Source organism: Streptomyces sp. NPDC005866, from assembly GCF_040629895.1.
GTDB lineage: Bacteria > Actinomycetota > Actinomycetes > Streptomycetales > Streptomycetaceae > Streptomyces.
The window spans coordinates 226,455-280,799 of sequence record NZ_JBEXWP010000001.1 but is presented as its reverse complement, the minus strand read 5'-3'; the positions used below and the strand labels follow the sequence as shown (position 1 = coordinate 280,799).

Below are 54,345 nucleotides of genomic sequence, written 5' to 3'. Positions count from 1 at the left end.
AGCGCTCGCGAACGAGGGCGAGACCGGAGGCGACAACGGTGCCGGTACGGAGGCCGCCGCCGGGGCCGCGGAGGCCGAAGAGGCCGAGCAGTGGTACCGGCAGGCCGCCGCACGCGGGCACCGGCGGGCCGCGCTGCACCTTGGGGCGATCCTGGAGAAGCGCGGCAAGCTCAAGGAGGCCGGGCGCTGGTACCTGACCTCCGCCAAGGACGGCGAGGCCCGGGCGGCCTGCGCGCTCGGCTTTCTGCTGCGTGACGCCGGGGACACCGAGAGCGCCGCCGTGTGGTGGCTGCGGGCCGCACAGGACGGCGACGGCAACGCGGCGAACGCGCTCGGCGCGCTGCACGCCGAACGCGGCGAGACACAGACCGCCGAGCGCTGGTACCGGGCGGCGATGGACGCCGGCGACGACAACGGGGCGTACAACCTCGGGCTGCTCTGCGCCGAGCAGGGGCGGACCGCACAGGCCGAGCAGTGGTACCGGCGGGCGGCTTACGCCGGGCACCGGGAGGCGGCGAACGCGCTCGCCATTCTGCTGCTCCAGGGCGGCGACACGGCCGGCGCCGAACCGTGGTTCTCCAAGGCGGCCGAGGCCGGCAGCGTGGACGCCGCGTTCAATCTCGGGATCCTCTACGCCGGGCGGGGCGAAGACAGTGTCGCGCTGCGCTGCTACGAGCGGGCGGCCGCCGCCGGGCACACGGAGGCGGCGCTGCAGGTCGGCATCGCCCGGCTGCGGGAGGGCGACGAGGCCGCCGCGGAGCGGCATCTGCGGTGCGCCGCGGGCGGGGGGAGCGCCGAGGCCGCGTACCGGCTCGCCGCCGTGCTCGACGCGCGCCGGCCGGCGGTGTCCGAGCACGAGCTCGGCGAGTCCTCGCTGCACACCAAGACCGAGTGCGAGGAGTGGTACGAGCGGGCCGCCTCTCAGGGGCACCGGCGCGCCCAGGTGCGGGTCGGGATGCTCGCCGCGGCGCGCGGGGACGTGGTGGAGGCGGCGCGGTGGTACCGGGTGGCGGCCGAGGCCGGGTCGCGCAACGGAGCGTTCAACCTGGGGCTGCTGCTGGCCCGGGAGGGCAGCGAGCCCGAGGCCGCCGTGTGGTGGCAGCGGGCCGCCGACGCGGGGCACGGGCGGGCGGCGTTGCGGCTGGCCCTGGTCTACGCGCGTCGTGGCGAGCTGGCGGAGGGGCAGCGGTGGGCCGACCGGGCGGTGGCGCTGGGACCGGCCGAGGTGACCGAGCGGGCGGGACGGCTGCGGGACGCCCTGCGGGAGGAACTGTCGGCCTAGGCCTGGGCCTTTCCGCAGGTCAAACGGGGTGACAGGGATGGATTTGCTTCTGCCCGCGCCTCTCACGTAATGTTGCGTTTAACGACGCGGGGTGGAGCAGCTCGGTAGCTCGCTGGGCTCATAACCCAGAGGTCGCAGGTTCAAATCCTGTCCCCGCTACTGAAAGCCGAGGGCCGGAGTCCAGAAATGGACTCCGGCCCTCGGTGCTTGTACTCCGAAGTTGCCCGCCACCGAGTGGTCGTGCGCGCGCATGAGTGCGTGCGTCACGAAAGCCCCGGCGCCACAAGGGTGCCGGGGCTTTCGGGAACGTTCGTCAGGCGGCCGCCGCGCAGTCCGGGCACAGGCCTCGGTACGTCACCTCGACGTCGGAGACCGTGAAGCCGAAGCGCTCGGAGCTGGGGAGGTCGGCCAGCGGGTTGCCGGTCGGGTGCACGTCGCGGATCGAGCCGCACTGGGCGCAGACCAGGTGGTGGTGCGGGCGGTGCGCGTTCGGGTCGTACCGCTTGGCGCGCTTGTCCGTCGAGACCTCGATGACCTCGCCGAGCGAGACCAGCTCACCCAGCGTGTTGTAGACGGTCGCCCGGGAGATCTCCGGCAGCTTGCCGACAGCCCTGGCGTGGACTTCGTCGGCCGTCAGATGGACGTGTTCGCCGTCGAGAACCTCGGCCACGACGCGTCGCTGCGCGGTCATGCGCCACCCGCGTCCACGCAGCCGTTCCAGAAGGTCACTCATGGACACCAGCCTAACAGCAGGCCGACCATTTTACGAACAGGTGTGACTTTGGAACTGTGCTTGACTTAGATTAAGTCCAATGTAGGATCGAGTTCGGGCCAGCAAAGCGACAGGAATGGTGCGAAATGACGCAGGAGACAGGTGTGACGCAGGGGGCGCTGACCACCGAGGCCGGTGCGCCGGTGGCCGACAACCAGAACAGCGAGACCGCCGGCATCGGCGGCCCGGTCCTGGTGCAGGACCAGCTCCTGCTGGAGAAGCTCGCCCACTTCAACCGCGAACGCATCCCGGAGCGCGTGGTGCACGCGCGTGGTGCGGGCGCCTACGGCACCTTCACGGTGACCGCCGACGTCACCCCGTACACCCGCGCCGCCTTCCTCTCCGAGGTCGGCAAGCAGACCGAGGCCTTCCTGCGCGTCTCGACCGTCGCCGGCAACCTCGGTTCGGCGGACGCCGTGCGCGACCCGCGCGGCTGGGCGCTGAAGTTCTACACCGAGGAGGGCAACTACGACCTCGTCGGCAACAACACCCCGGTGTTCTTCATCAAGGACGCCATCAAGTTCCCCGACTTCATCCACACCCAGAAGCGCGACCCGTTCTCGGGCAGCCAGGAGGCGGACAACGTCTGGGACTTCTGGGGGCTCAGCCCCGAATCGACCCACCAGGTGACCTGGCTGTTCGGCGACCGTGGCATCCCGGCGTCGTACCGCCACATGAACGGCTACGGCTCACACACCTACCAGTGGAACAACGCGGCCGGCGAGGTCTTCTGGGTCAAGTACCACTTCAAGACCGACCAGGGGATCAAGAGCCTCACGCAGGCGGAGGCGAACCGGCTCGCGGGTGAGGACCCGGACTCGCACCAGCGCGACCTGCGCGAGGCCATCGAGCGCGGGGACTTCCCGTCCTGGACCGTGCAGGTGCAGATCATGCCGGCGGCGGACGCGGCGACCTACCGCTTCAACCCCTTCGACCTCACCAAGGTGTGGCCGCACGCGGACTACCCGCCGATCGAGATCGGCAGGCTGGAGCTCAACCGCAACCCGCAGAACGTCTTCGCCGAGGTCGAGCAGTCGATCTTCAGCCCCGCGCACTTCGTGCCGGGCATCGGGCCGTCGCCCGACAAGATGCTCCAGGGCCGGCTCTTCGCGTACGGCGACGCGCACCGCTACCGCGTCGGCATCAACGCCGACCACCTGCCGGTCAACCGCCCGCACGCCGCCGAGGCGCGCACCTACTCCCGTGACGGCTCCCTGTACGACGGCCGGCACGGCGGCGCCAAGAACTACGAGCCGAACAGCTTCGGCGGACCGGCGCAGACCGGCCGGCCGCTGTGGCAGGGCACCACGGTGAGCAGCGCGACCGGCGAGCACCCGGCGCCGTTGCACGCCGAGGACGACGACTTCGTGCAGGCGGGCGATCTCTACCGCCTGATGTCCGAGAGCGAGAAGGAACGCTTGATCGAGAACCTGGCAGGCTTCATCGCCAAGGTGTCGCGCGACGACATTGCCGAGCGCGCGATCGGCAACTTCCGTCAGGCCGACGGAGACTTCGGCAAGCGGTTGGAGGCCGCGGTCCAGGCCCTGCGCGGCTGACATTCCAGCACTGGACCGCTTGTCGTGGGCGGCCGGGCCGGATCCCCGGAAGGCCGGGGTCCGGCCCGTTCGGCGTGCCGGTACGGGGTGCTAGACGGGTTCCGGTGCGCGGGCCCCGACCCAGCAGCGGATGATGTCGCGGACCGACACGATGCCGGCGGGCTCTCCGCCGTCGAGGACGATCAGATGGCGGAAGCCGCCGTGGGTCATCGCCTGGGCCGCCTCCTCCAGGGTCCAGGTCGGGGCGGCGAACACGACGTCGTTGGTGGTGTGCGCGTGGATGGGCTCCGTGTCCGGGTTCTGGCCCAGGCCGACGGAGTTCAGGATGTCGCGTTCGGTGAGGATGCCGATGCCGCCGGCGTCCGGGTCGTGGACTACCGCCGCGCCCACGCGGCGCGCGGACATCAGGGCGGCTGCCTGACGGAGGGTGTGGGCGGGGCCGACGGTGAGGACCACCGTGCTCATGGCGTCACGGACGAGCATGAAGTGCCACCTCCTAGGGAACCGCTGAGTTAGTTCAGCGATTCACAAATGCACAATGTGGGGGTTCTCATAGGGTGGCAGGTAAAGCGCGGGTCAACAAGGGGGTGCGTGCGGCCAATTGAGGGCGCACGCGCTCATATGTGCTGTAGAAGTCTGCTCAGTTGTGCCACAGAAGGCTGTTTCAGTAACGCTGGGTGAGGTAGGACAACAGCTCGTCGTGGAGCAGACCGTTCGACGCGGCCGCGTTGCCGCTGTGCGGGCCCGGGCGGCCGTCCAGGCCCGTGAAGGCGCCCCCGGACTCCGTCACGATGATCGCGTTGGCCGCCATGTCCCACAGGGACAGCTCCGGCTCGGCGCAGATGTCCACCGACCCCTCGGCGACCATCATGTACGGCCAGAAGTCGCCGTACGCGCGCGTGCGCCACACCTCGCGGGTGAGGTCCAGGAAGCCGTTCAGCTGCCCCCGCTCCTCCCAGCCGCTCAGCGAGGAGTACGCGAAGGAGGCGTCGGCCAGCGTCGAGACCTTGGAGACGTGGAGGCGGGTGGCCGAGGAGAGGCTGCGGCCCGTGTATGCGCCGTGACCCCGCGCCGCCCACCAGCGGCGGCCCAGCGCGGGCGCGGAGACCAGGCCGACGACCGGCCGGTAGCCGCCCTCGGCCGCCTCCATCAGGGAGATCAGGGTCGCCCAGACCGGGACACCGCGTACGTAGTTCTTGGTGCCGTCGATCGGGTCGATCACCCAGCGGCGCGGACCGGTGCCCTCGACCCCGTACTCCTCGCCGAGGATCGCGTCCCGCGGGCGGGCCCGCTGCAGATGGTTCCGGATCAGCTCCTCGGCGGCCTTGTCCGCCTCGCTCACCGGGGTCATGTCCGGCTTGGTCTCGACCTTGAGGTCGAGGGCCTTGAAGCGGTCCATGGTGGCGGCGTCGGCCGCGTCCGCGAGCACGTGGGCGAGCCGCAGGTCATCGAGGTAGTCGGGCATGTGACGAACGCTATCTGTCTGGGCGCGGGCGGGGCTACACGAGGATGGGGGGATACGGGGGATGCCGGGGACGCAGGGGGCGTTCGGCGGCCGTGGCGGCACCGGGCGGCGACCGGGTGGTGGCCTCGGTGAGCCCGCGTGTGTTGGCCGAAGGGCGCCCCCCGGTGCTTTCACGAACCCTTGACAGTGCAATCGTGCGCGTCAAATCTGGGCGCAGAGCCGCTCGCCCCAGGAGGCGATGATGCCTGCAGCCCGGGAGTCCCTGCTGGACGCCGCGTACACGGCGCTCGCCCGCCGGCCGTGGGCCGCCGTGCGGATGGTCGACGTGGCCGCGGCGGCCGGGGTGTCCCGGCAGACGCTGTACAACGAGTTCGGCAGCAAGGAAGGCCTGGCGAGGGCGCTGGTCCGCCGGGAGGCCGACGGGTATCTCGCGGGGGTCGAGCGGGCGCTGGGCAGCCATACCGAGGTGCGGGAACGCCTGACGGCGACGGCCGAGTGGATGGCGGCGGCGGCTCGTGAGAACGCGCTGGTACGGGCGATGCTCACGGGGTGCTGGAGCGAGCGGCTGCCGTCGCCGACGCTGACCTCGGTGCCGTCGTCCTCCTTGGTGCCGGCGCAGCGGCGGGCCGATGGGCCGCTGCCCTCGCCCGGGGACTTCGTTCAGATGGTGCGGGATCGGGCGGTGGCGGTGCTTTCCGGACCGGGAGCCGTGAAGGGGAACGGCGAGCTCGTTCGCTCCTGCGAGCTGGTCGTCCGGCTTGCGCTGTCGTGTGTGGCCGCGCCGCCGGGGGAGAGCGGGTTGGCGGAGTTGGTGCGGGGCGCGCTGCAGCGGGAGCCGGTGTGAGAGAGGCGGGTCGTGTGTCGACTGCGGACCGGTGGGGGCTTCTTACGCAGTTCCCCGCGCCCCCTGGTCGGCTGCCGTGCCGTCAACTGCTAGTGGGTGGAGCCCGAAAGCTGTAGGCCGATCACTCCGATGATCACCAGGCTGATCGAGACGATCTTCAGGGTGGATACCAGGTCGCCCAGGAAGATCATGCCGTAGATCGCCGTCCCCGCCGCCCCGATGCCTGTCCACACCGCGTACGCCGGGCCGACGTCCAGCTTCTTGAGGGAGAGGGTCAGGAGGCCGAAGCTGCCCAGGGCGAAGGACGCGAACGCGATCGTCGGCCATAGGCGGGTGAAGCCGTGGGAGAGTTTGAGGCACACGGCGAAGCCGGTCTCCAGAATTCCGGCCACGATCACCAGCAGCCACGCCATGTGCCGTCCTCCCGTAGTCCAGCTCGGTGCGATTATGCACTTACCGAACTCGGGTCATGACAAACACGCGGTGGTCAGTCGCCTTCCTTGCGCTCGCGCGTCGACAGGAGGCGGCGCAGCGAGTAGAGACGGGCCGGGTCCGCGTGGCCCTCGGCGACCCACTCGTCCAGCGCGCAGTCCGGCTCGTCGTGGCTGCACGCGCGCGGACAGTTCACCGTGCCGGGCTCCAGGTCGGGGAAGGCGTTGATCACCCGGGACGGGTCGATGTGGGCCAGCCCGAAGGAGCGGACGCCCGGGGTGTCGACGACCCAGCCTCCCCCACTCCCGGCCTCGCTCGAGCGGGAGGTGCCCCCACCGCCGGTGAGGGGGAGGGCCAGGGCGGAGGTCGTCGTGTGGCGGCCTCGGCCGGTCACCGCGTTCACATGGCCCGTCGTACGCCGGAGGTCCTCGGGGACGAGGGCGTTGACCAGCGTTGTCTTGCCGACGCCCGAGTGGCCGACGAACGCCGTGATCTTGCCGTCCAGATGGTCCTGGACCATGCGGGCCGCATCCCCCGTCTCCAGTTCCTCGCGACTCGTGACCACATACGGGATGTCCAGGTGGCCGTACAGCTCCAGGAGCTTGTCCGGTGGGGCGAGGTCCGACTTGGTCATGACCAGGAGCGGGGTAAGGCCGGCGTCGAAGGCGGCGACCAGACAGCGGTCGATGAGACGCGGGCGGGGCTCCGGGTCGGCCAGGGCCGTGACGATCGCCAGTTGGTCGGCGTTGGCGACGACCACCCGCTCGAACGGATCGTCGTCGTCGGCGGTGCGGCGGAGCACGGACCTACGGTTCTCGATGCGCACGATACGGGCCAGGGTGTCCTTGTTGCCGGACAGATCGCCCACCAGGGCCACCCGGTCACCGACCACCGCCGCCTTGCGGCCCAGCTCGCGCGCCTTCATCGCCAGGATCGTGCGGTCCCCGACCAGGCAGGTCAGCCGGCCCCGGTCGACCGTGAGGACCATGCCCTCGGCCGCGTCCTCGTGCGCGGGGCGGATGTGCGTACGGGGCCGGGTGCCCTTGCGGTTGGGACGCTGGCGGATGTCGTCCTCGTCGGTGTGCTTGCCGTAGCGGCGCATGGTGGTACGCCCCTAAGCCCCGTCGCTCCCGAGCATCCCGGTCCACAGGTCGGGGAAGTCCGGCAGGGTCTTCGCCGTCGTCGCCACGTTCTCGATCTGAACACCCTCCACGGCCAGGCCGATGATCGCGCCGGCCGTGGCCATGCGGTGGTCCTCGTAGGTGTGGAAGACCCCGCCGTGCAGCCTGCGCGGGCGGATGTGCAGGCCGTCGGCGGTCTCGGTGACGTCACCGCCCAGCTCGTTGATCTCCTTGGTCAGCGCGGCCAGCCGGTCCGTCTCGTGGAGCCGGAGGTGGGAGACCTCGCGCAGGGTGGAGGGGGAGTCGGCGAGCGCGGCGACCGCGGCGATGCCCGGGGTCAGTTCGCCCACGTCACCCAGGTCGACATCGATGCCGTGGATCCGGCCGGAACCGCTGAACTCCAGGCCGTACTCGGTCAGTTCGCAGGAACCGCCCATCTCGGTGAAGATCTCGCGCAGCCGGTCACCCGGCTGGGTCGTACGCGACGGCCAGTCGGGGATCAGTACCTTGCCGCCCGTCACCAGCGCGGCGGCGAGGAACGGCTGGGCGTTCGAGAGGTCCGGCTCGACGGTCAGGTCCCGGCCGAGCAGGGCGCCCGGGGTGACCCGCCAGACGTTCGGTTCGCCGCCGGACTCCGGGGTGTCCACCTGGGCGCCGACCGCGCGCAGCATGTCGACGGTCATGCGGATGTGCGGGAGGGAGGGGAGCGTCGCTCCGATGTGGCGGACCTCCACGCCCTGGTTGAACCGCGGGCCGGAGAGCAGCAGGGCGGACACGAACTGGGACGAGGACGAGGCGTCGATCGACACCGGGCCGCCCTCCAGGGCGCCGCTGCCGTGCACGGTCAGCGGGAGCGCGCCCCGGGCGTCGTCGTCGATCCGGGCGCCGAGGGCGCGCAGGGCGTCGATCACACCGTGCAGGGGGCGTTCGTAGGAGCGGGGATCGCCGTCGAAGCGGATGTCGCCCGAGGCGAGGGTGGCGACGGGCGGCAGGAAGCGCATCACGGTGCCGGCGTTGCCGACGTCGACAGTGGCGGGGCCGCGGAGGCCGGCGGGGAGCACGCGCCACGCCTCGCCGGAGCCGTCGGGGCCGACCCCCTCGTCGATGCCGACGCCCATCGCGCGCAGGGCGCCGGCCATCAGCAGGGTGTCGCGGGAACGGAGGGGGCGGCGCAGCCAGCCGGGTTCTGAGGCGAGGGCGGCGAGGACGAGGGCGCGGTTGGTGACCGACTTGGACCCGGGCACGTGGACCGTCGCGTCGACGGCTCCGCTTGCGTGGGGGGCGAGCCAGAGGGCGGTTGGTGCGGTGGGGTTTGCGGCCATGGGGTCACTTTAGTGGGAGGCCGCGCGTAGAGCCTTCGCGTGCGGGGCGCTTCGCGGGGAGGCCGTCATTCGGATGCGGGCGGGTGGGGCCGGCCACGTCCCCGCGGCGGGGCCGCCGATCGATACGGCCCCGCGCCCCTGACGCTTGTCCCTCCGGGGCGCGTCATGCCTCCAGCAGCCACCTGCCCCCGCCGATCAGCGAGCACAGCGACACCGCGTGGAACAGGAACAGCCACATCCCCGCCGGTACATGCGTCAGCCGCGACAGCTGGTCCGCGTCCGAGTCGCCGGCCCCGCCCCGCGACCGCTTCGCCTGCAGTTCGAACGCCGGGCGTACCCCGCCCAGCAGCAGAAACCACACCACGGCGTAAGCGAACGCCGCCTGCACCTGGGCTCCCGCCAGCCAGGAGACCAGCAGGAACGCGCCGCCCGTCACGAACACCGTCAGGACGCCGTACGCGTTGCGGATCATCACCAGCATGGCGATGAGCAGGGCCGTCGCGACCCACAGCAGAAGGGTGATGCGGCCGGCGCCGAGCAGGGCCGCGCCGCCCAGGCCGAGGAGCGGGGGCGCGGTGTAGCCGGACGCCGCCGTGAGGATCATGCCCAAACCGTGCGGCTTGCCCCGGCTGACCGTGAGGCCGCTGGTGTCGGAGTGCAGGCGGATGCCGGTGAGTTGGCGGCCGGTGAGCAGGGCGACCAGGCCGTGGCCACCCTCGTGGGCGATCGTGATGGCGTTGCGCGATATCCGCCACACGCTGTGCGGGACGACCACGGCGGCCCCGGCAGCGAGCGTCGCGATCACCACCCACAGGTCCGGGTCGGGCTGGGTGCCGGTCAGCTCGTCCCAGAGAGAGGTCGCTGTGCTGGTGTCCATGGTCTCCGGTCGTTCCCTCTCGTCGTACGGAGTCGGCAGTGTGACACGTATGCATGTGTGGCCGGCATGCCAACGGCCAGGAGACAGGGAACATCCCCGGATCCCTGCCCTGAGCTCGTCGTCCCGGTCGAGCAGATCGTCTTCCCCGGGAGTGAAATGTAGGCTTGCCAAAATGTGCGGACGGTACGCGTCGAGTCGTAGGCCCGAGGACCTGGCCGGAATCTTCGAGGTCGAGAAGTGGGAGCCGGAGGAGACTCTGGAGCCCGACTACAACGTGGCTCCCACCAAGGAGGTCTACGCGGTCCTGGACCGGCCCCTGAAGGACGCGGACGACCAGCAGCCGGTCCGCCAACTGCGCAGGCTGAAGTGGGGCCTCGTGCCCTCCTGGGCCAAGTCGCCGGAGGGCGGCGCCCGGATGATCAACGCGCGCGCCGAGACCGTGCACGAGAAGCCGTCGTACCGCCGCGCCTTCGCCGCCCGCCGCTGCATCCTGCCCGCCGACGGCTACTACGAGTGGGTCACCGCCAAGGAGGAACGCGACCTGGAGGCCGAGGGCAAGAAGAAGCGGCCGCGCAAGCAGCCGTACTTCGTCCTCCCCGCAGACGGCTCGGTGTTCGCCATGGCCGGGCTGTACGAGTTCTGGCGGGACCGGACGCTCCCCGAAGAGCACCCGCTGGCCTGGTGGGTGACCTGCTCGGTGATCACCACGGAGGCGGAGACCTCGCCGCTGGCGGTGGCGCCCGCCGAGGGCCCGCGGTCGCTGTCCGACATCCACCCCCGGATGCCGCTGATGCTGACCCCGGACCGCTGGGACGCCTGGCTCGACCCGGCCCGCACGGACGTCGAGGATCTGCGCTCGCTGCTCGCCTCGCCGCCGGAGGGCCTGATGCGGGCCTATCCGGTCTCCACAGCCGTCAGCAATGTCCGCAACAACAGCCCGGAGCTGCTGACGGAGCTGGCGGCACCGGAAGAGAGCACACTCTTCTAGCGTGACCATTTCGAAGATCGTCGGTACCGAGGCGGGGGACGCCCGCATCACCTGGTACGAGGCACGGAAGGCGCGGCTGGTACTCGCCGTCGGCCATGGGGCGGGCGGCGGGATCGAGGCCCGCGACCTCCAGGCGATTGCCGCGGTACTGCCGGAGCACGGTGTGACGGTCGCGCTCGTCGAGCAGCCCTGGCGGGTCGCCGGCAAGAAGGTCGCCCCGGCGCCGAAGACGCTCGACCTGGGCTGGCGGGGCGTGTGGCCGGCGCTCGCCGCACCAGGGCTGCCGGTGGTGTCCGGTGGACGCAGCGCCGGGGCCCGGGTCGCCTGCCGTACGGCCACGGAGCTGGGCGCGGTCGCCGTCCTCGCCCTCAGCTTCCCGCTGCACCCGCCGGGCAGCCCGGAGAAGTCACGGGCCGGGGAGCTGCTGGGGGCCGGGGTGCCCACGCTCGTCGTCCAGGGCGGGAACGACCCGTTCGGGAAGCCGGCCGAGTTCCCGGCGGGCGACTACGAACTGGTCGAGGTGCCGTACGGCGATCATGGATTCGCGGTGCCCAAAAGGGCCGGCATCGAGCCGGAACGGACAGTGGCGAGCATCACGGACGCGGTCACCTCGTGGATCGCGACCCTCGGGTGACGCCCGGGAATGCCGAACGGCGGACCACTGTTGAGGCGGACAGAAGTGCTGGGGCACCAGCGCCGACGCCGAAGGAGAGGAAGTCCGCCGCATGGGTTCGACCATCTGCCCGAGCCGTGAACGCAGCGCTGACCTGGAGTGGTCAGTTCTGCACGCGGCGAAGACCGCTCCTATTCGAGCGGCGGCAGGCACGGGTCGTGTTCTATCCTCCGAGTCGAGTGGGATCGGTTTCGGTCCTGCCCTGGATCTTGAGGAGGTGGGTCCGGTCACTGGGACCGACGCAGGGACCGACAACGGTCAGGCGGAGCTGCCCGAGGGCCAGGGCGTGAGCGCGGAGTCGACCTCGGAGCGCACCGCGCGCTTCGAGCGGGACGCGCTGGAATTCCTCGACCAGATGTACTCGGCCGCGCTGCGCATGACGCGCAACCCGGCCGACGCCGAGGACCTGGTGCAGGAGACGTATGCCAAGGCGTACGCCTCCTTCCACCAGTTCCGTGAGGGCACCAACCTCAAGGCGTGGCTGTACCGGATCCTCACGAACACCTTCATCAACTCGTACCGCAAGAAGCAGCGCGAACCCCAGCGCAGCGCGGCCGAGGAGATCGAGGACTGGCAGCTCGCGCGTGCCGAGTCGCACATGTCGACCGGCCTGCGCTCCGCCGAGTCGCAGGCGCTGGACCACCTGCCCGACTCGGACGTCAAGTCAGCGCTGCAGGCGATCCCCGAGGAATTCCGCATCGCCGTCTATCTCGCCGACGTAGAGGGCTTTGCGTACAAGGAGATCGCGGACATCATGGGGACACCCATCGGTACGGTGATGTCCCGGCTGCACCGGGGCCGCCGTCAACTGCGCGGCATGCTGGAGGACTACGCGCGTGAGCGCGGGCTCGTCCCGGCCGGCGCCGGAGAGTCGAACGAAGCGAAAGGCTCGGGCTCATGAGCTGCGGAGAGCCGCACGAGACGGACTGCAGTGAGGTACTCGACCATCTGTACGAGTTCCTCGACAGTGAGATGCCTGACGTCGATCGCGTCAAGTTCAAGCAGCACTTCGAGGAGTGCTCGCCCTGCCTCGAGAAGTACGGGCTGGAGCAGGCCGTGAAGAAGCTGGTCAAGCGGTGCTGCGGCCATGACGACGTACCGAGTGACCTGCGGGCCAAGGTGCTGGGGCGGCTCGACCTGATCCGCTCCGGCCAGGCCGTCCCGGAGCACGACGTCACGGCCACACAGCCCGCACCGGCCACACAGGCCGCTCCGGTGACGTCACAGGAGAGCTGAGCGCTCTTACCGAGCGTTGCCGCCCCTGGTGGCCCGTCACCCGAACGTGCTAATCCTCCGCTCATAACTCCCCGGACCCTCCGGCTCCCGCCCTAGGCTCCGGAGCCTGGACAGGCGTGGTCGGGGGAGGGGCGAGATGGAGACAGTACCGGCACGGGTACGCGCGTACGTGGCCTGTGTCGCCCTCGGCGCCCTGTGCTGTCTGCTGCCGCTGCCCGCCCTCCGTACGCCCTGGTGGGCGGTGGCCCTGCCGGCCGCGCTGTACGTGGGCTGCGAGCACGTCGTGCGACGGCGTCTCGGCGGCACCTTCTACCCGGTGCTGCTCGCCGGTGCCTTCCTGCTGCCACCGCCGGCCGCCGCGCTCGTACCGCTGCCGGGCGCGCTGCTCGCGCACGTCGAGCAGCGGCCGCAGGCGCTACGCCGGATCTGGCGGGCCGCCGAACTGGCGCTCGCCGTGTGGGCCGCGGGACGGGTCCACTGGGCCCTGGGCGGACGGGACTCCGTCGTGGACTGCGACTTCCCGTACGCGCTGCTGCCGTGCGCGGCGGCGGTCCTGGCGTTCTGCGGGGTTCTCGCCCTGCTGGACGGCGGAATCCTCGCCCTAGCCGAGCGTGTCCCCGTACGACGGGCCTGGCGCGGTCTGCTCTCCCGCTCCCTCGCGCCGATCGGGGTGCACGGACTCGCCGGGCTGATGATGGCCGTCCTCTGGCGCAGCCCCTACGGTCCCGTCGCCGCGTTCCTCGTCCTGCTGCCGATGTGCGTGTCCTGGTGGGTGTTCGCCCAATACCACCGGGAACGGGCCGCCCACCAGGCCACCATCCGCGCCCTCGTCCAGGCCGTCGACATCAAGGACGGCTACACCCGCGGGCACAGCGAACGGGTCGGACAGGCCTCCGTGATGATCGCGCGCGAACTGGGCATGGACGACGAGCGGGTGGAGGTGCTCCGCTTCGCCGGGATCCTGCACGACGTGGGGAAACTGGGCGTCCCGACCCGGCTGCTACGCAAGGACGGCCCGCTCACCCCCGAGGAACGGCGGATCATCGAACTCCATCCCGAGTACGGCCACGAGATGGTGCGCGGGATCTCCTTCCTCGGCGAGGCCCGCGCGGCGATCCTCCACCACCACGAGCGCATCGACGGCAGCGGCTACCCCTACGGTCTGGCCGGCAGTCAGATCCCCGAGTCCGCCCGCGTGGTGGCCGTCGCCGACGCGTTCGACGCGATGACCTCGACGCGCTCGTACAGCAGGGCCCGGCCGGTAGGGGCGGCGGTGGAGGAACTGCGACGGTGCGCGGGCCGGCACTTCGACGCGGAGGCTGTCGACGCCCTGGTCCGGGCGCTGGCCAGGCACGGCTGGCACCCCGCGGTCACCGCCGACGTCCACCCACCCGGCTCGCCCGTCCCCAGCCGGCCGAGCACCGAGCCGCAGAGCATCGGGCCGGGTGCTCCATGACCCCCGGTGACCTGGCGTTCGGCACCAGGCCGAGAGCGGGTCGTGGCCCCGCCGGTCCCCCTGCCGGGCTCCTGTTTCGCTTCCCCCGGGCTCTGTGGTGCATCCGGCTCGCCGCCCTTCTCCTCGCCCTCGGCTGTCTCGCCGGCACCCTCTGGACCGGCCTCGAAGACCGAGGTATCGCCCTCGCCTTCGGCGTACTCGTCGGAGTCGGGGAGTGGGCGCGGTGGACCGGGGCCGAGGTACGGGAGGCCGCGCCGCTCGGGGCCGCCGGAGGGCTCGCCTACGCCCTGCTCGGCGCCGACGCCGGGGTGGCCACGCACGACGGGGCCTTTCAAGTCGTCACCGTCGTGTGCGCGGCCTCGCTGCTCGGCAGCGTGCCCCACATAGCCGGCGGGCGCCGGCCCACACTCGACCATCTCGCCCGCCGTGTGCTCACCGTCGGATTCGCCGCCGTCTGCTTCCAACCCCTCTACAGCAGGGGCGTGTTGGAGCAGTGGGGCGGACCGGCGTACACGCTGCTGCTGGTCGCGCTGCTGGTACTCACCGCGCTGTGCGACGCCGTGCTCGCCGCCGCGCAGGCGCACTCCCGCTCCGGGTGGCCGTTCGGGCCGCTGCTGCGGGACGAGCTGCGCGGGCTGCTCGGCATCGGGTCCGCCGTCTGTGCCACCGGCGCGGTGATGGCGCTGGCCGTCGCCGTCGTCGGCCTCTGGGCGCTGCCCGTCTTCTGTCTGCCCCTCCTCCTCACGCAGCTGTCCCTGCGCCGGTACGCGGCAGTAAGGGCCACCTACCGGCAGACCATCGCCTCCCTCGCCCGTGCCACCGAGATAGCGGGGTACACCCCGGCCGGGCACGCCCGCCGGGTCGCCACGCTGAGCCAGGCCGTCGGGCGTGACCTGGGGCTGTCCGGAGCGGAGCTCACCGTGCTGGAGTACGCGGCGCTCATGCACGACATCGGCCAGCTGAGCCTGCTCGACCCGGTGCCGGCCGGCGCCACGGCCGCACTGCCGCCGGCGGAACAGCGCCGCATAGCCCTGCTCGGCGGGGCCGTCGTAAGACAGACCGGGGTGGACGCGGCGGTCGCCGTGGTCGTGGAGCGCCAGGCCGATCCGTACCGGGAGCAGCCACTGGCCGCACGGATCGTGCGGGTCGTCAACGCGTACGAGGAGAAGGCCCGGGATTCCGGGCCCGGCGGACCGCTGACCGCACTGGAGGAGTTACGGCTGGCCAGTGCGGGGCACTACGCTCCCGAGGTCGTGGAGTCCCTGGCGCGCGTACTGTCCAGGGACTGTCTGACCCTGCGCACGGCTGGGTAACCCATGGGTAATGAGCGGCCCTCCCGTCGTACGTGGTTGGATGCGAGGGAGAGGGTGTCCGGGGGCACAAGCCAGCCCACTGTGCGGAAATGGAACTGGCAGGCGGGAATCGTGAGGATCTTCGGCAAGGGACGGCACCGGCCCTCCGCCTCCTGGCGGCAGGCCACCGACCGCGCGTTCACGCTGATCGGCGACGGCCGATACGAGGACGCGGGCGAACTGCTGACACGTGCCGCCGACCTCGAACCCTGGCTGTCCGAGTCCTGGTTCAACCTCGCCCTGCTGCACAAGTTCCGGCACGACTGGGAGCAGGCGCGGGCGGCCGGGCTGCGGGCGGTGGCCCTGCTGGACCGGGAGACCGGGGCGCCCGACTGGTGGAACGTCGGTATCGCGGCGACCGCGCTGCAGGACTGGCCGCTGGCCCGCCGGGCCTGGCAGGCCTATGGGCTGCGGGTGCCCGGCGGAGCCACCGTGTCCGGTGAGCCGGCCGGAATGGACCTGGGCAGCGCCGCCGTACGGCTGTCCCCGGAGGGCGAGGCCGAAGTGGTGTGGGGGCGGCGGCTGGACCCCGCCCGCATCGAGGTGCAGTCCATTCCGCTGCCGTCGTCCGGGCGGCGCTGGGGCGAGGTCGTGCTGCACGACGGGGTGCCGCACGGCGAGCGGACCACGGCGACCGGGCATGCGTACCCCGTCTTCGACGAGATCGAGCTGTGGGCGCCGTCGCCGGTACCGACCTGGGTGGTGCTGCTGGAGGCGGCTACGGAGGGCGACCGGGACGCCTTGGAGCAGCTGGCCGGGGACGCCGGGTTCGCGGCGGAGGACTGGTCGTCGTCGGTGCGGTTGCTGTGCCGGATGTGCTCCGAGTCACGGATGCCGTCCGACGAGGGCGACGGAGTGCATCTCGATCCCCACGACCACAGTGAGCCTGGGCACCCGGGGCCTTTGGGGCACCGGACGGACGGGCAGCTGTGGGTGCCGGAGCGGGAGTGCGGGGTGGCCGCGCCGGCTTCGCTGGTGAGGGGGTTGCTGGACGGGTGGGTTGCCGACAGCCCTGACTCCAGGGATTGGCGTGACTTGGAAGAGGTCTGCTGAGCGTCGCTCGTCGGGTGCAGGCCGGTGGGAGCTTGTCGCGCAGTTCCCCGCGCCCCTTTGGGGCGCGTCCCTGAACGGGCGGATCCACGTACCCTGTATCAGCAACATTCCCCCCGTTTTACCTAGGAAGGCTTACCTCGGTCATGGCGCAGCAGGACACCGATCAGCAGCACGTGGGCGTGCTCCCCGTGGATGACGAGGGGTTCGTCATCGACACCGAGGGGACCGAGGAGCGCGAGAACGCCTGGCGTGCGCGGGGGACCTCGCGGCCCATCACCGTCGTCGGCAACCCGGTGTTGCACAAGGAGTGCAGGGACGTCACCGAGTTCGGGGACGAGCTGGCGCAGCTGATCGCCGACATGTTCGCCAGCCAGCGGACCGCCGAGGGCGTCGGCCTCGCCGCCAACCAGATCGGCGTCGATCTGAAGGTCTTCGTCTACGACTGCCAGGACGACGAGGGTGCCCGGCACGTGGGTGTCGTCTGCAACCCGAAGCTGGTCGACCTGCCGGCGGACAGGCGGCGGCTGGACGACAGCAACGAGGGGTGTCTGTCGGTGCCCACCGCCTACGCTCCGCTCGCCCGGCCCGACTACGCCGAAGTCACCGGCCAGGACGAGAAGGGCAACCCGATCAAGGTGCGCGGCACCGGCTACTTCGCTCGGTGTTTGCAGCACGAGACGGACCACCTGTACGGCTACCTGTACATCGACCGGCTCTCCAAGCGTGAGCGCAAGGACGCCCTGCGGCAGATGGCCGAGAATGAGCCCCGCTACCCCGTGGTCGCCAACGACTGAGACGGACAGGGGCTGTTGTGACGCCTGGTCGGCGATCGCCCGGCCAGACGTGCGTCATGTCCGGTCGGACTCGTTCGCCTGTCCGTCGTACATTCGAGCCTTTGTGCGCCCCTAGCGATCCCTAATCAGTCACACAAGGGGAGATTCTCGGCACTGTGGGGTAGTGAATGGAGCAAATCCGTTCCCAGAGCAGTCAGTTGTAGGGCTGAATGGGAAGTGCGGGGATACGCAACGGCGCACGCCCGGCACAGCGGGAGGGGTGTGCGTTCCTGGCGGCTGAGAGGGGTTTGTTCGTGCACGCTTTCTCACACAGCACCACATCGACGCCGACGGCGCTCGCGGTTCCACCACAACTCGCCCTGCCCGTGATCGAGGCCGAGTTTCCTCGGCAGCTGCATCCGTATTGGCCACGGCTCCAGGAGAACACCCGCCTCTGGCTGCTGGAAAAGCGGCTGATGCCGGCGGACAAGGTACAGGAATATGCCGACGGCCTTTGCTACACCGACCTCATGGCCGGGTACTACCTGGGCGCGCCGGACGAGGTGATCCAGGCGATATGCGACTACAGCGCATGGTTCTTCGTCTGGGACGACCGCCACGACCGTGACGTCGTGCACGGCCGCGCGGCCGACTGGCGGCGGCTGAGGTTCCGTTTACACTCGGCCCTCGATGCCCCACTGCACCATCTGCACCACCCGGACACCCTGGTCGCGGGGTTCGCGGACAGTGTGGCTCGGTTGTACTCGTTCCTGCCGGGGACCTGGAACCAGCGGTTCGCCCAGCACTTCCACGAGGTGATCGAGGCGTACGACCGCGAGTACCGCAACCGCACCACGGGATACATCCCGGAGGCCGAGGAATACCTCGCCCTGCGGCGCCTCACCTTCGCCCACTGGATATGGACGGACCTCCTTGAGCCGAGCGCCGGAACCGAACTCCCGGACGCCGTGCGCAAGAATCCGGCATACCGCCGCCCGGCGCTGCTCAGCCAGGAATTCGCCGCCTGGTACAACGACCTCTGCTCGCTGCCCAAGGAAATAGCAGGCAATGAGGTGCACAATCTAGGAATCAGTCTCGTCACCCATGAGGGTATGAGTCTGGAACAGGCAATCGAAGAGGTCAGGCGACGCGTCGAGGAATGCATTAGTGAATTCCTGGCCGCCGAGCGGACCGCTCATCGATTCGCCGAACAGCTCGACGACGGCACCGTGCGCGGAAAGGAAATCGGTGCCGCGGTCCTGGCCTGTGTCGCCAATATGCGGAACTGGTTCAGTTCCGTCTACTGGTTCCACCACGAATCCGGCCGTTACATGGTCGACAGCTGGGACGACCGGTCCACGCCCCCGTACGTCAACAACGAAGCGGCAGGTGAGAAATGACCGTCGAGTCCGTGAAGCCCGTGACCGCAGAGGCTTCCGACCACAGTGAACTGCGCGAACCGCCCCTCGCCGGCGGCGGTGTCCCGATGCTCGGCCACGGCTGGCAACTCGCCCGCGACCCGCTGGCCTTCATGTCCCGGCTGCGCGCCCACGGCGACATGGTGCGCCTGCGCCTCGGCCCCAAGGAGGTGTACGCCGTCACCACCCCGGCGCTCACCGGGGCCCTCGCCCTCAACCCCGACTTCATCATCGCCGGCCCGCTGTGGGAGTCCCTGGAGGGACTGCTCGGCAAGGAGGGCGTGGCCACCGCCAACGGCCCCCGCCACCGCCGCCAGCGCCGCACCATCCAGCCCGCGTTCAACCTCTCCGCGATCCCCGACTACGGGCCGATCATGGAGGAGGAGGCACACGCGCTGACCGAACGCTGGCAGCCCGGCGACACCGTCGACTGCACCTCGGAGTCCTTCCGGGTCGCCGTCCGCATCGCCGCCCGCTGTCTGCTGCGCGGTGAGTACATGGACGAGCGCGCGGAGCGGCTGAGCGTCGACCTCGCGAGTGTCTTCCGCGGTATGTACCGCCGGATGGTCATACCACTCGGCCCGCTGTACCGGCTGCCGTTGCCGGCCAACCGCGAATTCAACCGGGCGCTGGCCGATCTGCACCTCCTCGTCGACGAGATCGTCGCCGAACGCCGGGCATCTGGTCGAAAGCCGGACGATTTGCTGACGGCATTGCTGGCGGCGAAGGAGGACAATGGCGACCCCATCGGGGAACAGGAGATCCACGACCAGGTCGTCGCGATACTCACCCCCGGAAGCGAAACTGTCGCGTCCACGATCATGTGGCTCCTCCAGGTGCTCACCGAACACCCCGAACACGCCGAGAAGGTACGGACCGAGGTCGAATCCGTGACAGGAGGTCGACCGGTTGGATTCGAGCACGTTCGGCGGCTCACGCACACCAACAATGTCGTCGTCGAGGCGATGCGTTTGCGGCCAGCCGTATGGATATTGACGCGGCGCGCCAAGGCCGACACCGAGCTCGGTGGCTACCGCATTCCGGCGGGGGCCGACATCGTCTACAGCCCCTACGCCATCCAGCGCGACGCCCGCTCGTACGCCGCACACCTCGACTTCGACCCGGACCGCTGGCTGCCGGAGCGGGCCCAGGAGGTGCCGAAGTATGCCATGAGCCCCTTCAGCGTCGGCAACCGCAAGTGCCCCAGCGACCACTTCTCCATGACCCAACTCAGCCTGATCACAGCCGCGTTGTGTGCCAGGTACCGCTTCCAGCAGGCCCCGGGATCCAACGGCGCCACCCGGGTGGGCATCACCCTGCGGCCGCAGCGGCTGCTGCTCACGCCCGTGCCCTGGTGACCTACGGACCGGCCGGGGGTGACTCCTGATACCGGCGCGCGCTCAGGCGGCCTGCGGGCCCCGGAACGCGCGCCGGTAGGCGTTCGGCGTGGTGCCCAGTTCCTTCACGAACTGGTGCCGCAGCGCGGCCGCCGTACCGAAGCCGGTGCGGCCCGCGATGGCGTCCATCGTCTCGTCCGTCGCCTCCAGCAACTCCTGGGCCAGCAAAACCCGTTGCCGCAGGATCCAGCGGTACGGGGTGGTGCCGCTCTCCTGCTGGAAGCGGCGGGCGAAGGTGCGCGGGGCCATCAGGGCGCGGGCGGCCAGCTGCTCGACGGTGACCTCCTCGTCGAGGTGCTCCGCCATCCAGGCCAGCACCTCGCCGACCGTGTCGCAGGGGCCCTCCGGCAGCGGGCGCTCGATGTACTGCGCCTGGCCGCCGTCCCGGTGCGGGGGCACCACCATCCGCCGGGCGATCTTCTTGGCGACCTCGGGGCCCTGCTCCTTGCGGACGATGTGCAGACAGGCGTCGATGCCGGCCGCGGTGCCCGCCGAGGTGATCACCGGGTCCTCGTCGACGTAGAGCACGTCCGGCTCGACCCGGGTGCGCGGGAAGCGGCGGGCCAGCAGCTGTGCGTGCCGCCAGTGCACGGCACACCGGCGCCCGTCCAGCAGCCCGGCCGCGCCCAGGACGAAGACGCCGGAGCAGACGCTGAGCACCCGGGCGCCCCGGTCCACCGCCCGGCGCAGCGCGTCGAGCAGCTCGGGCGGGTAGGCCCGGTCGACATTGGCGTCGGAGGCCGGCACCGCGATCAGATCGGCCTCGTCCAGCCGGTCCAGACCGTACGGCGTGGAGACCGTCAGGCCCGGCACATGGGTGCCGAGCGCCGGTCCCTCCGCCGAGACCACGGCGAAGTCGTACACCGGCAGCCCCTCGTCGGAGCGGTCGAGGCCGAAGACCTCGCAGACCACCCCGAGCTCGAAGGGGTGCACACCGTCCAGGAGCACCGCGGCCACGTTCGTCAGCATGCTGCCAGTGTGCCTCGCCTTCGGCAGGAATTCGAGGGTGTATGGCAGTGCTGCCACTCACGGTAAGGAGCATCCGGCGCGACAGTGGTGTCCATGAACGGAAACCAGATCGAAGGTCTTGTCGGAATGGCCCTGGTCCTCGGGATCCTGGTCCTCATGGTCCTCCCGTCCGTGTTCGGCATCCTGCGCGACAGGCGCATCGACCGGCAGATCAGGGAGGCCCATGAGGACCGCGGGGAGCACGAGCCTCAGAAGGCTCAGAAGTCTTCGTCCAGGTCGACGGTGCCCTCCACCGCCACCTGGTACGCGGACGGGCGCCGCTCGAAGAAGTTCGTCAGCTCCTGAACGCCCTGGAGCTCCATGAAGGAGAACGGGTTCTCCGAGCCGTACACCGGCGCGAAGCCCAGGCGGTCCAGCCGCTGGTCGGCGACGCACTCCAGGTACTGGCGCATCGAGTCGGTGTTCATGCCGGGCAGGCCGTCACCGCACAGGTCACGGGCGAACTGCAGCTCGGCCTCGACGGCCTCCCGCAGCATGTCGGTGACCTGCTGCCGGAGTGCATCGTCGAAAAGTTCCGGCTCTTCCTTGCGGACCGTGTCGACCACGTCGAACGCGAAGCTCATGTGCATCGTCTCGTCGCGGAACACCCAGTTGGTGCCCGTGGCGAGACCGTGCAGCAGGCCCCGGCTGCGGAACCAGTAGACGTACGCGAAGGCGCCGTAGAAGAACAGGCCCTCGATGCACGCGGCGAAGCAGATCAGGTTGAGCAGGAAGCGGCGCCGGTCGGCCTTGGACTCCAGGCGGTCCAGGTTCTCCACCGAGTCCATCCACCTGAAGCAGAACTCGGCCTTCTCGCGGATGGAGGGGATGTTCTCGACGGCGGCGAACGCGGCCGTCCGGTCTTCCGGGTCGGGGAGGTAGGTGTCCAGCAGGGTCAGGTAGAACTGGACGTGGACGGCCTCCTCGAACAGCTGCCGGCTCAGATACAACCGCGCCTCGGGGGAGTTGATGTGCTTGTACAGCGTCAGCACCAGGTTGTTCGCCACGATCGAGTCGCCGGTCGCGAAGAAGGCGACGAGCCGGCCGATCAGGTGCTGCTCGGACGGAGTCAGCTTCGCGAGGTCGGCGACGTCCGAGTGGAGGTCGACCTCCTCGACGGTCCAGGTGTTCTTGATGGCGTCCCGGTAGCGCTCGTAGAAGTCCGGGTAGCGCATGGGACGCAGAGTCAGCTCGAAGCCCGGGTCGAGCAGGTTTTTGTTCTGGCTGGTCATTACTGGCAGGCCTCGCAGGACTCGGGGTTTTCCAGGGAGCAGGCGACCGCGCCTTCGGGTGCCGTCTGCTGAACGGGGACGGTGGGCTGGGCCTGGGCGGCACGGGCGATTCGGGTCGCCGGGCGTGAGCGCAGGTAGTACGTCGTCTTCAGGCCCGACTTCCAGGCGTACGCGTACATCGAGGAGAGCTTGCCGATGGTCGGCGTCTCCAGGAAGAGGTTCAGGGACTGGGCCTGGTCCAGGTACGGCGTCCGGGCGGCGGCCATGTCGATCAGACCGCGCTGCGGGATCTCCCACGCCGTGCGGTACAGCGCCCGTACGTCCGCCGGGATCCACCCGAAGTCCTGCACCGAGCCGTTGGCCTCGCGCAGCGCCTCGCGGGTGCGGGCGTCCCAGACGCCCAGATTCTTGAGCTCCTGCACCAGATAGGAGTTGACCTGGAGGAACTCGCCGGACAGCGTCTCGCGCTTGAAGAGGTTGGAGACCTGCGGCTCGATGCACTCGTAGACACCGGCGATGGACGCGATGGTGGCCGTCGGCGCGATGGCGAGGAGGAGGCTGTTGCGCAGGCCGGTCTTCGCGATCCGCGCGCGCAGCGCCGCCCAGCGCTCCGGCCAGCTGAACTCGACGCCGTAGTGGTCGGGGTGCAGCACACCCCGTGCGGTACGGGTCTTCTCCCAGGCCGGCAGCGGGCCGCCGCGCTCGGCGAGATCGGCGGAGGCCTCGTACGCGGCGAGCATGATCCGCTCGGCGATCCGGGTGGAGAGCGCCTTCGCCTCGGGGGAGTCGAAGGGCAGCCGCAGCTTGAAGAAGACGTCCTGGAGACCCATCGCGCCCAGACCGACCGGCCGCCACCTGGCATTCGACCGGCCCGCCTGCCCGGTCGGGTAGAAGTTGATGTCGACGACCCGGTCGAGGAAGGTGACGGCGGTGCGGACGGTCGCGTCCAGCCGCTCCCAGTCGATGTCGCCCGTGGCCGTGTCGACGAACGCGCCGAGGTTCACCGAACCCAGGTTGCAGACCGCCGTCTCCCCGTCGTCCGTGACCTCCAGGATCTCGGTGCAGAGGTTGGAGGAGTGGATGACATGGCCGGCGGTGGCCGTCTGGTTCGCGGTCCGGTTGGCCGCGTCCTTGAAGGTCATCCAGCCGTTGCCGGTCTGCGCGAGGGTGCGCATCATCCGGCCGTACAGGTCACGCGCGGGGATGGTCTTGCGCGCGAGGCCCTTTTCCTCTGCCGCGCGGTACGCCGCGTCGAACTCGTCGCCCCACAGATCCACCAGCTCGGGCACGTCGGCGGGGGAGAAGAGCGACCACTGCCCGTCGGCGTTCACCCGGCGCATGAACTCGTCCGGGACCCAGTGCGCGAGGTTGAGGTTGTGCGTACGGCGGGCGTCCTCGCCGGTGTTGTCGCGCAGTTCCAGGAACTCCTCGATGTCGGAGTGCCAGGTCTCCAGGTAGACCGCGGCCGCGCCCTTGCGCCGGCCGCCCTGGTTCACCGCGGCGACCGAGGCGTCGAGGGTCTTCAGGAACGGCACGATGCCGTTGGAATGCCCGTTGGTGCCGCGGATGAGCGAACCGCGGGAGCGGATCCGGCTGTACGAGAGCCCGATGCCGCCGGCGTGCTTCGAGAGCCGGGCGACCTGGTGGTAGCGGTCGTAGATGGAGTCCAGCTCGTCCTTCGGGGAGTCGAGGAGGTAGCAGGACGACATCTGGGGGTGCCGGGTGCCGGAGTTGAAGAGGGTGGGGGAGGAGGGGAGGTAGTCGAGGCGGCTCATGAGCCCGTAGAGCGCGGCGACTTCGTCCAGCGCGCGACCGGTGGCGTCCTCGGCGAGACCGGCGGCGACCCGGAGCATGAAGTGCTGGGGGGTCTCGATGACCTTGCGGGTGATCGGGTGCCGGAGCAGGTAACGGCTGTGGAGCGTGCGCAGGCCGAAGTAGCCGAAGCGGTCGTCGGCGTCCGGGTCGGCCAGGGCGTCGAGGCGGGCCGCGTGCAGCCGCGCGAACTCGGCGGTGCGGTCGGCGATGAGGCCCTCGCGGTGGCCGACGGCGACGGACTCGGTGAAGGACGTCACGCCCTGCGAGGCGGCCTCGGCGCGGATCGAGATCGTCAGCAGCCGGGCGGCGAGCCGGGAGTAGGCGGGGTCCTCGGAGATGAGGCCGGCGGCCGCCTCGGTGGCCAGCTCGCGCAACTCCGCCTCGTCGGCCCGCGCGGACCGGCCGCGCAGCGCGGCGGCGGCGACCCGGCCGGGATCGGCGTCGGGGAGGTCGGCGGTCAGCCCGGTCAGGGTCCGCAGCAACGAGGTGCCGGGACCGTCCTCGTCCACGGAGATGGTGGCTGAAGCCGGTTCGGCTGGCGCGATGGTCACGTGGGGCTCTCCCTCGCTCGGCACGGGGCCTGGCGGAGGGCAGGAGGCAGCACACGAGCGCACGCACGCGTGTCGCGTCTCCGGCCCACTCCACGAGGCCCGGACGTCAGAACACCCGGGCCGGACGGCCGGGCGTGCTGTCGGCAGGTCCTCGGACTGACGCTTGGGCACAGATGTGCGCAAGTACACCGTTGCGGGACAGTTCCGGATTCGCACCGGATTCCCCTGCGGCGACAGCGAGCATGAGCATACATCTAGTGCCGGGTCGTCGTGTCACCCCCACATGTTGTGTCGCGCTAGTGTCGCAGCGTCAACTCATAGGTGAGCAGAGTGATGTCGTCCAGCTCCGGCAGGGGATTCCAGTCGCGGCCGGGTGTGCGGACGAAGCCCAGGCGCTCGTAGATCCGATGGGCGGCGTGCATGGTGCGCTGAGTCGACAGAACGACCTTTTCGCAGCCGTCGAGGGCCCGTGCGCGGTCGACGCAGGCGCGGACGAGTGCCTCGCCGGCGCCGTGGCCGCGAGCGGCTCGGCCGACGGCGAGCATTCTGATCTCCGCCTCTTCGGGGGCGGCGATGTCGGCCATGGGGCCGGGACCGGGGACGAAGGTCACTCCGCCGAGGAGGGTGTCGCCGTTCACGGCTACGAGGACCTCCGCCGCGGCGGCCCGCTTGGCCACATCGCGCAGTTCGCCGAGGTAGGTGTCGCTCTCCCCGAAGTCGAGGAGGTTGTCCTGGAGGTAGGCCTGGGCCGTGATCTCGCCGAGGGGTTCGTATTCGGTGGGGTGAGCTTCGCGGATGTGGATGGTCATGGGGGTGAGTGTGGGGGAAGAGAAGCGGGCCGCCGAGAGGATTTCTCTCGGCGGCCCGCTGCGGCCTCGTCGTGGCTGGTCGCGCGCACGCGGCGGAGCCGCATACTGATACAGCCACGCGCCTCTTCGGGGCGCGTTCTAGTGGCCGCCTCCCACGACAGCCGGCGGGAGATCGACCTTGACGCCCGGGTCGCCCGAGTCCGCCGTGTAGTCCTCCGCCTTCGTCTCGTCGACGCCCTCCGGGGCCTTCAGCGCCTTCAAGGCGAACGTCATGACCACCGTCACCAGCACGTTCAGCACGAACGCCGTCATGCCGATGTAGCCGATCTCGCCGATGCCCGGGATCTCCTTGGCCGAGCCGCCGAAGTGCTTCTGGGTGGGGGAGGCCACCCCGTACGCCGCGACCGTGCCGTAGACCATGCCGACCGCCCAGCCCGCCAGCAGGGCCCAGCGGTGGAACCAGCGGGTGAACAGGCCGCCCACGAGGGCCGGGAAGGTCTGCAGGATCCAGATGCCGCCCAGGAGCTGGAAGTTGATGGCGACCGTCTTGTCCATCGTGAGGACGAAGATCAGCGCGCCGACCTTCACCAGCAGGGACACGATCTTGGAGACCTGGGCCTCCTGTTTGGGTGTGGCGTCCGGCTTGATGAAGTCCCGGTAGATGTTGCGGGTGAAGAGGTTCGCGGCCGCGATGGACATGATGGCCGCCGGGACCAGGGCGCCGATGCCGATCGCCGCGAAGGCCACGCCCGCGAACCAGTCCGGGAACATGTTCTCGAACAGCTGGGGGATCGCCAGCTGGCCGTTGGTGACCTTGATGCCGGCCGCGATGGCCATGAAGCCGAGCAGCGCGAGCAGGCCCAGCATCAGGGAGTACAGCGGCAGGATCGTGGTGTTGCGGCGGATCACCTCACGGCTTCTGGAGGAGAGCGTCGCGGTGATCGAGTGCGGGTACATGAACAGGGCGAGCGCGGAGCCCAACGCCAGTGTGGCGTACGTCCACTGGCCCGCCTCCGGTGGGGCCAGCGCACCGCGCGGTTTGCCGGTCGCCGGGCTGACCTGGGCGAACGCGTCGCCCGCCTTGGCGAAGATGTCGTCGAAGCCACCCAGCTTGATCGGGATGTAGATGATCGCCACCGTGATGACGAGGTAGATCAGCCCGTCCTTCACGAACGCGATCAGGGCGGGCGCCCGCAGACCGGAGGAGTAGGTGTAGGCCGCCAGGACGGCGAAGGCGATCAGCAGCGGGAGGTCCTTCACGAACCAGTTGGTGCCGTCACTGCCGCCGACGCCCATGACGTCCAGCACGGCCTGGATGCCGACGAGCTGGAGCGCGATGTAGGGCATCGTCGCCAGGATGCCGGTCAGGGCGACGGCGAGCGAGAGGCCCTTGGAGCCGAAGCGGCCGCGCACGAAGTCCGAGGTCGTCACATAGCCGTGCTTGTGGGAGACCGACCACAGGCGGGGCAGGAACGTGAAGACCAGAGGGTAGACGAGGATCGTGTACGGCACCGCGAAGAAGCCGGCCGCGCCCGCCGCGTATATCGCCGCCGGTACGGCGACGAAGGTGTACGCCGTGTAGAGGTCGCCGCCGAGCAGGAACCAGGTGACCCAGGTGCCGAACGACCGGCCTCCCAGGCCCCATTCGTCGAGGGAGTGCTCGTTCTCGGCCTTGCGCCAGCGCGCGGCCAGGAAACCCATGACCGTGACGGCCAGGAAGAAGAAGATGAAGACGCCGAGCGCGACGCCGTTCACACCGTCCTTCACTTCTGCGCACCCCCACTCTTGCTCTCTGCCTTGCGGGCGCGCTGGTCACGCTGCCACAGCTGGTACGCGAGCATCGTGAGCGCGGTGGATATCAGCACCCACAGCATCTGGTACCAGTAGAAGAACGGGATCCCGATGAACGCCGGGTCGGTCTTGGCGTAGGAGCCCACCCACAGCAGCGCCACGAAGGGCGCGACGAGGCAGACGGCGATGATCACGCGTACCGGTGTCACCACCGGGTGCCTCAATTCAGATACATCCGACATACCGCGGCTCCGTCCCCTCACCGTTCACCTGTGTAATGCGCAGGCAATCTAGGTCACGGTGTCACCGGAGCGGAAGTAGCCGTCCGTCTATCGGTACGCCGATTCCGTGAAGGGCGGTCCGGGTCAGTCCTGCGGACGCTTGAGGCGGGCCACGAACTTGTAGCGGTCGCCGCGGTAGACCGAGCGCACCCACTCCACCGGCTGGCCCTCGCGGTCCAGGGAGTGCCGGGAGAGCATCAGCATCGGCAGGCCCACGTCGGTGCCGAGCAGGCCGGCCTCGCGCGGGGTGGCCAGCGAGGTCTCGATGGTCTCCTCGGCCTCGGCGAGATGGACGTCGTACACCTCGGCGAGGGCGGTGTAGAGGGACGTGTACTTGACCAGGGAGCGGCGCAGGGCCGGGAAGCGCTTGGCGCTCAGATGGGTGGTCTCTATGGCCATGGGCTCGCCGTTGGCCATGCGCAGCCGCTCGATGCGCAGCACGCGCCCGCCTGCGGTGATGTCGAGCAGGCCGGCGAGCCGGTCGTCGGCGGTGATGTAGCCGATGTCCAGCAGCTGCGAGGTCGGCTCCAGGCCCTGGGCGCGCATGTCCTCGGTGTACGAGGTGAGCTGGAGCGCCTGGGAGACCTTCGGCTTGGCGACGAAGGTGCCCTTGCCCTGGATGCGTTCCAGGCGACCCTCGACGACCAGTTCCTGGAGGGCCTGGCGGACGGTGGTGCGGGAGGTGTCGAACTCGGCCGCCAGCGTGCGCTCAGGCGGGACCGGGGTGCCGGGCGTCTGTGTCTCCGTGATTTCGAGGAGATGTTTCTTCAGGCGGTAGTACTTGGGCACACGCGCGGTACGGACGGCTGTCCCGCTCTCGTTCTCCGCACTGCTGACGTCGGTGCTCATGCTCCGCCTTCCCGGCTCCTGATCCGGCCACCTCGTGGCACGGCAGCGTACCGGGAGTTCCCCGGCACGCTGCGTGATCTCCTCTGTATACCGCCGCGGGCCCTTTTGGTCTAGTCCACCACTGGAGTGGTCTACCGGAATTGTCTCGTCCGCGCCCCAGGTTTTCGAGGGCTTCTTACTTAAAGGTTCCTGCATATATAGGTCGCATAACGGCTGGTCGGAGCCCATTCGGCCCCCCTTGACAGGCCTGCTGGTCTGGGCCAGGCTTCCCGCACTGGTCTACACCATTGGTCCAGGTCCCGGCCCAACGCTCGCGCGGGGAGGCAGGGGGGTTTGTGGCATCCCTGAGGAGGGTGGCGTGAAGCGCAAGCTGATAGCCGCGATTGGTATCGCGGGCATGGTCGTCTCCATCGCGGCGTGTGGCAATGGCAAGAACGACAACAAGGCGCAGGGGGCGGACGCCAAGGAGCTGACCGTCTGGCTCACCGTGGACGCCCAGAACAACTGGCCCGACCTGGTGAAGGCCGCCGACGCGGCCGTGCAGAAGAAGCACCCCGGCATCAAGATCAAGCACGAGTACTACGGCTGGCCGGACAAGAACACCAAGCTGGACGCCGTCCTCGCCACGGACAAGGCCCCCGACGTGGTCGAGATGGGCAACACCGAGATGCTCAGCTACATGGTCAAGGGCGCCTTCGCCCCCGTCGAGACCTCCCAGTTCACCAACTCCGGCCAGTGGCTCGACGGCCTCAAGGCCTCGGTGACCTACGACGGCAAGACCTACGGCGTGCCGTACTACGCCGGTGGCCGCGTCGCCAACTGGCGCAAGGACATCGCCACCTCGGCCGGCGTCAAGACCACGCCGAAGACCTACACCGAGCTGACCGCCGACCTGGACAAGATCCAGAAGAAGGAAGGCGACAAGTTCAGCTCCTGGTACCAGCCCACCCGCGACTGGTACGCGGCCATGTCCTTCGTCTACGACGCCGGCGGCTCCATCGCCGCCGAGTCCGGCGGCCAGTGGAAGGGCAACCTCTCCTCGCCCGAGTCCCTCAAGGGCCTCACCGACTTCAAGAACGTCATCGACAAGTACATGCACGGTGACAAGACCAAGGACGAGTCCGACCGGTACATCGTCTACGGCCAGGGCAAGTCGGCCATGATCTTCGGTGCCGCCTGGGAGGGCGCGACCTCGGCCGACCCGAAGAACGACAAGACGGGCGGCAAGCTCAAGGACAACCTCGTCAACTTCGTGATGCCCGGCCCGTCCGGCAAGAACATGCCGGTCTTCCTGGGCGGCTCGGACCTCGCCGTCCCGGTGAAGTCCAAGGCGCAGGGCGTCGCCGCCGAGTGGATCAACGCGTTCACCGGTCCGTCCGGCCAGAAGGGCCTGATGGCCAAGGGCAACCTGCCCAACAACAAGACCGACCTCGCGACCCTGAAGAACGACCCGGCGACGGCCGTTCCGGCCACCGCTGCCGAGTCCAACTGGTTCGTCCCGATGGCGCCGGGCTGGGGCCAGGTCGAGAAGGCGCAGGTCCTGCAGACCATGCTGCAGAACATCGGCACGGGCAAGCAGACGGTCGAGGCGGCGGCGAAGGCGGCGGACGCGGCGATCGACAAGGTCATCAACAAGGCGTAGTGGCTGCGACCGGGCCTGGCCGACGGGGGTCGGGTCCGGCCGGTGCTTGAAGTCGGAACGTGCCGCGACGGGTTGCTGGGTTGGTGCCGGTGCGTTGTGGCTGGTCGCGCACACGCGGCGGTAGACGCATATCGATACCGCCCCGCGCCCCCGAAGGGGCGCGTCGATGCCGGCCTCTCTTCATCTGCTTAGGAGCTCGCGATGAGTGCCGCTGATACCACCACACCCGCCAAGGTGCCGCCGCAGCGGCAGGCGCCACCCCCGGGCACCCAGGCCAGACCACCCGCGAACCGGCGATCCGGCGGGCCGGGCGCCCCCTGGCTGCTGCTCGCGCCCTGCCTCGCGATTCTCGGGCTCGTACTCGGCTATCCCCTCTACCGGCTGGTCGCCCTCTCCTTCCAGGAGTTCGGGCAGTCCCAGCTGTGGGGGTTCAAGCCGGCCGACTGGGTCGGGTTCGGGAACTTCTCCCATGTGCTGGGCGACACCGAGTTCTGGCAGGTCGTGCTGCGCACGATCGTCTTCACGGTCGGCTGTGTGGTCTTCACCATGGTCGTCGGCATGCTCATCGCCCTGCTGCTGCAGCGGGTGTCCGGCTGGGTGAAGACACTGGTCAACATCGCGCTGGTGGCCAGTTGGGGCATGCCGGTCATCGTCGCCACCACGCTCTTCAAGTGGCTCTTCGACTCCGACTACGGCATCCTCAACGCCCTGCTCAGCAAGATCCCCGGGGTCGAGCTGATCGGCCACAACTGGTTCGCCAGCGGGCCCGAGGGACTCGCGGTGATCATGCTCCTGGTGGTCTGGGGAGCGGTGCCCTTCGTGGTCATCACGCTGAGCGCCGGTCTCACCCAGGTCCCTGCGGAGCTGGCGGAGGCCGCCCGCCTCGACGGCGCGGGCGCCTGGGGCGTCTTCCGTTATGTCACGCTCCCCATCCTCAAGCCGATCATCGTGATGCTCACGACCCTCTCGGTCATCTGGGACATGGGTGTCTTCCCGCAGGTCTTCGTGATGCGCGGCGGCCACCCCGAGCCCGAGTTCCAGCTGCTGACCACCTACTCCTACGACCGCGCCTTCGTGGTCAACGACTACGGACAGGGCTCCGCGATCGCCCTGCTCACCGTGCTCCTCCTGCTCGGTGTCGTCGCCGTGTACATGCGCCAGATGCTGAAGATCGGAGAGGTCGAATGAGCACCGCAGCCGCCCGCAGGGGACCCCGCCTCGGCTGGAACCTCCTCGGCCTCCTGGTCTTCGTCACCGTCGGCTTCCCCGTCTACTGGATGCTGAACACGGCGTTCAAGCCGGCGAAGGACGCGATCAACCCGGATCCGAGCCTGCTGCCCACGGGTCTGACCCTGTCCAACTTCCGCCGCGCCCTGGACATCGGCGACTTCTGGGGCTCGGTGGGCCGCAGCCTGATCGTCTCCCTGTCCGTCGTCGTGATCGGCATGGCCATCGGCCTGCTGGCCGCCCTGGCCATCTCCCGGTTCGCCTTCCGCGGCCGCAGGATCGTGATCGTCGGCATCCTCGCGGTCCAGATGGTCCCGCTGGTCGCGATGATCATCCCCGTCTTCCTGCTCCTGAACGACCTGGGGCAGTACGACAAGCTAACCGGCCTGATCATCACCTATCTGACCTTCATCCTCCCGTTCACGGTGTGGACCATGCGCGGCTTCATCGTCAACATCCCGAAGGAGCTGGAGGAGGCCGCGATGGTCGACGGCTGCTCCCGCACCGGGGCCTTCGTGCGGGTGGTCTTCCCGCTGCTGGCCCCGGGCCTGGTCGCCACCTCGGTCTACGCCTTCATCCAGGCCTGGAACGAGTACATCTACGCCCTCATGCTGCTCAGCCAGGAGCACCAGACCGCGACCGTCTGGCTCGCCAACTTCACCACCAAGCACGGCACCGAATACGCCCCGATGATGGCCGGCTCCACGATGATGGCCGTGCCGATCGTCGTCCTGTTCCTCCTCGTCCAGCGCAAGATGGCCGCGGGCCTGACCGCGGGCGCCGTGAAGGGATAACGCCACCCGATGACGACACTCGCCAGCGGCACCACCGCGTCCGATCCGAAGGACGGGCTGACCCGCGACGCGCTGACGGTCCTCCAGCCCGGCTTCGCCGGCACCACCGCCCCCGACTGGCTGCTGCGCCGGCTCGGCGAAGGCCTCGCCTCCGTGGGTGTGTTCGGCCGCAACGTCGCCTCGCCCGAGCAACTCGCCGCTCTCACCGCCCAGTTGCGCGCCGAACGGGACGACGTCCTGGTGGCGATCGACGAGGAGGCAGGTGACGTCACCCGCCTCGAGGTGCGCACCGGCTCCTCATTCCCCGGCAACCACGCCCTCGGCGCCGTCGACGACGTGGAGCTGACCAGGGAGGTCGCCCTCGAACTGGGCCGTCGCCTCGCGGCCTGCGGGGTGAACTTCAACTGGGCCCCGTCCGCCGACGTCAACTCCGACCCGGCCAACCCGGTCATCGGCGTCCGCTCCTTCGGCGCCGACCCCGACCTGGTCGCCCGCCACACGGCGGCCTATGTCACCGGCCTCCAGGCGGCCGGGGTGGCGGCCTGCACCAAGCACTTCCCGGGCCACGGCGACACGGCCGTCGACTCCCACCTCGCCGTGCCCCGCATCGACGCGACCGCCGACGTCCTGCACGCCCGCGAGCTGGCCCCCTTCCGCGCGGCCATCGCCGCCGGCACCCGCGCCGTGATGAGCGCGCACATCCTGGTGCCGGCCCTGGACCCGGCCCGGCCCGGCACGTTGTCCCGCACGATCCTCACCGATCTCCTCCGCGGCGAACTCGGCTACGACGGCCTGATCGTCACCGACGGGATGGATATGCAGGCCATCTCCGCGACCTACGGCATCGAACACGGCACCGTCCTGGCCATCGCCGCCGGAGCCGACGCGATCTGCGTGGGCGGCGGCCCCTCGGACGAGGAGACGGTACGACGGCTGTGCGACGCCCTGGTCGCGGCGGTCCACTCCGGCGAACTCCCCGAGGAACGCCTGGCGGAGGCGGCTGACCGGGTACGGTCAGTGGCCCGCTGGACGTCGGCGACCTCGGCTCCGGACCCGACCTCGCAGTTCACCGACATCGGCCTGGTGGCGGCCCGCCGCGCACTCGATGTGACGCGCGTCGACTCCTACCCGCCGCTGACCTCGGCCCCCTTCGTGGCCGCGTTCACCCCGGTGGCCAATATCGCGGTCGGCACGGAGACACCCTGGGGGGTGGCGGCGGAACTGTCCCGCCGGCTGCCCGGCACGGAGGCGGCCGGCTTCACCGGCGACCACGCAGGCCAGGACGCCCTGTCGGCAGCGGGCGACCGCAGGATCGTGGCAGTGGTCCGAGACGAACACCGCCACCCCTGGATGACAACGGCCCTGGACACCCTGCTCAACTCCCGCCCCGACACGATCGTGGTGGAGATGGGCGTACCCCAGGCCCCACCCAGAGGCGCCCTGTACATAGCGACACACGGCGCGGCGAAGGTCTGCGGCACGGCAGCGGCGGAGGTCATGGCGCCCCGTTAGGGGCGCGGGGCTGTATCGATGTGCGGCTCCGCCGCGCGGGCGCGAGCAACCCACCACGACGGTCAGCCCGAACCGAACCGTACCCGGCAGGTGAAGCCGCTAAATCCCCTGCCACTCCGGCTTGTTGGCGAACGTGTGCCGAAAATAGTCCGCGAGCTTCAGCTTCGAGGCGGCGGCCTCGTCCACCACCACCGTCGCATGCGGGTGCAACTGCAGTGCCGACGCGGGACACACCGCGGCGACCGGCCCCTCCACGGTCGCCGCCACCGCGTCGGCCTTCCCCTCACCCGTCGCGAGCAGCACCAGATGCCGCGCCTCCAGGATCGTCCCGATCCCCTGGGTGATCACATGGTGCGGCACCTGCGAGATGTCCCCGTCGAAGAACCGCGCGTTGTCGACCCGGGTCTGCTCGGTGAGCGTCTTGATCCGCGTCCGTGAGGCCAGCGACGAGCACGGCTCGTTGAAACCGATGTGCCCGTCGGTCCCGATCCCGAGCAGCTGGAGATCCACACCGCCTGCCTGTGCCAGCGCCGCGTCGTACGCCTCGCAGGCGGCCTGTACGTCCTCGGCCGCGCCGTCGGGGCCGAGGAACGCGTCCATCCCGATGCCGAGCGGCTCCAGCACCTCCCGCCGCAGCACCGACCGGTACGACTCCGGATGCTCGGCCGGCAGCCCCACGTATTCGTCGAGCTGGGCTATGCGCGCCCGGGAGGTGTCCACGGCACCGGAACGCACCTTGGCCGTGAGCGCCTGGTAGATGGGCAGCGGGGTCGAGCCCGTGGCCACCCCGAGCAGCGCGTCGGGCTTACGGCGGAGCAGCTGGGCCATGGCCTCGGCGATCAGCTCGCCACCCGCGGCGGCGTCCGGAACGATGACAACTTCCACGCTGGGCCTGCCGTTCTGTCTATGTGGTTTAGACCAATCCGATGGGACCAATCTAACAGAACCAGCCCCCGTCATCGCTGGGAGCGGGCGCAGAAAAAGGGACAAGTGCGAGGTTACGCGAATACATCAGAGCGGGTGAATCAGGGAAATTCGGACCAGTGGGCCGGGGCTTCGGAAATTGCCGCGCCCATCCGGCCCCACAACCTCCGCCAGCGGGCTACGCTGCGAGCGCATCAACTGTGAACAGTCTCCAACGCATAGACACACACCATGGTCTAGTCCACAATTGCGTACGAGCGCTGAAGCAGTACGGCAGGGCCGTACGGCACAGTCGCACTCTTCCGTCTTCCCCGCACAGGAAGACGGACCGAGGAACCGGAGCTCTCTGCCCTGACTGCCCCGGCTCCTCACCTTCGGCCGACCGGGACCGCACACCCCACGGCCGTTGCTGCTCCGGGCTGCGGTGCCGGGAGGGTTGAGGGTCCCTCTCAGGCGCCGCGGCCCGCGGGTGTTTTCAAGCTGCTTTTAGGCCATGAACAGACCCGCGGGTACGCTCGCAGACGTGCCCTCCATGAACGAACTGGTCCGCCAGCACACCGCCCTCGACGACTCCGACCTCGAGTGGCTCCATCTGCTGGTCTCGGAGTGGCAGCTGCTCTCCGACCTCTCCTTCGCCGACCTGGTCCTGTGGGTCCCCACCCACGACGGCACCCGGTATGTCTCGGTGGCCCAGATGCGCCCCAACACCGGCCCCACCTCCTACCACGACGACATGGTCGGCCACCTCGTCCCGCGCGGCCGCCGCCCCATGCTGGACATCGCCCTGGACGAGGGCCGGATCGTCCGCGAGGGTGACCCGGAGTGGCGCGAGGAGGTCCCCGTACGGGTCGAGTCCATCCCGGTACGGCGCGAGGGCCGGGTCCTCGGGGTCATCGCCCGCAACACCAACCTGCTGACCGTGCGCACCCCGAGCCGGCTGGAGCTGACCTACCTCCAGAGCGCCTCCGATCTCGCGCAGATGATCGCTGCCGGATCGTTTCCCTTCCCCGACCAGCAGGTCGACATGGACGCCTCACCGCGCGTCGGCGACGGCCTGATCCGGCTGGACGCGGACGGCATCGTCCAGTACGCCTCGCCGAACGCCCTATCCGCCTACCACCGCCTCGGCCTCGCCGCCGACCTGCTCGGCCACCATCTGGGGCAGACCACGGCCGAACTCGCCCCGACCCGGGGGCCGGTGGACGAGGCGCTCGCCAAGGTCGCCAGCGGCTGGGCACCGCGCGAGTTCGAGATCGAGTCCAACGACGGTGTGATCCAGTTCCGGGCGATCCCGCTCAAACCCAAGGGCACCCGCATCGGTTCCCTGGTACTGCTCCGGGACGTCACCGAACTCCGCCGTCGCGAACGCGAGTTGATCACCAAGGACGCGACCATCCGGGAGATCCACCACCGGGTGAAGAACAACCTCCAGACGGTCGCCGCGCTGTTGCGCCTGCAGGCCCGCCGGATCGAGTCCGAGCGCGGCCGGGAGGCCCTGGAGGAGGCCGTACGACGGGTCGGCTCGATCGCGATCGTGCATGAGACGCTGTCTCAGAACCTGGACGAGCGCGTGGAGTTCGACGAGATCGCCGACCGGGTGCTCGCGATGGTCGCCGAGATCTCGCCGGGCAAGGTCACCGGCCGGCGTACCGGACGCTTCGGCATACTCGACGCCGAGGTGGCGACCCCGCTGTCGATGGTCCTCACCGAGATCCTGCAGAACGCCCTCGAACACGGCTTCCGCGAGGGGGACACCGGCACCGTCGAGGTCACGGCGGTCCGCGGCGGCACCACCAAGGAGGCCCGCCTCCTGGTCACCGTCCAGGACGACGGCGTCGGCCTGCCCGAGGGCTTCGATCCGCACCGCTCCGGCAACCTCGGTCTTCAGATCGTACGGACGCTGGTTGAGGGCGAGTTGGGCGGCACGTTCGACATGGTGCCGGCGCCGGAGCGGGGGACCCGGGTGATCCTCGACGTTCCGGTGAAGCCGCAGAAGTAGCTCGGACCGGGGGCGCCGGGGACAGCAAAGAGCCCCGGACCTGGTGAGTCCGGGGCTGCTCGCTCGTTGCTGCTCGTTCTATGGGAGCATCGGGGGTACTGCGCGCTGCGGCTCGGGGGCGGGAGATGCGTACTCGCTGTACGCGCCGCCAAGCTCAGGCTGAGCGGGGTGGGTTGGGGTTGCGTCAGGCGGAGGCCTGACGAGCCCGGTTGCGGGCGGCACGGCGCTTCATCGCGCGACGCTCGTCCTCGCTGAGGCCACCCCAGACGCCGGAGTCCTGACCGGACTCGAGCGCCCACTGCAGACACTGGTCCATAACGGGACAGCGACGGCAGACGGCCTTGGCTTCCTCGATCTGCAGCAGCGCAGGACCGGTGTTGCCGATGGGGAAGAAGAGCTCGGGGTCTTCCTCGCGGCAAACGGCGTTGTGACGCCAGTCCATGGCTGCTACCTCTCCTTGGTATTACATACATGCTGCTTGTGAATGTGAACGCTTTCACGAATCCCTCAACAAGTGAAGGGCCGACCGCCAGGTTCCCTGGCAGAGGTCCTGTGAGTTGAAGGGGATTCCGGCGATCAGCGGACGCCAATCTTGCGGGCTGTCCCGACCGCCACGTAGAGACTCGCAAACCTCAGCGACGGATACAACCCTTTCCGGAAAGTTTTTTTTGATTCCTCGGTGTCGACTGGGTCACAGCCGTACTTCCATGGGGTGGATCCTGGCCTAAACGTTCGAGTGAAAGGACTTTGGACCGTTCCGCTCACACAATCACACGCAGTGCGCGGCGTACGCCTGTGAACGTCACGCTCGTACGCAGTCCTAGGTGGTCTCCGTCCATCTGAAGGGGGAGGGGGACCTTCGAATGCAAGGTGAACTGGTCCAGGTCGTGCAGGGACACCGCGTGCTTGCCATGGGGTCCGCGCTCGGGGGACGAATTGAGCAACTGTGTGCCATACCGGGCAACAGCGGCGGTCGACAGACGGCTGAGACCGAGTACGTCGATGCCCTTGTCGAACGAGGCCTTAGGTGACGTGTACATCGGGCGATTGCCGAGATACGTCCAGGGCGACGTGTTCGAGACTATCGCCACGACCAGATCGTGGATCGGGTCGGCACCCGGCCGCTCCAGCGTGATCGTGCCGTGCCGGCGGTGCCGCTCACCGAAGAACTGCCGGGCGACCTGTCGTACGTACAGCGCGTGCGTCGACTTCCTGCCGAGCTCGCGCTGTTGCTCGACCCGGCCGACCACGCCGGCGTCGAAGCCGAGCCCCGCGTTGAAGGTGAACCAGCGGGCCGGGACCGCCTCGTCCGCGGTGCCGGGTGTGCCGGCGGTCAGGCCGAGGCCGACGATCCGCTCCTGTTTCTCGCGCAGCGCGTCCAGCAGGGCGCCGGTGGCCTCGACCGGGTCGTTGGGCAGGCCCAGCGCGCGCGCGAAGACATTGGTGGAACCACCTGGGACCACGGCGAGACCGGGCAGCCGGTCCAGGTCGGGGCCGGCGAACAGAAGTCCGTTGACCACCTCGTTGACCGTGCCGTCGCCGCCGAGCGCCACGACGAGGTCGATGTCGTCGCTCTCCGCCGCATGCCGGCCCAGGTCGCGGGCGTGGCCGCGGTACTCGGTGGTGACCGCCTCCAGCTTCACTTCGCTCGCCAGCGCGTGGATCAGGACATCGCGCCTACGTGCGCTTGTGGTGGTTGCTGCCGGATTGACCACGAGAAGTGCACGCATGGATTGCAGCGTACCTACTCGAAAGTACCGGGCCCAGGCCGTGTTAGGGATCCGGTAAGAGAAAGGGGCGTGAGTCTGCACACGTGTCCCTGCGGGGTGTGGGCCGACGTTTTCGGGCGAGGGCTACCCTTCTGGCGTGAGCAATGCGCCTACGGCTGAGAAGGCCGACGTAACCGACGGGCCCCGTCCGCGGCGGCTGATGTATGCGGCCGCGCTGAGCGGGCTGGAAGGGCTCGCGCTGGCGGTCGGCGGGGTGTGGATGCTCGTCCTCGGGCTCGCCGGGTCACCGGACGACAGGGGACAGGCGGTCACCGGGGGCATCACCGTGATCGTGCTGGCGTTGTTGCCCTTGATCGCCGCGCGCGGGCTGCTGCTGCGGAAGAGTTGGAGCCGGGGGCCTGCGGTGATCACTCAGATCATGGCGTTGCCGGTGGCCTACAGCCTGTTGCAGGCCGACAGCGCGGCCATTCCGGCGGGAATCGCGTTGGCCGCTGTGGCTGTGGCCTCGCTGGTGCTGCTGGTGAACCCCGCCACGACCCAGGCCCTTGGGGTCAAGGGGCCGGGGCGCAGCGACTGATCCACCGGCCGGTGGATCTACTCCTCGACCAGCAGCTTCTCCCGCAGCTGAGCCAGTGTCCTCGCCAGCAGCCGTGAGACGTGCATCTGGCTGATGCCGACCTCCTGGGCGATCTGGGACTGGGTCATGTTGCCGAAGAAGCGGAGGAGAAGGATCCGCTTCTCTCGGGGCGGGAGGTCTTCCAGAAGTGGCTTGAGGGACTCGCGGTACTCGACGCCCTCCAGGGCCTCGTCCTCCGCGCCGAGCGTGTCGGCGACCGCCGGGGACTCGTCGTCGGTGTCGGGGACGTCCAGGGACAGGGTGGAGTACGCGTTGGCCGACTCCAGGCCCTCCAGGACCTCCTCCTCCGAGATCGCGAGCTTCTCGGCCAGCTCGTGGACCGTGGGGGAGCGGCCGTGCTGCTGGGACAGCTCCGCCGTGGCGGTCGTGAGCGAGAGGCGCAGCTCCTGGAGACGCCGCGGGACGCGGACCGCCCAGCCCTTGTCGCGGAAGTGGCGCTTGATCTCGCCGACCACGGTCGGGGTGGCGTATGTGGAGAACTCCACGCCCCGTTCCGGGTCGAACCGGTCGACCGACTTGATCAGGCCGATGGTGGCGACCTGGGTGAGGTCGTCCAGCGGCTCTCCGCGGTTGCGGAACCGGCGCGCGAGGTGCTCCACGAGCGGCAGATGCATCCGGACCAGCTGATTGCGCAGCTCCGCGTACTCGGCGCTGCCCTCCTTCAGCTTGCGCAGCTCGATGAACAGGGCGCGCGCGCCGCTGCGGTCCTGAGGTTCATGCTGGGTCGCCTGCACAACCTCCACGGCCAGCGCCTCGTCCTCGGCGTGTCGCTCGTGCTCGCTCATCGTCCCGCCCGTCGCCCTTCCACGAGCCTTCGCCCCGGCTCGGTCCGGGGCCGCGACCCCGTTCCGCCCTTCCGGGGGCGGGCTCTGCGCGGCACCGTCCAGACCGATCCGCGCGGAGGGGTCCTCCGGGTGCGGCCTGGCCTGTTCCGGGATGCCGTCGATGCCGTCAGCCATGCGTCGGGAGCCGTCCTCGGGGCCTTCGCCCCCGGCCGACAGCTCCCGTGTGCCGCGCTCTTCGTCCCGCACCGGCCCGTCCCCGTTCCTCACGCCGGCCCGGGTCCCGCGCCGCGCTGTTTGTAGAGGCTGATCGACACGGTCCTGTCCTCGTCGACGGCCGACGAGACCTTGCCCGCCAGGGCCGAGAGCACGGTCCAGGCGAAGGTGTCGCGCGAAGGGGCGTGACCGTCCGTGGTCGGTGCGGAGACCGTGACCTCCAGCGAGTCGTCGACGAGGCGGAAGACACAACTGAGCACCGAGCCGGGAACGGCCTGCTGGAGCAGGATCGCGCAGGCCTCGTCCACGGCGATGCGCAGGTCCTCGATCTCGTCCAGGGTGAAGTCCAAGCGGGCCGCGAGACCGGCCGTGGCCGTCCGCAGCACCGACAGGTAGGCACCCGCAGCCGGCAGCCGGACTTCCACGAAGTCCTGGGTCGCGGGCTCGCCTGCGATCTGGGACACCCTCACCTCCATGGTGGTACAAGCTTTTCGGGGCCGAGGGTCGCCCCCCGGGTAACGCACTACGTGCTTCAGCGGTGACGCTACCGCGCTCCGAACTTTTCTGTCCCGGGACCCCAACCCCCTGGCGTCACTCACAGTAAACCTCTGGATACGCTCCGTGTCTAGGGGTCCGGCTTGCCCAATTGGGAAGAGCGCGCGCCGGGTTGACGTACCCCCGCGTCGAACCGTCGAACCGTCGGAACGGCGGTCTTCAGCAGCCGTAGTGCAGTGTCACACGAGGACGTGGTCGACGAAGCACCAGCGCCAGTCCTCGCCTGGCTCGAACGTCCGCATCACCGGGTGACCGGACGTCTCGTGGTGACCCGTCGCGTGTCTCCCCGGTGACGAGTCACAGCAGGCGACATGGCCGCAGGACAGACAGAGCCGAAGCTGGACCGGGTGCCAGCCCCGGGCGAGACACTCCGGGCAGGTCTTGTTCTGGGGTTCGGGTTCCGGGTGCGGCAGCGCGGAGGCGTGCATGCACTGTTTCATGATTGCCAGATTACGACGGGTGTGCGGGTGGCCGCGCGGAAAATGAGGGCGGGCGAGGACCATGGACGTGTTGCCACTGCTGTTGCTGGTGGCGGGAAGCGCGGCGATCGCCGGCGCGGCGCGGCGCACCCCGGTGCCGGCGCCCCTGCTGCTGGTCGCCGTCGGACTGGCGGTGTCGTACATCCCCGGAGTTCCCGACTACACGCTCGACCCGGACATCGTGCTGCCGCTGGTGCTGCCCCCGCTGCTGTACAAGGAGGGCACCGAGAGCTCGTACCTCGACCTGCGGGCGAACATGCGGCCCGTGGCGCTGCTGTCGGTGGGGTACGTGCTCTTCGCGACCTTCGTCGTCGGCTGGGCCGCCTACGCGATCGTGCCTGGGCTGCCGCTGCCCGCGGCGCTGGCACTGGGCGCGGTGCTGGCACCCACCGACGCCGTCGCGGCCGCCGCGATCGGCCGCCGGCTGGGCCTGCCGTCCCGGCTCACCACGATCCTGCAGGGCGAGTCCCTGCTGAACGACGCCACGGCGATCACCGCCTACCGCGTGGCCGTCGCGGCCGCCGTCGGCGAGGGCGCCTCGTGGGTCCACGGGGTCGGGGAGTTCCTGCTGGCCGCGTTCGGCGGCGTGCTGGTCGGCCTGGTGCTCATGGTGCCGATCCACTGGCTGCGCACGCATCTCAGGGAGCCCCTGCTGCAGAACACGCTGTCGCTGCTGATCCCGTTCGTCGCGTACGGCGTCGCCGAGCAGTTCCACGCCTCCGGTGTGCTGGCGGTCGTGGTGGTGGCCCTCTATCTCGGGCACCGCGCCTGGGAGGTCGACTTCGCCACCCGCCTCCAGGAGGAGGCGGTGTGGCGGATGGTCGCGTTCCTGCTCGAATCGGCGGTCTTCGCGCTGATCGGACTGCAGCTGCCGGTCGTCCTGAAGGGCCTCGGGGCGTACCAGGGCGTCGACGCCGCCTGGTACGCGATCGCCCTCTTCGTCGTCGTGGTCGTGACCCGGTTCGTGTGGATCTACCCGGCGGTGTTCCTGCCGCGCCTGCTGTCCCGGCGGATCCGTGAACGCGAGCAGGACCTCAGCTGGAGAAGCCCCATCGTCGCCTCCTGGGCGGCCATGCGTGGCGTGGTCTCGCTGGCCATCGCCTTCTCGCTCCCCCTCACCGTGCACGGCGGCGCCCCCTTCCCGCAGCGCAACCTGATCCTGTTCCTGACCTTCACGACCGTCATCGGAACCCTGGTGGTGCAGGGCCTCACGCTGGCCCCGCTGATCCGCCTGATGAAGTTCCCGCCCCGGGACGTGCAGGCCGAGACCCTCGCCGAGGCCAACGCCCAGGCGCAGGCGTCCCGCGCGGCCGAGAACCGCCTCGACGAACTCCTCTCCGACGACCGCAATGAGCTGCCGCCGTCGCTCGCGGACCGGCTGCGCACCGTCCTCGAACGCCGCCGCAACGCCGTCTGGGAACGCCTCGGCCAGACCAACCCCATCACCGGCGAGTCCGTCGACGAAACCTACCGCCGCCTGTCCCGGGACGTGATCAGCGTCGAACGCGAGGTCTTCGTCCGCCTCCGCGACCACCGTTACATCGACGACGAGATGCTCCGCACACTGCTGCGCCGGCTGGACCTGGAGGAGGCGGCGGCGTACCGGGAGGCGGCCTGAGCCCCCCGGCGGAAGCGCTGATCAGGCCGTGATGACCGCCGCCACCAGCGTCCCCCGCCGCCACGCGCCTTCCCCGGCCAGCTCGACAAGCCCATACAGCAATTTGGCGACATACATCCGCTCCACCGCCACCCCGTGCCGGTCCTCGAAGTCGCGGGCGAAGTCATCGAGTTCAGGCGTCGTCCGCGCGTACCCGCCGAAGTGGAACCGCCCGTCGAGCGACCAGTCCCCGCGCCGCCCCCCGAACGCCTCCCCCTGGAGCCGCTCCGTCTCCCCCTCCAGGAAACCGCCCCTGAGCACCGGTACCCCCAACGCCCGCTGCCCCGCGTCCAGCCCGGCGGCGAGCCCGGCCAGCGTGCCCCCGGTGCCGCACGCGACGGCCACCACGTCGGCCCGACCCCGCAACTCCTCGCCGAGGGCCCGGCATCCCCGTACCGCGGCCGCGTTGCTGCCGCCCTCCGGAACGACGTACGCGTCCTCGGCGCCCGTCGCCCGCAGCAGACCGGCCAGCACGTCCGGCTCGGCCTTGCGTCGGTACGTCGACCTGTCGACGAAGTGCAGACGCATGCCGTCGGCCGCACACCGCGCCAGCGCGGGGTTCAGCGGCCGGGCGCCCAGTTCCTCGCCCCGGACGACTCCCACCGTCGGAAAACCGAGAAGGCGGCCCGCCGCGGCCGTCGCCCGCAGATGGTTGGAGTACGCCCCGCCGAAAGTGACCACCGGCCGTCCGGCCGCCGCCTCGAGGTTCGGGACCAGCTTGCGCCATTTGTTGCCGACCAGGTCCGGGTGGATCAGGTCGTCCCGCTTGAGGAGGAGCCGGACGCCGTGGCGGGCGAACCGGTCGTCGGCCACCTCCTCAAGGGGGGACGGCAGCCGGGGGGTGAGTATGTCGGCGCTGGTCACGCCGTCATTGTCGCCCGCGGCGTGCACAAGGGGGTCACTTGAGGCGGTCCCGGACGCGCTCGCGCAGCCAGGCCATCGTGAAGCCGCGGGGGTCCACCTTCCCCGGCTGCCACTCCAAGTGGCCGATCACCGACCGCTCGGACCAGCCGTGCTGCCGGCACACCGCCGCGGCCACCTTCTCGACGGCCTCCAGCTGGGCCTCGGGCCAGGGGTCCTCGCCGTCGCCCATGTTCTCGCACTCGAAGCCGTAGAAGTGCCGGTTGCCGTCGGTGTTCGCCTCGTTGTCCGGGGGCAGGGCCTTCTCGGCGATCACGGCGCGCAGGACGTCGTCGTCGCCCGGCCCGGCGTGGTTGGCGCGGCCGTGGCCGACGAGGTGGACCGTGCCGTCCTTGGTGATGACGCCGTGGCACAGCGGGCCGGGGAGGTCGGGGCGGCCGTCGTAGCAGAGCCGGACCGTGTGTTCGGCGCCCCGGGTCACCGTGTGGTGGATCATCACGCCGTGGACGGGACCCCAGGGGCCCTTGTGGTTCCGGTTGTGTTCTCTCCAGTCGCCGACCTCGACGACCGTGATGCCCTCGTTCCGCAACGCGTCGAGGAAAGCGCCCGCGGACATGGGTGGGGCCATGACCGCCTCCTTCGTATTTGTACTGGCCTGTGCCGGAACTTCTACAGAAGGCGGGCCTCCCGGGCCAGCTGCCACGGAGGTGTTCGGATCGCGTGCGAGCCGATCCGGACAAGTCGCCATATCGCGTGTCCGGTGAGTGGGTATTCGCCCGACATGCCCAGTTGCTCGATGATCTATTCCCGCTCGTTCGGGTAATGGCCCCGACACGCTCCGTGATGACAGGGTGGGCGACGAGACCGAGGCGTGGGCAGTTCGGCGTCCGCGCAGGTATGGGAGGTCATTTCCTTATGTCGGTAGGCGAAGAGGTCCGCACGGATCAGGGCAAGCCGCAGCAGTCTCTGGACACGGCGGCAGCGCGGAACCTGGCCACCACAACCAAGTCCGCGCCCCAGATGCAGGAGATCAGCTCCCGCTGGCTCCTGCGGACACTGCCCTGGGTCGATGTCCAGGGCGGCACGTACCGGGTGAACCGGCGACTCACCTACACGGTCGGCGACGGCCGTATCACGTTCCTGAAGACCGGCGACCGTGTCGAGGTCATCCCCGCGGAGCTGGGCGAGCTGCCCATTCTGCGGTCGTACGAGGACCAGGAGGTGCTCGGGAAGCTCGCCCAGCGCTGCCGGCAGCGCGACTTCGCCGCGGGCGAGGTCATCGCCTCGTTCGGCAACCAGGCGGAGGAGGTCTATCTGCTGGCCCACGGCCGCGTCGAGACGATCGGCACCGGACCCTACGGCGACGACGCGGTGCTCGGCGTCCTCGCCGACGGCGCGCACTTCGGCGAACAGGCTCTGATCGACCCCGACGCCATCTGGGAGTACACCGCCCGCGCGGACACGGCCTGCACCGTGCTGGCCCTGTCCCGGCAGGACTTCGAGCAGGTCGCGGAGCGCGCCGACTCACTGCGCGAGCACCTTCAGCAGCTGCGCTCGATCCCCGAGCAGCGCACCAACAAGTACGGCGAGAAGGAGGTCGCCCTCGCGGCCGGCCACAGCGGCGAGCCCGACATCCCGCACACCTTCGTCGACTACGAGGCCCGGCCGCGTGAGTACGAGCTGAGCATCGCCCAGACCGTGCTGCGCATCCACACCCGCGTGGCCGACCTCTACAACCAGCCGATGAACCAGACCGAGCATCAGCTCCGGCTCACCGTCGAGGCGTTGAAGGAGCGCCAGGAGCACGAGCTGATCAACAACCCGGAGTTCGGTCTGCTCAGCAACTGCCAGTACGAACAGCGGCTGCAGCCGCACGACGGCGTGCCCGGTCCGGACGACATGGACGAGCTGCTCAGCCGTCGGCGCGGCACCAAGCTCTTCCTCGCCCACCCGCGCGCGATCGCCGCCTTCGGGCGTGAGCTCAACAAGCGCGGACTGGTCTCCGAGTCCGTCGAGATCGGCGGCAACCGCCTCCCGACCTGGCGCGGGGTCCCGATCTACCCGTGCAACAAGATCCCGGTCTCCGAGGCCCGGACCACCTCGATCATCGCCATGCGTACGGGCGAGTCGGACCAGGGTGTCATCGGGCTGCGCCAGTCCGGGATCCCCGACGAGATCGAGCCGAGCCTCTCGGTCCGCTTCATGGGCATCAACGAGCAGGCCATCATCAGTTACCTGGTCACGGCCTACTACTCGGCCGCCGTCCTGGTGCCCGACGCGCTCGGCGTGCTGGAGAACGTCGAGATCGGCCGCTGGAGGTGACGTTTCCGCACTTGGCGGCCGTGTTCCCGCCCTCCGGGGCGGGTACATCCTCGGGGTACGTGCCAAGCCGGGGCGCAGACGCCACCGTATGCGCACTCCGCGAGGGGGAGGCCATGGCCGAGTTCGTGACGGAGCGGCAGCAGCGAGCCACGGAGGTGCCGCCGGAGAGGTCCGAGTCCCTCGACGGGGCCGAGGCGGCGGCCATACTGGAGCGCACCCGGGCGTCCGTCGACCCCGAACTGTGCCTGGCCGTCGACTCGTTGCCCGGTTCGATGCGGCGGATCGCGCGCTACCACTTCGGGTGGGAGCACGCGGACGGCACCCCGGCGGCCGGCAACGCGGGCAAGGCCATCCGGCCCGCCCTCGTCCTCGCCGCCGCCGACGCGCTCGGCGGACCGGCGGCCCGCGCGGCCGCCGTACGGGCCGCGGCGGCCGTGGAGCTGGTGCACAACTTCACGCTGCTGCACGACGATGTCATGGACCGGGACACCTCCCGCCGGCACCGGCCCACGGCGTGGACCGTGTTCGGCGACGCCGACGCGATCCTCGCCGGGGACGCCCTCCTGGCCCTGGCCCTGCGGCTGCTCGCCGAGGATCCGCACCCGGCGTCCGGGGCGGCCGGCGCCCGGCTCGCACAGTGCGTCCTGGAACTGTGCGCCGGTCAGCACGCGGACACGGCCATGGAGGACCGGGCCCCCGGCGAGGTCACCCTCGACGAGGTGCTCGCCATGGCCGAGGCCAAGACCGGCGCCCTGCTCGGCTCCGCCTGCGCCCTGGGCGCGCTGTACGCGGTGGCGGGAGCGGAGGAGGTGGCGGCGCTCGACGCTTTCGGCCGGCAGGCCGGGCTCGCCTTCCAGCTGATCGACGACGTCATCGGGATATGGGGTGACCCGCGGCACACCGGCAAGCCGGCCGGCGCGGATCTGGCGGCCCGCAAGAAGTCCCTGCCGGTCGTCGCGGCCCTCACCTCCGGCACCCTGGCCGCGGGCGAACTCGCCGAGCTGTACGCCACACCGCATGTGCGGGCCGACGCCGACGAGATCACGCGTTCGGCACTGGCCGTGGCGCGGGCGGGAGGCCGCGACTGGGCGCAGGCCGAGGCGGCCGACCGGATGGCCCGGGCGATGCAGGAGCTCGCCCGGGCCGTACCAGATCCCGAGTCGGCCGGAGGCCTGCTCGCGCTCGCGGAGTTCGTGACCCGGCGCAGCAGATGAAGACCCCGGAGCCCCCGGGACCGCGCGGCTCCTGACCCCGCACGGCCCCCGGGGGCTCCGGCCTGACGGGTCCCGCACATCCCCACGGTGTGCGGGGCCCGCCGACTTCCGCCCCGGGGAGGCTCACCGATCTCCGGGAGAGGCGCTCGGCGTCACGGCACGATCGCGGCCACGATCCGCTCGACCAGCCCGTCCGGCACGTCCACGCCGGGCAGGACGCCCTCCAGTACGCCGGGCAGGGTGAGGTGCTCCAGGATCAGGCCGAGCATCGCCAGATAGAGCACGGTGACCGTGCCGGCGCCGCCGGGCAGACCGGCCTCCTGGTGGAAGCCGATGCCCTCCTCCAGGTCGCCGCGCACGGAGCGGGTGAACGAGGCACGCAGTTCGGGGCGCCGGGTGGCCTCCAGGCGCATCTCCAGCAGCGCGAGATAACCCGTGCGGTCGGCGGTCACGCGGCGCATGAGGTCCCGCATCAGGGCCGTCACCAGATCCCGGTCCCGGGGCGCGGCCAGCAGTCCGGCGAGCACCTCGGGGTCGGGCGCCAGCCGTTCGTGCAGCCGGGCGTCGATCTGGCGCAGCAGGTCGTCGCGGCCGGTGAAGTAGTTGGACGCCGTGCCGACGGGCGCTCCGGCCTCGGCGTCCACCGCCCGGAAGGTCAGTCCGCGCGCCCCCGCCCGGGCGAGCACCACGATCCCCGCCGCCACCAGCGCCGCCCGGCGCTCCGGATTGACCGCCATTCGGAGTCCCCTCTCTCACTTGCCCCCGTGCCACGAAACACCCTTGCAACCACTACGGATGAAGCACTACAACTGACGTGGTTCATACGACGTCTGCAGCCTACGAAAAGAGAACAGCTTGCGAAAGCTCACGTACTTCGTCGCCTGCTCGCTCGACGGCTTCATCGGCGAGCCCGGCGGCGACGCCTCCGCGATGTTCAGCTTCATGGACGAGGAGTACCTCGACTTCCTCAAGACGGAGTTCCCGGAGACCCTGCCCACGCACGCCGTGAGGGTGCCGCTCGGCATCGACCACCTCCCGAGCAAGCGGTACGACACCATCGTCCAGGGCCGGTCCAGTTACGACCTGGCGCTCAAGGAGGGCATCACCAGCCCCTACGCCCATCTGCGTCAGTACGTCGCCTCGCGCACCCTGGGCGAGTCGCCCGACCCGGACGTCGAGATCATCGCCTCCGACCTGGTCGGCCGGGTCCGCGAACTCAAGGCGGAGGACGGCGCGTTGGGCATCTGGCTGTGCGGCGGCGCCCAGGTGGCCGGCGCACTGGTCGACGAGATCGACGAACTCGTCATCAAGAGCTACCCGATCGTCTACGGCCGCGGCATGCCGATGTTCGCCTCGGGCGTCGACATCAAGGAGTTCACCCTCGACGAGGTCCGCGTCTTCCGGAGCGGCGTGGTCGTGCGCGCATACGGCAGGAGGCGCTGAACCCGGCCCCGGCCTACGCTGGGAGCATGGACAGCCAGGACCAGGTCTGTCCGGTCTGCGGACAGCCTGTCGTGAGTGTGGTGCGGCGGCACAAGACGCTGGGCGCCTGGGTTCCGGTCTGGGGGCCGGGGCCGTGCCGCAATCCGCACTGCGCCGAGTACACCGGACCGCCGAGCACGCGGGAGCAGTCACCGCCGCGGCCGGCGCCGCAGTCACCACCGCCCGAATCCGCCGGGGGGGATCCTGAGCCGGTGACGCGGCCCGCGCCGCCCGGCTGACGCCGTAGCGTGACCGCATGACCCGACTCCCGAACATCCTGCACCTCACCGAACGCTCCCTGTGGGAGGAGGCCCGCGCGCGGGGCGCCTACGAGATGTCCACCCGCGGCCGCACCCTCCAGGAGGAGGGCTTCATCCACTGCTCCACCACCGACCAACTCCCGCGCGTGGCGGCCTTCCTGTACGGCTCCTATGACGGCCCGGACGAGCTGGTGGTGCTGGTCGTGGACCCGGCCCTGGTCGGCGTACCGGTGAAGTGGGAGGCGGTGGAGCCGGGCGGGGAGGAGTTCCCGCACGTGTACGGGCCGATCCCGGTCACGGCTGTGGTGGAGGTGCGGCCCTGGGCGTGACGGCCGGGAGTCCGCCCGTCTCCGGGTCCCGGCCGGTCAGGCAGTAGACGCCGCCCGCGGGGTCGCGCATCACCGTCCAGTGCCGGCCGTCGGCCACGTGGACGGCGCCGAGTTCCTCGTGCCGGGCCCGCGTCGCCGCGACGTCCGCGCAGGCCAGGTCGAGGTGGGCGGCGGCGGGCCGCTCCTGGTCCAGCCGCTGGAGCAGGATCCTGACGGGCAGCCCGGCCGGTGGCCTGAGCACCCGGAACTCCGGCAGCGAACCGGTCAGCAGCTCCCAGCCGGTCAGCTCCGCCCAGAACGCGGTCTCCGTCTCGTACGCCGACGGCGCGATGTCGACACTGACCTGGTCGAGCCTGCTTCCCGCGACGACCGGCGGCCGTACCGCCTCCCCGTGCCAGGGCACCGCGCACCACAACTGTCCGGCGGGCGACTGCAGTACGGCCCAGCCCTCGTGCTCCGCGACCGGTTCGGCGCCGAGTGCCCGGGCCCGTTTCACAAGGCCCGGCACGTCCTGGGCGCACAGGTCCAGGTGGGCTCCGCCGGGGCCCGAGTCGACGCCCTGGAGCTTGACGCAGGCGTCGACTCCGCTGGCCGGCAGCAGCGTCACGAACTCGTCGTCCTCACCCCGGGGCGCGGAGAGGAAGGTGCCGGTGACGGCCGTCCAGAAGGCCTGGGCGGAGGCGAGGTGCGCGGCGGGGCGGTCGGCGAAGGCGTACGTCCAGCGGATGGTCATGGACGGGATCGTAGGGGCGCTCGCGGTGGCACTACTTCTCCCGGCGTTCCATGAACCGCAGCAGGTTCCCGGCCGGGTCCCGGAACGCGCAGTCCCGCACACCCCAGTGCTGGTCCGTCGGCTCCTGGATCACATCGCCGCCGTACTCCCGCACGCGCTCGTACAGGGCGTCGCAGTCGGTGGTGGAGAAGATGACCCCGCGCAGCATGCCCTTGGCGAGCAGTTCGGCCATGGCCTGCCGGTCGGCGGGGGAGGCGTCCGGGTTGGCGCCCGGCGGCTCCAGCACGATCTCCACGCCCGGCTGCTGGGGCGATCCGACGGTCACCCATCGCATCCCCTCGAACGCCACGTCGTTGTGGACCTCCAGGCCGAGGACGTCCCGGTAGAAGGCCAGTGCCTTGTCGTGGTCGTCGACGGCGATGAAACACTGCGCGAGTTTTACGTCCATGGGGCCAGGCTAGGGCGAGACGGGCCGCTGTGCGGGGTCAGCTCATGGCCCAGACGTGGGGCTCGTGGTCGGGGGGTGGGGCGAGCCGGGCGGCGGGGGCCGGGCTGCCGATGCCCGACGGCCCGCCGACGACCCCTTCGCGCAGCAGTCGTATCAACCGGCCCGAAAACGCGGTGCGTTCCTCCTCGGAGAGGGCGACGGCGACCTGGTCGCGCTGGGCGGAGGTCAGGACATACGTCCCGGCCACCCCCAGCTGGTCGATCCGCCCGGGGCTCAGGACGGAGATGATTGCAGTTGCCACGGACCCCCCCGAAGCGTTCACAGGCCTTGTCGGGCAACGGTGTTGACCTTGACGGCCAGTGTAGGGCCGGGGAGCGGAAAGTGACCTGGTCAGTACGGGCGGCGACGGGGCCGGGTGAACGTGCGCGCCACGCAGGTCGGGATCACCGTGCTCTCCTCGTGGTCCCGGGCCCGGTACGCGCTCGGCGTCTCCCCGACCAGCTCGGTGAACCGCGAGCTGAAGGACCCGAGTGAGGTACAGCCGACGGCCATGCACACCTCCGTCACCGTGAGATCGCCGCGCCGCAGCAGCGCCTTGGCCCGCTCGACCCGCCGGGTCATGAGGTAGCTGTACGGCGTCTCCCCGAAGGCCTTGCGGAAGCTGCGCTGGAAGTGCCCCGGGGACATCAGGGCCGTACGCGCGAGTCCGGTCATGTCGAGCGGCTCGGCGTACTCGCGGTCCATGCGGTCGCGCGCCCGGCGCAGCCGCCTCAGGTCCTCCAGGGTCATGGCCTCAGCATGGCATGCACATCCCGCACCTGGACCGGGTCTGTTCTTGAACGGTCGTTTGCCTCCGTCTGCCTTGGGTTCTCGCGTAATTGGCCCGTGCTTGTTTGCATAAAGCAATGGACCACTTGACGTTCCTCGTGGCGGTCGTGATCGTCGCGGCACTGGTCTGGGTGATCGCCTCCGCCGGTCTCGCCATCGCCCTCGGCACCTACATCGGCGGCTGGCGGATCATCCGCACCATGGGCAAGGGGCTGACCGAGATCCAGTCCCCGCAGGGCTTCGCGGCGGAGACGGCCTCCACGGCCGTCATCCTGACCTCCGCCCACCTCGGCTTCGCGCTCTCCACCACACAGGTCGCCTCCGGCTCCATCCTCGGCGCGGGCCTCGGCCGGCCTCTCGCGGAGGTCCGCTGGGGCGTCGCGGGCCGCATGGTGGCCGCCTGGCTGATCACCCTGCCGTGCGCCGCGCTGGTCGGCGGCGTCTCCGCGGCGGCCGTCAAGCACGGCGGCAACTTCGGCACGGTCGTGGTCGCGCTGGTCGGCGCCGCGCTCGCGACCGGCATCGTCGTCCTGTCGCGCCGCAACCCGGTCCACGCCGACAACGTGAACGACCACCACGAAGTCGCCATCCGCACCGTGGCACCGAGCAACGTCGGCACCGCCGCCTGAGTCACGGGAGTACCGCACCATGAGTATCGACTGGACCGCACTCGGGCAGGTCACCGCGGTGAGTATCGGAGTTACAGTCGCAGTGGCGGTTGTCTTCGCCCTCGGCGTCCTGGGGCTGGCCCGTTACGAGGGGGCCAAGGAGCAGGGCGGCACCAGTGCCGTGGGCGTCGCCCAGGCGGGGCTGTGCTTCGCCGCCTGCGTGGCGGTGGTGGCGTACAGCATCTACCTGATCGTGCCGCAGTTCCACTGACCCACTGAGCCGGAGGAGGACTGGATGACGATGCGGGACCTGCTGTCCGACCTTGCCGACCTGAAGGTCGACTACAGCGACCCGGACGACCCCGTACTCATCCGCCCGGACGGGTCCCCGATCGACACCTGGCGGGAGAACTACCCGTACCCGCAGCGCATGGAGCGCAAGGAGTACGAGTGGCACAAGCGGCTGCAGCAGATCGAACTGCTGAAGCTGCAGACCTGGGTCAAGGAGACCGGGCGCCGGATCGTCATAGTCTTCGAGGGACGGGACGCGGCCGGCAAGGGCGGCACCATCAAGCGCTTCACGGAGCACCTCAACCCCCGTGGTGCTCGGGTGGTGGCGTTGGTGAAGCCCACGGAACGCGAGAGCGGCCAGTGGTACTTCCAGCGCTACGTCGAACACCTCCCGACGGCCGGTGAGATCGTCCTCTTCGACCGGTCCTGGTACAACCGGGCCGGCGTCGAGCGGGTCATGGGCTTCTGCACGGACGACGAGTACCGGCGCTTCATGCGCCAGGCCCCGCTGTTCGAGCGGATGCTGGTGGACGACGGCGTGGACCTGGTGAAGTTCTGGTTCTCGGTCTCGCAGAGCGAGCAGCGGACCCGCTTCACCATCCGCCAGGTCGACCCGGTACGGCAATGGAAGCTCAGCCCGATGGACCTGGCCTCGCTGGACCGCTGGGACGACTACACGGCCGCGAAGGTCGCGATGTTCCGGGAGACGGACACCGAGTACGCCCCCTGGACGGTGGTGAAGAGCAACGACAAGAAGCGCGCCCGGGTCGAGGCCATGCGCAGCGTCCTGGCCCGCTTCGACTACGCCGACAAGGACGAGGAGGTCGTCGGCAGCCCGGACCCGCGGATCGTGGGTGCGGCGGCGGGCCTCCTGGAGGCCGGCGAGGACGACCACGACGACCGGCACTAGCACCGACCAGCACCATGAGGCCGACCGGATCTCCGGCCGGCCTCTTTGCTTATGGGAATCGATTGCACACGACCACGTGGCCGCTCATGCCGTTCGGTGACCGGGCATTCCTGCCACACCTCGGAGAGGTGGTCATAGAAGGCGCCCAGGCGTGGCCCTCCTGAACACGGGGCGGTGCAGCGTCATCTCGCCGACGGGACCGAGGTGAGCGCCGGAGGGCGGGACGGGTGCCGTGTCGTCACCGAGGTCGGCGTCGGCGTCGTACAGCGCCATGGGGCGTCGGCCTCTGAGGTACGGTGCTGCGCGCCCCGATGCGACGACCGCCGCCGCTCCCGCACCGGCCCCGTTCGCCCGGTCCCGTCGGCTGAGCCCGGCTCAGGCGGGCCGCCAGGGGGCTTCGGTTTCCTGTGGCGCGTCGTCCTCTTCGGGGTTCCAGTTGGTTTCCCTGATCTCCGTCAACAGCGCCTCGCGCTGCCGCCGGGAGAGGGAGTCCTCGTTGACGCTGTGCATGCCCCACGGGATGGGGCAGGGCCCCTCATGGTTGGGGTCAGGGCACAGGACTTCTGAAATGCGGTCCATCAGTTCCGCGTGCTGAGCAGCCGTGGCGATGAGCGCGATCTTCACCTGCCAGAGCCTGGGCTGCTCCGCGGGCTCCTGCGTGGGGTCGGGCACGACGGCTGTCCTCGTCTCCGGGCCTGGTCCGGGCAAAAAAAGCCCGCACCCGGACCGTCAGGACACCGTGCTCGGCGACTTGCGGACCGGGTGCGGGCAAGGCAGACCAGAAGATCAGGCCTTCTTGGTCTCCCAGAAGATCTTGTCGATCTCGGCGATGAGCTCAAGGGCCTTCTCGCCGGTCTTCGGGTCCGTGGACGCCTTGGCGGCGGACAGGGCCTTCAGAGTGTCGTTGACCAGCTGGTGCAGCTGCGGGTACTTCTCGAAGTGCGGGGGCTTGAAGTAGTCGCTCCAGAGCACCGACACGTGGTGCTTGGCGAGCTCGGCGCGCTGCTCCTTGATGACGGTGGCGCGAGCCTGGAAGTGCGGGTCGTCGTTGGCGGCCATCTTTTCCTGGATGGCCTTCACCGACTCCGCCTCGATGCGGGCCTGGGCCGGGTCGTACACGCCGCAGGGCAGGTCGCAGTGCGCGCTGACCTTGACCTTGGGGGCAAACAGGCGGGAAAGCATGGAGCATTCCTTCCTCGTGATCGTCTTCTCAGGTGGGACATTACTCCCTGGGAAGCCTGTTTTCGCGAGTGCCCCCATGGGCTTAGGACAAAAGTCCAGGGTCAGACTGAGACTGGTGGAGGAACGGACCGGGGAGGTGCCGGCGATGCCGGAGCTGTCGCAGGAGACCGAGCGGGGGAGGGGCGCCGCGCCCTTCGGGCTGGCCGAGGTGACGGGCCCCTCGATGGTGCCCACGCTGTACCAGGGGGATCAGCTCCTGGTGCGGTACGGGGCCCGGGTGAGGGCCGGTGACGTCGTCGTCCTGCGCCACCCTTTCCAGCAGGACCTGCTGGTCGTCAAGCGGGCCGTGGAGCCGCGCGAGGGCGGCTGG

At 69.9% G+C, this 54,345-nt stretch carries 58 protein-coding genes, 1 tRNA gene, 1 pseudogene and 1 riboswitch (2 of these 61 running past the window's edge); of the genes and pseudogenes, 31 read left to right on the top strand and 29 right to left on the bottom strand.

Going from position 1 to position 54,345, the window contains the following annotated elements; translation table 11 throughout:
• A protein-coding gene (locus tag ABZ396_RS01355) for a tetratricopeptide repeat protein (RefSeq protein WP_358919231.1) crosses the window boundary here: on the top strand, positions 1-1,282 show its 3' portion. Its footprint begins 560 nt before the window's first position; only the last 1,282 of its 1,842 coding nucleotides appear in the window; its start codon lies off the left edge, out of view; its stop codon occupies positions 1,280-1,282.
• Positions 1,283-1,367: 85 nt separating this feature from the next.
• Positions 1,368-1,441, top strand: a tRNA-Met gene (locus tag ABZ396_RS01350).
• Positions 1,442-1,595: 154 nt separating this feature from the next.
• On the opposite strand, the gene ABZ396_RS01345 is transcribed toward ABZ396_RS01350, so the two are convergent.
• Entirely contained in the window at positions 1,596-2,015 is a 420-nt protein-coding gene (locus ABZ396_RS01345) for a Fur family transcriptional regulator (RefSeq protein ID WP_358919230.1), read from the bottom strand.
• Between the two features lie 125 nt (positions 2,016-2,140).
• Between ABZ396_RS01345 and ABZ396_RS01340 the strand changes: the two genes are divergently transcribed.
• Entirely contained in the window at positions 2,141-3,610 is a 1,470-nt protein-coding gene (locus tag ABZ396_RS01340; protein WP_358919228.1) for a catalase, read from the top strand.
• Between the two features lie 90 nt (positions 3,611-3,700).
• On the opposite strand, the gene ABZ396_RS01335 is transcribed toward ABZ396_RS01340, so the two are convergent.
• On the bottom strand, positions 3,701-4,093 hold the full coding sequence (locus tag ABZ396_RS01335; protein WP_358919226.1) for a CBS domain-containing protein: 393 nt from the start codon (positions 4,091-4,093) through the stop codon (positions 3,701-3,703).
• A 181-nt stretch (positions 4,094-4,274) separates the two neighbouring features.
• Positions 4,275-5,075, bottom strand: a complete 801-nt coding sequence (gene hisN, locus ABZ396_RS01330) for a histidinol-phosphatase (protein ID WP_358919224.1) — start codon at positions 5,073-5,075, stop codon at positions 4,275-4,277.
• Between the two features lie 241 nt (positions 5,076-5,316).
• On the opposite strand from hisN, the gene ABZ396_RS01325 reads away from it, so the two are divergent.
• Positions 5,317-5,919: a TetR/AcrR family transcriptional regulator gene (locus ABZ396_RS01325; RefSeq protein WP_358919223.1), complete on the top strand. Its 603-nt coding sequence runs from the start codon at positions 5,317-5,319 to the stop codon at positions 5,917-5,919.
• Positions 5,920-6,008: 89 nt separating this feature from the next.
• Here ABZ396_RS01325 and ABZ396_RS01320 read toward each other — a convergent pair whose 3' ends face one another.
• The 4 genes from ABZ396_RS01320 to ABZ396_RS01305 all read right to left on the bottom strand — a co-directional run bounded on the left by ABZ396_RS01320 (position 6,009) and on the right by ABZ396_RS01305 (position 9,671).
• Positions 6,009-6,332, bottom strand: coding sequence for a multidrug efflux SMR transporter (locus ABZ396_RS01320; protein ID WP_358919221.1), 324 nt, complete (start codon positions 6,330-6,332; stop codon positions 6,009-6,011).
• A 74-nt stretch (positions 6,333-6,406) separates the two neighbouring features.
• The gene (gene rsgA / locus ABZ396_RS01315) at positions 6,407-7,453 is read right to left on the bottom strand and encodes a ribosome small subunit-dependent GTPase A (RefSeq protein ID WP_358919219.1); all 1,047 of its coding nucleotides are present in this window, start codon (positions 7,451-7,453) and stop codon (positions 6,407-6,409) included.
• Between the two features lie 12 nt (positions 7,454-7,465).
• Positions 7,466-8,794 carry a 3-phosphoshikimate 1-carboxyvinyltransferase gene (aroA, locus tag ABZ396_RS01310; protein ID WP_358919217.1) on the bottom strand — a complete coding sequence of 443 codons (1,329 nt, stop codon included), beginning with the start codon at positions 8,792-8,794 and terminating at the stop codon, positions 7,466-7,468.
• 163 nt (positions 8,795-8,957) lie between these two features.
• The gene (locus ABZ396_RS01305) at positions 8,958-9,671 is read right to left on the bottom strand and encodes a M50 family metallopeptidase (protein WP_358919215.1); all 714 of its coding nucleotides are present in this window, start codon (positions 9,669-9,671) and stop codon (positions 8,958-8,960) included.
• Positions 9,672-9,843: 172 nt separating this feature from the next.
• Between ABZ396_RS01305 and ABZ396_RS01300 the strand changes: the two genes are divergently transcribed.
• The 10 genes from ABZ396_RS01300 (at position 9,844) to ABZ396_RS01255 (ending at position 19,978) form a co-directional block, all read left to right on the top strand.
• Positions 9,844-10,659: an SOS response-associated peptidase gene (locus ABZ396_RS01300; protein ID WP_358919213.1), complete on the top strand. Its 816-nt coding sequence runs from the start codon at positions 9,844-9,846 to the stop codon at positions 10,657-10,659.
• A gap of 7 nt (positions 10,660-10,666) precedes the next feature.
• Positions 10,667-11,293: an alpha/beta family hydrolase gene (locus ABZ396_RS01295; protein ID WP_358919288.1), complete on the top strand. Its 627-nt coding sequence runs from the start codon at positions 10,667-10,669 to the stop codon at positions 11,291-11,293.
• Positions 11,294-11,549: 256 nt separating this feature from the next.
• Positions 11,550-12,233, top strand: coding sequence for an RNA polymerase sigma factor SigR (sigR, locus tag ABZ396_RS01290; protein WP_358919211.1), 684 nt, complete (start codon positions 11,550-11,552; stop codon positions 12,231-12,233).
• Entirely contained in the window at positions 12,230-12,568 is a 339-nt protein-coding gene (rsrA, locus tag ABZ396_RS01285) for a mycothiol system anti-sigma-R factor (RefSeq protein WP_358919209.1), read from the top strand. Before sigR ends, rsrA begins: the two co-directional genes overlap by 4 nt.
• Before the next feature lie 136 nt (positions 12,569-12,704).
• Positions 12,705-14,024 carry an HD-GYP domain-containing protein gene (locus ABZ396_RS01280; protein WP_358919207.1) on the top strand — a complete coding sequence of 440 codons (1,320 nt, stop codon included), beginning with the start codon at positions 12,705-12,707 and terminating at the stop codon, positions 14,022-14,024.
• On the top strand, positions 14,021-15,337 hold the full coding sequence (locus ABZ396_RS01275; RefSeq protein WP_358919206.1) for an HD domain-containing protein: 1,317 nt from the start codon (positions 14,021-14,023) through the stop codon (positions 15,335-15,337). Before ABZ396_RS01280 ends, ABZ396_RS01275 begins: the two co-directional genes overlap by 4 nt.
• A 111-nt stretch (positions 15,338-15,448) precedes the next feature.
• Complete coding sequence (locus ABZ396_RS01270) at positions 15,449-16,429, top strand: hypothetical protein (RefSeq protein ID WP_358919204.1); 981 nt, start codon at positions 15,449-15,451, stop codon at positions 16,427-16,429.
• Between the two features lie 143 nt (positions 16,430-16,572).
• Positions 16,573-17,223: a peptide deformylase gene (gene def, locus ABZ396_RS01265; protein WP_358919202.1), complete on the top strand. Its 651-nt coding sequence runs from the start codon at positions 16,573-16,575 to the stop codon at positions 17,221-17,223.
• A 293-nt stretch (positions 17,224-17,516) separates the two neighbouring features.
• Complete coding sequence (gene cyc1, locus ABZ396_RS01260; protein ID WP_358919200.1) at positions 17,517-18,602, top strand: epi-isozizaene synthase; 1,086 nt, start codon at positions 17,517-17,519, stop codon at positions 18,600-18,602.
• Positions 18,599-19,978, top strand: a complete 1,380-nt coding sequence (locus ABZ396_RS01255) for a cytochrome P450 (RefSeq protein ID WP_358919198.1) — start codon at positions 18,599-18,601, stop codon at positions 19,976-19,978. Before cyc1 ends, ABZ396_RS01255 begins: the two co-directional genes overlap by 4 nt.
• Before the next feature lie 42 nt (positions 19,979-20,020).
• Here ABZ396_RS01255 and ABZ396_RS01250 read toward each other — a convergent pair whose 3' ends face one another.
• Positions 20,021-20,986 carry a helix-turn-helix domain-containing protein gene (locus tag ABZ396_RS01250; protein ID WP_358919196.1) on the bottom strand — a complete coding sequence of 322 codons (966 nt, stop codon included), beginning with the start codon at positions 20,984-20,986 and terminating at the stop codon, positions 20,021-20,023.
• A gap of 93 nt (positions 20,987-21,079) precedes the next feature.
• Here ABZ396_RS01250 and ABZ396_RS01245 point away from each other — a divergent pair, with 93 nt between their 5' ends.
• Positions 21,080-21,331, top strand: coding sequence for a hypothetical protein (locus ABZ396_RS01245; RefSeq protein ID WP_358919194.1), 252 nt, complete (start codon positions 21,080-21,082; stop codon positions 21,329-21,331).
• Here the strand turns inward: ABZ396_RS01245 and ABZ396_RS01240 are convergent.
• The 6 genes from ABZ396_RS01240 to ABZ396_RS01215 form a co-directional block, all read right to left on the bottom strand.
• The gene (locus ABZ396_RS01240; protein WP_358919192.1) at positions 21,244-22,257 is read right to left on the bottom strand and encodes a ribonucleotide-diphosphate reductase subunit beta; all 1,014 of its coding nucleotides are present in this window, start codon (positions 22,255-22,257) and stop codon (positions 21,244-21,246) included. The two genes, ABZ396_RS01245 and ABZ396_RS01240, sit on opposite strands and share 88 nt — an antisense overlap.
• On the bottom strand, positions 22,257-24,623 hold the full coding sequence (locus ABZ396_RS01235; protein ID WP_358919190.1) for a ribonucleoside-diphosphate reductase subunit alpha: 2,367 nt from the start codon (positions 24,621-24,623) through the stop codon (positions 22,257-22,259). Before ABZ396_RS01235 ends, ABZ396_RS01240 begins: the two co-directional genes overlap by 1 nt.
• Positions 24,624-24,769: 146 nt before the next feature.
• A riboswitch (cobalamin riboswitch) is annotated at positions 24,770-24,848 on the bottom strand.
• 71 nt (positions 24,849-24,919) lie between these two features.
• Positions 24,920-25,432: a GNAT family N-acetyltransferase gene (locus ABZ396_RS01230; RefSeq protein ID WP_358919188.1), complete on the bottom strand. Its 513-nt coding sequence runs from the start codon at positions 25,430-25,432 to the stop codon at positions 24,920-24,922.
• Between the two features lie 138 nt (positions 25,433-25,570).
• Positions 25,571-27,199 carry a monocarboxylate uptake permease MctP gene (mctP, locus tag ABZ396_RS01225; protein ID WP_358919186.1) on the bottom strand — a complete coding sequence of 543 codons (1,629 nt, stop codon included), beginning with the start codon at positions 27,197-27,199 and terminating at the stop codon, positions 25,571-25,573.
• Positions 27,196-27,465 carry a DUF3311 domain-containing protein gene (locus ABZ396_RS01220; RefSeq protein WP_358919185.1) on the bottom strand — a complete coding sequence of 90 codons (270 nt, stop codon included), beginning with the start codon at positions 27,463-27,465 and terminating at the stop codon, positions 27,196-27,198. Before ABZ396_RS01220 ends, mctP begins: the two co-directional genes overlap by 4 nt.
• Positions 27,466-27,588: 123 nt before the next feature.
• Positions 27,589-28,353, bottom strand: a complete 765-nt coding sequence (locus ABZ396_RS01215) for a GntR family transcriptional regulator (protein ID WP_358919183.1) — start codon at positions 28,351-28,353, stop codon at positions 27,589-27,591.
• 358 nt (positions 28,354-28,711) lie between these two features.
• Here ABZ396_RS01215 and ABZ396_RS01210 point away from each other — a divergent pair, with 358 nt between their 5' ends.
• The 4 genes from ABZ396_RS01210 to ABZ396_RS01195 all read left to right on the top strand — a co-directional run bounded on the left by ABZ396_RS01210 (position 28,712) and on the right by ABZ396_RS01195 (position 33,528).
• Positions 28,712-29,995: an extracellular solute-binding protein gene (locus ABZ396_RS01210; protein WP_358919181.1), complete on the top strand. Its 1,284-nt coding sequence runs from the start codon at positions 28,712-28,714 to the stop codon at positions 29,993-29,995.
• 201 nt (positions 29,996-30,196) lie between these two features.
• Complete coding sequence (locus ABZ396_RS01205; RefSeq protein WP_358919179.1) at positions 30,197-31,183, top strand: sugar ABC transporter permease; 987 nt, start codon at positions 30,197-30,199, stop codon at positions 31,181-31,183.
• Positions 31,180-32,016, top strand: coding sequence for a carbohydrate ABC transporter permease (locus ABZ396_RS01200; protein ID WP_358919177.1), 837 nt, complete (start codon positions 31,180-31,182; stop codon positions 32,014-32,016). The genes ABZ396_RS01205 and ABZ396_RS01200 overlap by 4 nt, the downstream gene beginning before the upstream one ends.
• A gap of 9 nt (positions 32,017-32,025) precedes the next feature.
• Positions 32,026-33,528 carry a glycoside hydrolase family 3 protein gene (locus tag ABZ396_RS01195; RefSeq protein WP_358919175.1) on the top strand — a complete coding sequence of 501 codons (1,503 nt, stop codon included), beginning with the start codon at positions 32,026-32,028 and terminating at the stop codon, positions 33,526-33,528.
• 99 nt (positions 33,529-33,627) lie between these two features.
• Here the strand turns inward: ABZ396_RS01195 and nagB are convergent, their stop codons facing one another.
• Positions 33,628-34,413, bottom strand: a complete 786-nt coding sequence (gene nagB / locus ABZ396_RS01190) for a glucosamine-6-phosphate deaminase (RefSeq protein ID WP_358919173.1) — start codon at positions 34,411-34,413, stop codon at positions 33,628-33,630.
• Positions 34,414-34,984: 571 nt separating this feature from the next.
• On the opposite strand from nagB, the gene ABZ396_RS01185 reads away from it, so the two are divergent.
• A complete protein-coding gene (locus ABZ396_RS01185) occupies positions 34,985-36,451 on the top strand; it encodes a PAS domain-containing sensor histidine kinase (RefSeq protein ID WP_358919287.1) in 1,467 nt (488 codons plus the stop codon).
• A 184-nt stretch (positions 36,452-36,635) separates the two neighbouring features.
• Here the strand turns inward: ABZ396_RS01185 and ABZ396_RS01180 are convergent, their stop codons facing one another.
• A complete protein-coding gene (locus ABZ396_RS01180) occupies positions 36,636-36,893 on the bottom strand; it encodes a WhiB family transcriptional regulator (protein WP_006142322.1) in 258 nt (85 codons plus the stop codon).
• A 319-nt stretch (positions 36,894-37,212) separates the two neighbouring features.
• Positions 37,213-38,181: a diacylglycerol kinase family protein gene (locus ABZ396_RS01175; protein ID WP_358919171.1), complete on the bottom strand. Its 969-nt coding sequence runs from the start codon at positions 38,179-38,181 to the stop codon at positions 37,213-37,215.
• A 199-nt stretch (positions 38,182-38,380) separates the two neighbouring features.
• Between ABZ396_RS01175 and ABZ396_RS01170 the strand changes: the two genes are divergently transcribed.
• Positions 38,381-38,758 (top strand): hypothetical protein, encoded by a 378-nt coding sequence (locus ABZ396_RS01170; RefSeq protein WP_358919286.1) that lies wholly within the window; start codon positions 38,381-38,383, stop codon positions 38,756-38,758.
• A 17-nt stretch (positions 38,759-38,775) separates the two neighbouring features.
• Here the strand turns inward: ABZ396_RS01170 and ABZ396_RS01165 are convergent, their stop codons facing one another.
• The 3 genes from ABZ396_RS01165 to ABZ396_RS01155 form a co-directional block, all read right to left on the bottom strand.
• A complete protein-coding gene (locus tag ABZ396_RS01165; RefSeq protein ID WP_358919169.1) occupies positions 38,776-39,870 on the bottom strand; it encodes an RNA polymerase sigma factor SigF in 1,095 nt (364 codons plus the stop codon).
• Positions 39,867-40,280 (bottom strand): anti-sigma factor, encoded by a 414-nt coding sequence (locus ABZ396_RS01160; RefSeq protein WP_006136266.1) that lies wholly within the window; start codon positions 40,278-40,280, stop codon positions 39,867-39,869. Before ABZ396_RS01160 ends, ABZ396_RS01165 begins: the two co-directional genes overlap by 4 nt.
• Before the next feature lie 270 nt (positions 40,281-40,550).
• Entirely contained in the window at positions 40,551-40,811 is a 261-nt protein-coding gene (locus tag ABZ396_RS01155; protein WP_358919167.1) for a UBP-type zinc finger domain-containing protein, read from the bottom strand.
• Between the two features lie 61 nt (positions 40,812-40,872).
• On the opposite strand from ABZ396_RS01155, the gene ABZ396_RS01150 reads away from it, so the two are divergent.
• Positions 40,873-42,468 (top strand): Na+/H+ antiporter, encoded by a 1,596-nt coding sequence (locus tag ABZ396_RS01150; protein ID WP_358919165.1) that lies wholly within the window; start codon positions 40,873-40,875, stop codon positions 42,466-42,468.
• A gap of 21 nt (positions 42,469-42,489) precedes the next feature.
• Here the strand turns inward: ABZ396_RS01150 and ABZ396_RS01145 are convergent, their stop codons facing one another.
• Positions 42,490-43,371, bottom strand: coding sequence for a pyridoxal-phosphate dependent enzyme (locus ABZ396_RS01145; protein ID WP_358919163.1), 882 nt, complete (start codon positions 43,369-43,371; stop codon positions 42,490-42,492).
• Between the two features lie 34 nt (positions 43,372-43,405).
• Positions 43,406-43,996, bottom strand: coding sequence for an N-acetylmuramoyl-L-alanine amidase (locus tag ABZ396_RS01140; protein ID WP_358919162.1), 591 nt, complete (start codon positions 43,994-43,996; stop codon positions 43,406-43,408).
• A gap of 287 nt (positions 43,997-44,283) precedes the next feature.
• On the opposite strand from ABZ396_RS01140, the gene ABZ396_RS01135 reads away from it, so the two are divergent.
• Together ABZ396_RS01135 and ABZ396_RS01130 are read left to right on the top strand one after the other, a co-directional pair.
• Positions 44,284-45,690: a family 2B encapsulin nanocompartment shell protein gene (locus ABZ396_RS01135; protein WP_358919160.1), complete on the top strand. Its 1,407-nt coding sequence runs from the start codon at positions 44,284-44,286 to the stop codon at positions 45,688-45,690.
• Positions 45,691-45,803: 113 nt separating this feature from the next.
• Complete coding sequence (locus ABZ396_RS01130) at positions 45,804-46,904, top strand: family 2 encapsulin nanocompartment cargo protein polyprenyl transferase (protein ID WP_358919158.1); 1,101 nt, start codon at positions 45,804-45,806, stop codon at positions 46,902-46,904.
• 152 nt (positions 46,905-47,056) lie between these two features.
• On the opposite strand, the gene ABZ396_RS01125 is transcribed toward ABZ396_RS01130, so the two are convergent.
• Positions 47,057-47,641, bottom strand: a complete 585-nt coding sequence (locus ABZ396_RS01125) for a TetR/AcrR family transcriptional regulator (protein WP_358919157.1) — start codon at positions 47,639-47,641, stop codon at positions 47,057-47,059.
• A gap of 118 nt (positions 47,642-47,759) precedes the next feature.
• Here ABZ396_RS01125 and ABZ396_RS01120 point away from each other — a divergent pair, with 118 nt between their 5' ends.
• The 3 genes from ABZ396_RS01120 to ABZ396_RS01110 are packed head-to-tail and all read left to right on the top strand — an operon-like array spanning position 47,760 to position 48,975.
• Entirely contained in the window at positions 47,760-48,347 is a 588-nt protein-coding gene (locus ABZ396_RS01120; protein WP_358919155.1) for a dihydrofolate reductase family protein, read from the top strand.
• Positions 48,348-48,373: 26 nt separating this feature from the next.
• The gene (locus ABZ396_RS01115; protein WP_358919153.1) at positions 48,374-48,625 is read left to right on the top strand and encodes a hypothetical protein; all 252 of its coding nucleotides are present in this window, start codon (positions 48,374-48,376) and stop codon (positions 48,623-48,625) included.
• Between the two features lie 17 nt (positions 48,626-48,642).
• The gene (locus ABZ396_RS01110; protein ID WP_358919151.1) at positions 48,643-48,975 is read left to right on the top strand and encodes a DUF952 domain-containing protein; all 333 of its coding nucleotides are present in this window, start codon (positions 48,643-48,645) and stop codon (positions 48,973-48,975) included.
• Here the strand turns inward: ABZ396_RS01110 and ABZ396_RS01105 are convergent.
• The 4 genes from ABZ396_RS01105 to ABZ396_RS01090 all read right to left on the bottom strand — a co-directional run bounded on the left by ABZ396_RS01105 (position 48,941) and on the right by ABZ396_RS01090 (position 50,945).
• A complete protein-coding gene (locus tag ABZ396_RS01105) occupies positions 48,941-49,708 on the bottom strand; it encodes a VOC family protein (protein ID WP_358919150.1) in 768 nt (255 codons plus the stop codon). The genes ABZ396_RS01110 and ABZ396_RS01105 overlap by 35 nt on opposite strands.
• A gap of 31 nt (positions 49,709-49,739) precedes the next feature.
• Positions 49,740-50,156, bottom strand: coding sequence for a VOC family protein (locus ABZ396_RS01100; protein ID WP_358919149.1), 417 nt, complete (start codon positions 50,154-50,156; stop codon positions 49,740-49,742).
• 37 nt (positions 50,157-50,193) lie between these two features.
• The gene (locus ABZ396_RS01095) at positions 50,194-50,457 is read right to left on the bottom strand and encodes a hypothetical protein (protein WP_358919148.1); all 264 of its coding nucleotides are present in this window, start codon (positions 50,455-50,457) and stop codon (positions 50,194-50,196) included.
• Positions 50,458-50,546: 89 nt separating this feature from the next.
• Complete coding sequence (locus tag ABZ396_RS01090) at positions 50,547-50,945, bottom strand: helix-turn-helix transcriptional regulator (RefSeq protein WP_358919146.1); 399 nt, start codon at positions 50,943-50,945, stop codon at positions 50,547-50,549.
• Between the two features lie 164 nt (positions 50,946-51,109).
• Here ABZ396_RS01090 and ABZ396_RS01085 point away from each other — a divergent pair.
• The 3 genes and pseudogenes from ABZ396_RS01085 to ppk2 form a co-directional block, all read left to right on the top strand.
• A pseudogene (locus ABZ396_RS01085) lies at positions 51,110-51,613 on the top strand (inorganic phosphate transporter); the annotation flags it as partial.
• A 19-nt stretch (positions 51,614-51,632) separates the two neighbouring features.
• Positions 51,633-51,863, top strand: coding sequence for a hypothetical protein (locus ABZ396_RS01080; RefSeq protein WP_358919144.1), 231 nt, complete (start codon positions 51,633-51,635; stop codon positions 51,861-51,863).
• A 24-nt stretch (positions 51,864-51,887) separates the two neighbouring features.
• Positions 51,888-52,793, top strand: a complete 906-nt coding sequence (gene ppk2, locus ABZ396_RS01075) for a polyphosphate kinase 2 (protein ID WP_358919143.1) — start codon at positions 51,888-51,890, stop codon at positions 52,791-52,793.
• 375 nt (positions 52,794-53,168) lie between these two features.
• Here the strand turns inward: ppk2 and ABZ396_RS01070 are convergent, their stop codons facing one another.
• Positions 53,169-53,465, bottom strand: a complete 297-nt coding sequence (locus ABZ396_RS01070) for a hypothetical protein (protein WP_358919141.1) — start codon at positions 53,463-53,465, stop codon at positions 53,169-53,171.
• A 114-nt stretch (positions 53,466-53,579) separates the two neighbouring features.
• Positions 53,580-53,975: a superoxide dismutase, Ni gene (sodN, locus tag ABZ396_RS01065; protein WP_352219867.1), complete on the bottom strand. Its 396-nt coding sequence runs from the start codon at positions 53,973-53,975 to the stop codon at positions 53,580-53,582.
• A gap of 145 nt (positions 53,976-54,120) precedes the next feature.
• Here sodN and sodX point away from each other — a divergent pair, with 145 nt between their 5' ends.
• Positions 54,121-54,345, top strand: the 5' end (the start) of a protein-coding gene (gene sodX / locus ABZ396_RS01060) for a nickel-type superoxide dismutase maturation protease (RefSeq protein ID WP_358919284.1). The gene runs 228 nt beyond the window's last position; only the first 225 of its 453 coding nucleotides appear in the window; the start codon lies at positions 54,121-54,123; its stop codon lies off the right edge, out of view.

Excerpts from the sequence above, each read along its gene's own strand:
- ABZ396_RS01345 (WP_358919230.1), bottom strand. The coding sequence starts at position 2,015 with ATGAGTGACCTTCTGGAACGGCTGCGTGGACGCGGGTGGCGCATGACC.
- ABZ396_RS01340 (WP_358919228.1), top strand. The coding sequence starts at position 2,141 with ATGACGCAGGAGACAGGTGTGACGCAGGGGGCGCTGACCACCGAGGCC.
- ABZ396_RS01335 (WP_358919226.1), bottom strand. The coding sequence starts at position 4,093 with ATGCTCGTCCGTGACGCCATGAGCACGGTGGTCCTCACCGTCGGCCCC.
- hisN (WP_358919224.1), bottom strand. The coding sequence starts at position 5,075 with ATGCCCGACTACCTCGATGACCTGCGGCTCGCCCACGTGCTCGCGGAC.
- ABZ396_RS01325 (WP_358919223.1), top strand. The coding sequence starts at position 5,317 with ATGCCTGCAGCCCGGGAGTCCCTGCTGGACGCCGCGTACACGGCGCTC.
- ABZ396_RS01320 (WP_358919221.1), bottom strand. The coding sequence starts at position 6,332 with ATGGCGTGGCTGCTGGTGATCGTGGCCGGAATTCTGGAGACCGGCTTC.
- rsgA (WP_358919219.1), bottom strand. The coding sequence starts at position 7,453 with ATGCGCCGCTACGGCAAGCACACCGACGAGGACGACATCCGCCAGCGT.
- aroA (WP_358919217.1), bottom strand. The coding sequence starts at position 8,794 with ATGGCCGCAAACCCCACCGCACCAACCGCCCTCTGGCTCGCCCCCCAC.
- ABZ396_RS01305 (WP_358919215.1), bottom strand. The coding sequence starts at position 9,671 with ATGGACACCAGCACAGCGACCTCTCTCTGGGACGAGCTGACCGGCACC.
- ABZ396_RS01300 (WP_358919213.1), top strand. The coding sequence starts at position 9,844 with ATGTGCGGACGGTACGCGTCGAGTCGTAGGCCCGAGGACCTGGCCGGA.
- rsrA (WP_358919209.1), top strand. The coding sequence starts at position 12,230 with ATGAGCTGCGGAGAGCCGCACGAGACGGACTGCAGTGAGGTACTCGAC.
- ABZ396_RS01280 (WP_358919207.1), top strand. The coding sequence starts at position 12,705 with ATGGAGACAGTACCGGCACGGGTACGCGCGTACGTGGCCTGTGTCGCC.
- ABZ396_RS01275 (WP_358919206.1), top strand. The coding sequence starts at position 14,021 with ATGACCCCCGGTGACCTGGCGTTCGGCACCAGGCCGAGAGCGGGTCGT.
- def (WP_358919202.1), top strand. The coding sequence starts at position 16,573 with ATGGCGCAGCAGGACACCGATCAGCAGCACGTGGGCGTGCTCCCCGTG.
- ABZ396_RS01255 (WP_358919198.1), top strand. The coding sequence starts at position 18,599 with ATGACCGTCGAGTCCGTGAAGCCCGTGACCGCAGAGGCTTCCGACCAC.
- ABZ396_RS01250 (WP_358919196.1), bottom strand. The coding sequence starts at position 20,986 with ATGCTGACGAACGTGGCCGCGGTGCTCCTGGACGGTGTGCACCCCTTC.
- ABZ396_RS01245 (WP_358919194.1), top strand. The coding sequence starts at position 21,080 with ATGAACGGAAACCAGATCGAAGGTCTTGTCGGAATGGCCCTGGTCCTC.
- ABZ396_RS01240 (WP_358919192.1), bottom strand. The coding sequence starts at position 22,257 with ATGACCAGCCAGAACAAAAACCTGCTCGACCCGGGCTTCGAGCTGACT.
- ABZ396_RS01230 (WP_358919188.1), bottom strand. The coding sequence starts at position 25,432 with ATGACCATCCACATCCGCGAAGCTCACCCCACCGAATACGAACCCCTC.
- ABZ396_RS01220 (WP_358919185.1), bottom strand. The coding sequence starts at position 27,465 with ATGTCGGATGTATCTGAATTGAGGCACCCGGTGGTGACACCGGTACGC.
- ABZ396_RS01215 (WP_358919183.1), bottom strand. The coding sequence starts at position 28,353 with ATGAGCACCGACGTCAGCAGTGCGGAGAACGAGAGCGGGACAGCCGTC.
- ABZ396_RS01205 (WP_358919179.1), top strand. The coding sequence starts at position 30,197 with ATGAGTGCCGCTGATACCACCACACCCGCCAAGGTGCCGCCGCAGCGG.
- ABZ396_RS01200 (WP_358919177.1), top strand. The coding sequence starts at position 31,180 with ATGAGCACCGCAGCCGCCCGCAGGGGACCCCGCCTCGGCTGGAACCTC.
- ABZ396_RS01195 (WP_358919175.1), top strand. The coding sequence starts at position 32,026 with ATGACGACACTCGCCAGCGGCACCACCGCGTCCGATCCGAAGGACGGG.
- ABZ396_RS01185 (WP_358919287.1), top strand. The coding sequence starts at position 34,985 with ATGAACGAACTGGTCCGCCAGCACACCGCCCTCGACGACTCCGACCTC.
- ABZ396_RS01180 (WP_006142322.1), bottom strand. The coding sequence starts at position 36,893 with ATGGACTGGCGTCACAACGCCGTTTGCCGCGAGGAAGACCCCGAGCTC.
- ABZ396_RS01175 (WP_358919171.1), bottom strand. The coding sequence starts at position 38,181 with ATGCGTGCACTTCTCGTGGTCAATCCGGCAGCAACCACCACAAGCGCA.
- ABZ396_RS01170 (WP_358919286.1), top strand. The coding sequence starts at position 38,381 with ATGTATGCGGCCGCGCTGAGCGGGCTGGAAGGGCTCGCGCTGGCGGTC.
- ABZ396_RS01155 (WP_358919167.1), bottom strand. The coding sequence starts at position 40,811 with ATGAAACAGTGCATGCACGCCTCCGCGCTGCCGCACCCGGAACCCGAA.
- ABZ396_RS01150 (WP_358919165.1), top strand. The coding sequence starts at position 40,873 with ATGGACGTGTTGCCACTGCTGTTGCTGGTGGCGGGAAGCGCGGCGATC.
- ABZ396_RS01140 (WP_358919162.1), bottom strand. The coding sequence starts at position 43,996 with ATGGCCCCACCCATGTCCGCGGGCGCTTTCCTCGACGCGTTGCGGAAC.
- ABZ396_RS01135 (WP_358919160.1), top strand. The coding sequence starts at position 44,284 with ATGTCGGTAGGCGAAGAGGTCCGCACGGATCAGGGCAAGCCGCAGCAG.
- ABZ396_RS01130 (WP_358919158.1), top strand. The coding sequence starts at position 45,804 with ATGGCCGAGTTCGTGACGGAGCGGCAGCAGCGAGCCACGGAGGTGCCG.
- ABZ396_RS01125 (WP_358919157.1), bottom strand. The coding sequence starts at position 47,641 with ATGGCGGTCAATCCGGAGCGCCGGGCGGCGCTGGTGGCGGCGGGGATC.
- ABZ396_RS01115 (WP_358919153.1), top strand. The coding sequence starts at position 48,374 with ATGGACAGCCAGGACCAGGTCTGTCCGGTCTGCGGACAGCCTGTCGTG.
- ABZ396_RS01110 (WP_358919151.1), top strand. The coding sequence starts at position 48,643 with ATGACCCGACTCCCGAACATCCTGCACCTCACCGAACGCTCCCTGTGG.
- ABZ396_RS01105 (WP_358919150.1), bottom strand. The coding sequence starts at position 49,708 with ATGACCATCCGCTGGACGTACGCCTTCGCCGACCGCCCCGCCGCGCAC.
- ABZ396_RS01100 (WP_358919149.1), bottom strand. The coding sequence starts at position 50,156 with ATGGACGTAAAACTCGCGCAGTGTTTCATCGCCGTCGACGACCACGAC.
- ABZ396_RS01090 (WP_358919146.1), bottom strand. The coding sequence starts at position 50,945 with ATGACCCTGGAGGACCTGAGGCGGCTGCGCCGGGCGCGCGACCGCATG.
- ABZ396_RS01080 (WP_358919144.1), top strand. The coding sequence starts at position 51,633 with ATGAGTATCGACTGGACCGCACTCGGGCAGGTCACCGCGGTGAGTATC.
- ppk2 (WP_358919143.1), top strand. The coding sequence starts at position 51,888 with ATGACGATGCGGGACCTGCTGTCCGACCTTGCCGACCTGAAGGTCGAC.
- sodN (WP_352219867.1), bottom strand. The coding sequence starts at position 53,975 with ATGCTTTCCCGCCTGTTTGCCCCCAAGGTCAAGGTCAGCGCGCACTGC.